This window comes from Streptomyces sp. NRRL B-1347 (assembly GCF_000720325.1).
GTDB lineage: Bacteria > Actinomycetota > Actinomycetes > Streptomycetales > Streptomycetaceae > Streptomyces.
The window spans coordinates 1-57,671 of the sequence record NZ_JOJM01000051.1; the positions used below are offsets into that span (position 1 = coordinate 1).

48 protein-coding genes (1 of these 48 running past the window's edge) are annotated in these 57,671 nt (G+C 72.6%); 28 read left to right on the forward strand and 20 right to left on the reverse strand.

What is annotated here, in order from left to right; all coding sequences use genetic code 11:
• The coding region (locus tag IG74_RS46425) for a hypothetical protein (RefSeq protein WP_037826407.1) at positions 1–216 on the reverse strand (216 nt) is incomplete at its 3' end.
• A 196-nt stretch (positions 217–412) separates the two neighbouring features.
• Here IG74_RS46425 and IG74_RS0132270 point away from each other — a divergent pair.
• From IG74_RS0132270 to IG74_RS0132280, 3 genes are all read left to right on the forward strand, one after another.
• Positions 413–949, forward strand: coding sequence for a PH domain-containing protein (locus IG74_RS0132270; protein WP_030684489.1), 537 nt, complete (start codon positions 413–415; stop codon positions 947–949).
• A complete protein-coding gene (locus tag IG74_RS0132275; RefSeq protein ID WP_051855781.1) occupies positions 946–2,526 on the forward strand; it encodes a PH domain-containing protein in 1,581 nt (526 codons plus the stop codon). The genes IG74_RS0132270 and IG74_RS0132275 overlap by 4 nt, the downstream gene beginning before the upstream one ends.
• Positions 2,527–2,594: 68 nt before the next feature.
• The gene (locus tag IG74_RS0132280; protein ID WP_234334519.1) at positions 2,595–4,790 is read left to right on the forward strand and encodes an MMPL family transporter; all 2,196 of its coding nucleotides are present in this window, start codon (positions 2,595–2,597) and stop codon (positions 4,788–4,790) included.
• Positions 4,791–4,878: 88 nt separating this feature from the next.
• Here the strand turns inward: IG74_RS0132280 and IG74_RS0132285 are convergent, their stop codons facing one another.
• Together IG74_RS0132285 and IG74_RS0132290 are read right to left on the reverse strand one after the other, a co-directional pair.
• Entirely contained in the window at positions 4,879–5,160 is a 282-nt protein-coding gene (locus tag IG74_RS0132285) for a DUF5988 family protein (RefSeq protein ID WP_030684493.1), read from the reverse strand.
• 122 nt (positions 5,161–5,282) lie between these two features.
• Complete coding sequence (locus IG74_RS0132290; protein ID WP_030684494.1) at positions 5,283–6,029, reverse strand: hypothetical protein; 747 nt, start codon at positions 6,027–6,029, stop codon at positions 5,283–5,285.
• A gap of 136 nt (positions 6,030–6,165) precedes the next feature.
• On the opposite strand from IG74_RS0132290, the gene IG74_RS0132295 reads away from it, so the two are divergent.
• The gene (locus IG74_RS0132295; protein WP_234334520.1) at positions 6,166–7,785 is read left to right on the forward strand and encodes a flavin monoamine oxidase family protein; all 1,620 of its coding nucleotides are present in this window, start codon (positions 6,166–6,168) and stop codon (positions 7,783–7,785) included.
• Positions 7,786–7,945: 160 nt separating this feature from the next.
• Complete coding sequence (locus IG74_RS0132300; protein WP_030684496.1) at positions 7,946–8,365, forward strand: cold-shock protein; 420 nt, start codon at positions 7,946–7,948, stop codon at positions 8,363–8,365.
• A gap of 116 nt (positions 8,366–8,481) precedes the next feature.
• Here IG74_RS0132300 and IG74_RS0132305 read toward each other — a convergent pair whose 3' ends face one another.
• A complete protein-coding gene (locus IG74_RS0132305; RefSeq protein WP_030684497.1) occupies positions 8,482–11,661 on the reverse strand; it encodes a M20/M25/M40 family metallo-hydrolase in 3,180 nt (1,059 codons plus the stop codon).
• A 223-nt stretch (positions 11,662–11,884) separates the two neighbouring features.
• Complete coding sequence (locus IG74_RS0132310) at positions 11,885–13,285, reverse strand: helix-turn-helix domain-containing protein (protein ID WP_037826409.1); 1,401 nt, start codon at positions 13,283–13,285, stop codon at positions 11,885–11,887.
• A gap of 199 nt (positions 13,286–13,484) precedes the next feature.
• Here IG74_RS0132310 and IG74_RS48200 point away from each other — a divergent pair, with 199 nt between their 5' ends.
• Positions 13,485–15,380, forward strand: coding sequence for a CHAT domain-containing protein (locus tag IG74_RS48200; RefSeq protein WP_051855783.1), 1,896 nt, complete (start codon positions 13,485–13,487; stop codon positions 15,378–15,380).
• A 27-nt stretch (positions 15,381–15,407) separates the two neighbouring features.
• On the opposite strand, the gene IG74_RS0132320 is transcribed toward IG74_RS48200, so the two are convergent.
• From IG74_RS0132320 to IG74_RS46430, 5 genes are all read right to left on the reverse strand, one after another.
• On the reverse strand, positions 15,408–16,055 hold the full coding sequence (locus tag IG74_RS0132320; protein ID WP_030684502.1) for a hypothetical protein: 648 nt from the start codon (positions 16,053–16,055) through the stop codon (positions 15,408–15,410).
• A gap of 115 nt (positions 16,056–16,170) precedes the next feature.
• Positions 16,171–16,503, reverse strand: a complete 333-nt coding sequence (locus IG74_RS0132325; RefSeq protein WP_030684503.1) for an antibiotic biosynthesis monooxygenase family protein — start codon at positions 16,501–16,503, stop codon at positions 16,171–16,173.
• Between the two features lie 92 nt (positions 16,504–16,595).
• Positions 16,596–17,783, reverse strand: coding sequence for a 3-deoxy-7-phosphoheptulonate synthase (locus IG74_RS0132330; RefSeq protein WP_030684505.1), 1,188 nt, complete (start codon positions 17,781–17,783; stop codon positions 16,596–16,598).
• A 62-nt stretch (positions 17,784–17,845) separates the two neighbouring features.
• Positions 17,846–18,520 (reverse strand): O-methyltransferase, encoded by a 675-nt coding sequence (locus IG74_RS0132335; RefSeq protein WP_051855785.1) that lies wholly within the window; start codon positions 18,518–18,520, stop codon positions 17,846–17,848.
• A gap of 82 nt (positions 18,521–18,602) precedes the next feature.
• Positions 18,603–19,370: a hypothetical protein gene (locus tag IG74_RS46430; RefSeq protein WP_030684507.1), complete on the reverse strand. Its 768-nt coding sequence runs from the start codon at positions 19,368–19,370 to the stop codon at positions 18,603–18,605.
• 590 nt (positions 19,371–19,960) lie between these two features.
• On the opposite strand from IG74_RS46430, the gene IG74_RS0132345 reads away from it, so the two are divergent.
• The gene (locus IG74_RS0132345; RefSeq protein ID WP_234334521.1) at positions 19,961–21,625 is read left to right on the forward strand and encodes a class I adenylate-forming enzyme family protein; all 1,665 of its coding nucleotides are present in this window, start codon (positions 19,961–19,963) and stop codon (positions 21,623–21,625) included.
• A gap of 20 nt (positions 21,626–21,645) precedes the next feature.
• On the opposite strand, the gene IG74_RS0132350 is transcribed toward IG74_RS0132345, so the two are convergent.
• Positions 21,646–22,521 (reverse strand): LysR family transcriptional regulator, encoded by an 876-nt coding sequence (locus tag IG74_RS0132350; RefSeq protein ID WP_030684510.1) that lies wholly within the window; start codon positions 22,519–22,521, stop codon positions 21,646–21,648.
• Between the two features lie 169 nt (positions 22,522–22,690).
• On the opposite strand from IG74_RS0132350, the gene IG74_RS0132355 reads away from it, so the two are divergent.
• From IG74_RS0132355 to IG74_RS0132370, 4 genes are read left to right on the forward strand one after another with little or no spacing between them, the layout of a single operon-like run.
• A complete protein-coding gene (locus tag IG74_RS0132355; RefSeq protein ID WP_030684511.1) occupies positions 22,691–24,094 on the forward strand; it encodes an MFS transporter in 1,404 nt (467 codons plus the stop codon).
• A gap of 51 nt (positions 24,095–24,145) precedes the next feature.
• Positions 24,146–24,754 (forward strand): VOC family protein, encoded by a 609-nt coding sequence (locus tag IG74_RS0132360; protein ID WP_199818912.1) that lies wholly within the window; start codon positions 24,146–24,148, stop codon positions 24,752–24,754.
• Complete coding sequence (locus IG74_RS0132365; protein ID WP_030684513.1) at positions 24,751–25,005, forward strand: hypothetical protein; 255 nt, start codon at positions 24,751–24,753, stop codon at positions 25,003–25,005. Before IG74_RS0132360 ends, IG74_RS0132365 begins: the two co-directional genes overlap by 4 nt.
• Positions 25,002–26,243 (forward strand): FAD-dependent monooxygenase, encoded by a 1,242-nt coding sequence (locus tag IG74_RS0132370; RefSeq protein WP_030684514.1) that lies wholly within the window; start codon positions 25,002–25,004, stop codon positions 26,241–26,243. Before IG74_RS0132365 ends, IG74_RS0132370 begins: the two co-directional genes overlap by 4 nt.
• Before the next feature lie 67 nt (positions 26,244–26,310).
• Here the strand turns inward: IG74_RS0132370 and IG74_RS0132375 are convergent, their stop codons facing one another.
• The 6 genes from IG74_RS0132375 to IG74_RS0132400 all read right to left on the reverse strand — a co-directional run bounded on the left by IG74_RS0132375 (position 26,311) and on the right by IG74_RS0132400 (position 32,450).
• Positions 26,311–27,177: a LysR family transcriptional regulator gene (locus tag IG74_RS0132375; protein WP_030684515.1), complete on the reverse strand. Its 867-nt coding sequence runs from the start codon at positions 27,175–27,177 to the stop codon at positions 26,311–26,313.
• Positions 27,178–27,492: 315 nt separating this feature from the next.
• Complete coding sequence (locus IG74_RS0132380) at positions 27,493–28,494, reverse strand: zinc-dependent alcohol dehydrogenase family protein (protein WP_030684516.1); 1,002 nt, start codon at positions 28,492–28,494, stop codon at positions 27,493–27,495.
• 70 nt (positions 28,495–28,564) lie between these two features.
• The gene (locus IG74_RS0132385; RefSeq protein ID WP_030684518.1) at positions 28,565–29,272 is read right to left on the reverse strand and encodes an HAD family hydrolase; all 708 of its coding nucleotides are present in this window, start codon (positions 29,270–29,272) and stop codon (positions 28,565–28,567) included.
• Positions 29,272–30,036: a carboxymuconolactone decarboxylase family protein gene (locus tag IG74_RS0132390; protein ID WP_234334522.1), complete on the reverse strand. Its 765-nt coding sequence runs from the start codon at positions 30,034–30,036 to the stop codon at positions 29,272–29,274. Before IG74_RS0132390 ends, IG74_RS0132385 begins: the two co-directional genes overlap by 1 nt.
• 96 nt (positions 30,037–30,132) lie before the next feature.
• Positions 30,133–30,858 carry an AfsA-related hotdog domain-containing protein gene (locus IG74_RS0132395; protein ID WP_051855787.1) on the reverse strand — a complete coding sequence of 242 codons (726 nt, stop codon included), beginning with the start codon at positions 30,856–30,858 and terminating at the stop codon, positions 30,133–30,135.
• 182 nt (positions 30,859–31,040) lie between these two features.
• Positions 31,041–32,450 carry a hypothetical protein gene (locus IG74_RS0132400; RefSeq protein WP_199818914.1) on the reverse strand — a complete coding sequence of 470 codons (1,410 nt, stop codon included), beginning with the start codon at positions 32,448–32,450 and terminating at the stop codon, positions 31,041–31,043.
• A 671-nt stretch (positions 32,451–33,121) separates the two neighbouring features.
• Between IG74_RS0132400 and panD the strand changes: the two genes are divergently transcribed.
• The 4 genes from panD (at position 33,122) to IG74_RS49865 (ending at position 34,968) form a co-directional block, all read left to right on the forward strand.
• Complete coding sequence (gene panD, locus IG74_RS0132405; RefSeq protein WP_030684524.1) at positions 33,122–33,547, forward strand: aspartate 1-decarboxylase; 426 nt, start codon at positions 33,122–33,124, stop codon at positions 33,545–33,547.
• A gap of 65 nt (positions 33,548–33,612) precedes the next feature.
• A complete protein-coding gene (locus IG74_RS0132410) occupies positions 33,613–33,972 on the forward strand; it encodes a GNAT family N-acetyltransferase (RefSeq protein WP_030684525.1) in 360 nt (119 codons plus the stop codon).
• On the forward strand, positions 33,969–34,619 hold the full coding sequence (locus IG74_RS0132415; RefSeq protein WP_037826414.1) for an aspartate/glutamate racemase family protein: 651 nt from the start codon (positions 33,969–33,971) through the stop codon (positions 34,617–34,619). Before IG74_RS0132410 ends, IG74_RS0132415 begins: the two co-directional genes overlap by 4 nt.
• A 148-nt stretch (positions 34,620–34,767) precedes the next feature.
• Positions 34,768–34,968, forward strand: coding sequence for a hypothetical protein (locus tag IG74_RS49865; protein WP_078869196.1), 201 nt, complete (start codon positions 34,768–34,770; stop codon positions 34,966–34,968).
• A gap of 18 nt (positions 34,969–34,986) precedes the next feature.
• Here IG74_RS49865 and gndA read toward each other — a convergent pair whose 3' ends face one another.
• The gene (gndA, locus tag IG74_RS0132420; RefSeq protein ID WP_030684528.1) at positions 34,987–36,426 is read right to left on the reverse strand and encodes an NADP-dependent phosphogluconate dehydrogenase; all 1,440 of its coding nucleotides are present in this window, start codon (positions 36,424–36,426) and stop codon (positions 34,987–34,989) included.
• 173 nt (positions 36,427–36,599) lie between these two features.
• Here gndA and IG74_RS0132425 point away from each other — a divergent pair, with 173 nt between their 5' ends.
• Together IG74_RS0132425 and IG74_RS0132430 are read left to right on the forward strand one after the other, a co-directional pair.
• The gene (locus IG74_RS0132425; RefSeq protein ID WP_030684529.1) at positions 36,600–37,571 is read left to right on the forward strand and encodes an acetylxylan esterase; all 972 of its coding nucleotides are present in this window, start codon (positions 36,600–36,602) and stop codon (positions 37,569–37,571) included.
• 121 nt (positions 37,572–37,692) lie between these two features.
• Entirely contained in the window at positions 37,693–39,006 is a 1,314-nt protein-coding gene (locus tag IG74_RS0132430) for a transglycosylase family protein (RefSeq protein ID WP_030684530.1), read from the forward strand.
• An 88-nt stretch (positions 39,007–39,094) separates the two neighbouring features.
• Here IG74_RS0132430 and IG74_RS0132435 read toward each other — a convergent pair whose 3' ends face one another.
• Positions 39,095–40,315: a DMT family transporter gene (locus IG74_RS0132435; protein ID WP_030684531.1), complete on the reverse strand. Its 1,221-nt coding sequence runs from the start codon at positions 40,313–40,315 to the stop codon at positions 39,095–39,097.
• Positions 40,316–40,554: 239 nt separating this feature from the next.
• On the opposite strand from IG74_RS0132435, the gene IG74_RS0132440 reads away from it, so the two are divergent.
• The 9 genes from IG74_RS0132440 (at position 40,555) to IG74_RS0132480 (ending at position 50,246) form a co-directional block, all read left to right on the forward strand.
• Positions 40,555–41,304, forward strand: a complete 750-nt coding sequence (locus IG74_RS0132440) for a (2Fe-2S)-binding protein (RefSeq protein WP_199818915.1) — start codon at positions 40,555–40,557, stop codon at positions 41,302–41,304.
• Positions 41,305–41,341: 37 nt separating this feature from the next.
• Positions 41,342–42,529 carry a glycogen synthase gene (glgA, locus tag IG74_RS0132445; RefSeq protein WP_030684535.1) on the forward strand — a complete coding sequence of 396 codons (1,188 nt, stop codon included), beginning with the start codon at positions 41,342–41,344 and terminating at the stop codon, positions 42,527–42,529.
• A 90-nt stretch (positions 42,530–42,619) separates the two neighbouring features.
• On the forward strand, positions 42,620–43,840 hold the full coding sequence (gene glgC / locus IG74_RS0132450) for a glucose-1-phosphate adenylyltransferase (protein ID WP_030684536.1): 1,221 nt from the start codon (positions 42,620–42,622) through the stop codon (positions 43,838–43,840).
• Positions 43,841–44,044: 204 nt separating this feature from the next.
• Positions 44,045–45,055 carry a Gfo/Idh/MocA family protein gene (locus tag IG74_RS0132455; RefSeq protein WP_030684537.1) on the forward strand — a complete coding sequence of 337 codons (1,011 nt, stop codon included), beginning with the start codon at positions 44,045–44,047 and terminating at the stop codon, positions 45,053–45,055.
• Positions 45,052–46,047: a Gfo/Idh/MocA family protein gene (locus IG74_RS0132460; RefSeq protein WP_030684538.1), complete on the forward strand. Its 996-nt coding sequence runs from the start codon at positions 45,052–45,054 to the stop codon at positions 46,045–46,047. Before IG74_RS0132455 ends, IG74_RS0132460 begins: the two co-directional genes overlap by 4 nt.
• 82 nt (positions 46,048–46,129) lie before the next feature.
• The gene (locus tag IG74_RS0132465; RefSeq protein ID WP_030684539.1) at positions 46,130–46,693 is read left to right on the forward strand and encodes an NADPH-dependent FMN reductase; all 564 of its coding nucleotides are present in this window, start codon (positions 46,130–46,132) and stop codon (positions 46,691–46,693) included.
• Between the two features lie 28 nt (positions 46,694–46,721).
• Positions 46,722–48,014, forward strand: coding sequence for a cytochrome P450 (locus IG74_RS0132470; protein ID WP_030684541.1), 1,293 nt, complete (start codon positions 46,722–46,724; stop codon positions 48,012–48,014).
• Positions 48,015–48,309: 295 nt separating this feature from the next.
• Positions 48,310–49,008, forward strand: a complete 699-nt coding sequence (locus IG74_RS0132475; RefSeq protein ID WP_051855790.1) for a class I SAM-dependent methyltransferase — start codon at positions 48,310–48,312, stop codon at positions 49,006–49,008.
• A gap of 32 nt (positions 49,009–49,040) precedes the next feature.
• Entirely contained in the window at positions 49,041–50,246 is a 1,206-nt protein-coding gene (locus IG74_RS0132480; protein ID WP_030684543.1) for a cytochrome P450, read from the forward strand.
• Between the two features lie 100 nt (positions 50,247–50,346).
• Here the strand turns inward: IG74_RS0132480 and IG74_RS0132485 are convergent, their stop codons facing one another.
• Positions 50,347–51,585: a phthiocerol/phthiodiolone dimycocerosyl transferase family protein gene (locus IG74_RS0132485; protein WP_030684545.1), complete on the reverse strand. Its 1,239-nt coding sequence runs from the start codon at positions 51,583–51,585 to the stop codon at positions 50,347–50,349.
• Positions 51,586–52,005: 420 nt separating this feature from the next.
• Here IG74_RS0132485 and IG74_RS0132490 point away from each other — a divergent pair, with 420 nt between their 5' ends.
• Entirely contained in the window at positions 52,006–53,199 is a 1,194-nt protein-coding gene (locus tag IG74_RS0132490; RefSeq protein WP_030684546.1) for a cytochrome P450, read from the forward strand.
• Positions 53,200–53,241: 42 nt separating this feature from the next.
• The coding region annotated (locus IG74_RS52865) for a type I polyketide synthase (RefSeq protein WP_199818916.1) crosses the window boundary (this coding region is incomplete at its 3' end): on the forward strand, positions 53,242–57,671 show 4,430 of its 5,091 nt. Its footprint extends 661 nt past the window's final position.

Consider the following 57,671-nt stretch of genomic DNA (forward strand, 5'->3'; position numbering starts at 1 on the left):
CACACCCAACACCAACAACGGCCACACCCGCCGCACCACCAACACCACCACCACAACCACCTGCAACCCCAACCCCGCCCACGGCCCAAACCGCGGATGATCCTCTCGGGGAAAGCCGCTCCAGAAGGCGACGAAGACGTTGAGTGCGATGAGTGCGGCGACGAGGATGGTGTCCTGAACGGCGCTGCGGCCCAACCATCGAATCGGCCCTATCACGCGGTCACCCTAACGGCGCCCCCGCGCCCCACACGCACATGTGGTCCATAGGACACAGGGGAGCGTACGAAAGTGGGTAGCGCGCCGCCGAAGTTGCAACCTTGGTCGCTTCCACTCCACACGAACCGCTCTGCCTGCTCCACCGCCCCGCTTGTTTGGCTGGTGTCACGAAGCAGGCCGAAGGGGCGGAGGAGCAGTGCCACACGAGACGCGGCAGCCGGTGCCGGCACCGGAGCCGGACCCGCCGCACGCCCCGGCCGGGCCGCGGCCGGGCCGACGCCTGGACCGTCGCGCCGTCTACTGGTGGACGACGCAGAACGTGCTGGTCGTCGCGCCGGTCCTGGCCGCCGTCGCGGCCCTGGCGCTGCTCCCCGACGCGCCGTCGTGGCTGTGGCCCGCCTTCGCGGTCCTGTGCCCCCTCGGCGTCGGCTACGCGCTGCTCACCCCCTGGTACCGCTACCGCGTGCACCGCTGGGAGGCCGGTGACGCCGCGGTGTGCGCCGCGTCGGGCTGGTTCGTCCGGGAGTGGCGCGTCGTGCCGTTCACCCGCATCCAGACCCTGGACACCAAGCGGGGCCCGCTCATGCAGTTGTTCGGCCTGTCCGCGGTGACCGTGACGACCGCCTCCGCCGCGGGCCCGGTCACCATCGCGGGCCTGGACGACACGCTCGCCACCGACATGGTCCGCGACCTCACCGAGCGCGTCCGCGCCCTGCACGAGGACGGCACGTGACGACGGCGACGAAGGGCCCCGACGTGCCGAGCCCGCCCCGCGCCCCCGTGCCCCCCGTGGCCGAGGAGCCCTGGCAGCGGCTGCACCCGCGCATGGTCGTCGTGAGTGTCAGCTGGCTCGCGGGCCCGGCCGCCGCCCTGCTCGGCACCATGTTCCTGGCCCGTGACCTGCTCAACACCCACGGCTGGATCGTGCTCGGCTCCTACATCGTGGTCGCCGCCGTGCAGGCGGGCCACGAGTGGGTCCGCTACCGCACCACCCGCTTCCGGATCACCGACGGCGAGGTCGAGCTCCACTCCGGCCTGCTGTTCCGTACCGACAAGTCGATACCGCGCGACCGCGTCCGCAGCGCCGACCTCACCGCCAACCCCGTGCACCGCCTTTTCGGCCTCGCCGCCGTCAAGGTCGGCACGGGCCAGCACACCGGCAAGAGCGAGGACGACGAGCTGGTCCTCGACGGCATCTCCCGCGCCCAGGCGGTGCAGTTCCGGGCGCTGCTCCTGCACCGCGGCGGCCCGGGCGGCACCGACGCGGCCCCCGCCCTTCCGGTGCCGCTCGCGCGCCTGCGCTGGTCCTGGGCCCGGTACGCGCCGCTGACCGTCACCAGCCTCGCGGGCGTCCTGGCCGTGGTCACCGGCGGCTCCAAGCTCCTGGACACCCTCGGGCTCGACCTCACCGACAGCGGGGTCGCGCGGGACGCCTGGGACCGCCTCGACGCGCTGCCGCTCGCGGTGGCCGTCGCCGTCGTGACGGCCGTGCTCCTCGCCATCGGCGTCGCGGGCTCCCTCGTGACCTTCGCCGAGGCCTGGTACGGGCACCGCATCGAGCGGGAGCCGGAAGGCTCCCTGCACCTCACCCGCGGCCTGCTCACGTCCCGTTCGGTGTCCGTGGCCGAACGGCGCGTCTGCGGCGTCGAGCTCAGCCAGCCGCTGCCGCTGCGCGCGGTCGCGGCCGCCCGGCTCACCCTCCTGGCCACGGGCCTCGGCGGGCCCGCGGGCCGCCTCTCCCACCCGGCGCAGCTGCTGCCGCCCGCGCCCCTGGACTCCGCGCACCGGGTCACGGCCGACGTCCTGAACGAGGTGTCGTCGCCGATCGCGCGAGCGGCGCTGCGCGGTCACCCCCGGCCCGCGCTGCGCCGCCGCCTGGTGCGCGGCTGCCTGCTGGCCCCGGCCGGAGCCGCTGCTCTGGCCGGGGCCGGGACGGCGGCAGGACCGCTGCCCTGGTGGACCGCGGCGGCGGCCGCGCTGCTCACCGCGGCCGCCGGCTACCCGCTGGCGCGGGACGCCTACCGAGGGCTCGGCCACGCGCTCAGCGGCGACTACGTCGTCGTACGGCACGGCACGTTCGTGCGCCGCACGGTGGCGCTGCGGCGCGACCGGATCGTCGGCTTCACCGGCAGACAGTCGTACGCCCAGCGCAGAGCCGGACTCTGCACGCTGACCGCCACGACGGCCGCCGGGAAGGGCGCCGTCCGGATCCGTGACGTGGACGTCGCCGAAGGGCTGCGCTTCGCGGAGGAGGCGCTGCCGGGCCTCGTCGCCCCGTTCTGCGCCCCCGCGCCGTCGCCCGCCGGGTGACACCAGAACCCCCCTGGAAGAGCAGAAGACCAAGTACTCCGGAGCGATTCGGAGTGGAGGAAGGAACCGTGTTCAAAGCCCTAGGACGTTTTGTCGTCGGCCACCGGTGGCTGGTGATCATCACCTGGCTCATCGCCGGGGCGGCCGTGATCGGCTTCGCCCCTTCGCTGACCACCACCACCGACCAAGCAGAGTTCCTTCCCAAGCACTACGAGTCGATCCAGGCCCAGAAGATCCAGGAGAAGGCGTTCCCCAAGGGCTTCAGCCCCTCGGCGATCGTGGTGTTCACGCGCGAGGACGGCAAGGCCCTGAACGCCGCCGACTCCGCGAGGGTCGACAAGGTCGGCAAGGCCCTGAAGGCCAAGAAGTACGAGAAGGTCGAGCAGGTCATCACCGTGCCGCCGTCGCCGCACAAGAAAGTGCAGACGGTGATGGTGTCGATGGCCGACGTGAAGGCGGGCGACAAGGGCCAGCAGCACGCGGTCGAGGACATGCGCGACGACCTGAAGCCGCTGGTCGCCGACTCGGGTCTGAAGGTGGGCGTCACGGGTGACGCGGCCACCCAGCTGGACAACGAGGAGGCCTCCAAGGAAGCCGACTCACTGATCTTCCTGGGCACCATCGGCCTGATCATCGTCCTGATGACGATCATCTTCCGCAGCCCGACGATCACCGTCCTCACCATCGTCGGGATCACGCTGGTCTCGCAGGTCGCCAACGGTCTCATCGCCACCTGCGCCAAGGTGTTCCACCTCAAGGCCGACAGTTCGGTGTCGTCACTGCTGATCGTCGTGCTCTTCGGCGTCGGCACCGACTACATCCTGTTCCTGATGTTCCGTTACCGGGAGCGGCTGCGGCTGGGCGAGGACCCGAAGACCGCCATGGTCTCGGCCGTCGGCCGCGTCGGCGAAGCCATCGCGTCGGCCGCCGGAGCCGTCATCGTCTGCTTCCTCGCGCTGCTGCTCTCCTCGCTCAGCTTCCTCGTCTCGATGGGCCCGGCGCTCGCCATCGCCATCGGCGTGACCCTGATCGCCTGTCTCACGCTGATCCCGGCGATCATCTCCCTCATGGGCACCAAGGTGTTCTGGCCGTCCAAGTCGTGGCAGCGGGAGCCGCGCGCGGCCCGCTTCGGGGCCCTCGGCCGGTCCGTGGCCCGCCGCCCCGGCCGGTTCGTGGTCGGCTCCGGGCTCCTCATGATCGTCCTCGCCCTCGGCGCCCTCGGCTACAAGCCGACGTTCGCCAGCCAGGAGGACGAGAACTCCAAGAAGGAGTCGCAGGTCGCCCTGCACGCCATGAGCCAGGACCTGCCCGCGGGCAGCACCAACCCCAGCACCGTCCTGATGCGCTCCACGAACGGCGAGAAGCTCCAGGAGGCCGACATGAAGGCCTTCGTCGCCGAGCTCAAGCAGGTCAAGGGCGTCGGTGACGCCTCCCGCGCCCAGCTCAGCAAGGACGGCAGGACCGCCGAGTTCAACGCCGTCCTGACGATGGACCCCAACGGCCGCGAGGCCATGGACATCGTGCGCGGCCCGCTGCGCACCACGGCCCACGAGCAGGCCCCGCCGGGCACCGAGACCAAGGTGGGCGGCGTCACCTCGGTGTTCGTCGACATCAACAAGGCCGTCAACCGGGACTTCTCCGTGGTCTTCCCGACGGCGGCCGCGCTCATCATGCTCATCCTCGGCCTGCTGCTGCGCAGCGTCGTCGCACCGATCTATCTGATGGTCTCGGTCGCGCTCGGCTTCGGCGCCACGCTCGGCGCGAGCGTGATCCTCTTCCAGGAGATCGAGGGCCAGTCGGGCCTGACCTTCTTCCTGCCGGTCATCATGTACTTGTTCGTGGTCGCCATCGGCACCGACTACAACATCCTGATGGTCGCCCGGCTGCGGGAAGAGGCGAAGGAAGGCCTCGGCCCGCGGGAGGCCACCGCCAAGAGCATCCAGCACGCGGGCCCGACGGTGGCCGCGGCCGGTGTGATCCTCGCGGGCACGTTCGCCTCGATGCTGCTGGCCAGTGACGTCTCGCTCGCCCAGATCGGGTTCGCCGTCGCCTTCGGCATCATGATCTCGGCCTTCGTGATGGCGATGTTCTTCACGCCCGCCCTCACGGCCCTGTTCGGCCGGGCCGCGTGGTGGCCGCGCCGCATCACGCCTGACGGCCCGGGCCGGGGCGCGTCCCCGTACGGCGACCACCAGCAGCCGGTGCCCGCCCGCAGCGGCTCGCCGTACGCGCAGTACCCGCCCCAGCAGGGCCGACGCGACTGACCGCAAGACGCCCATGGAAATCGCGCCCCACCGCCTCGGCGGTGGGGCGCGATTTCCATGGGGGATTCGAGCCGGACGGACCTCCGGATTACTCGGCTATTTTCGTGCGGCCCACCCAGCGCAGCTTCAGCGGGACGGAATCCCCTTCACTCGTCGGGGACAGCGCCCGGGCCCCGCCCGCGGCGGCCTGAGCGTCGATGAACTCATAGTGCTCATAGCCGTTTCCGTGCCGAATCTTGATCTTCTCCGCGGAGCAGATCACGTCATTCAGCTCGGTGAGGGCGATGGTTCCGGAAAGGGTGCTCGGGCCGCCTTCGAGGTGGACGGAGTTCACAGTGATGGCGGAGATGCTGGGGTCGATTCCTCGCATGGGTCACCTCTCGTCTTGGCACCTCGGACTCCGAGTGATTGTTCTGCGGCCGCACGGCCTTCGGAAAGCCCTCCGGCACCCCTCAATGACCCCTATGGGCCTGAGCGTCCGGGCTCAGGTGTTCACGATCGCACAGGGGCGGGGACCGGATCCGGGTGCCGCCGCCCGTTCAGCTCCGGCCGCGGCGGCTGCTCCTCGTCGTCGTCCGGGGCGGCCGCGAGCGCGCTGAACTTCTCGCCGAGGGGCTGGATGACGTTCTTCTCGACCTCGTAGTACGTGGTGAGCGCCGACAGCGGCACCCGCCGCAGGTGCCAGCGGCCCGTGAGGTTGCAGCCGACCTCGGGGTGGGGCGTGAAGTGGCCGGTCAGCCAGCCCTGATGCTCGCCGTCGAGGGTGTGCTCGAGGCGGAAGTAGTTGAACAGGCTCTGCGCCGTGGTGCGGACCGTCTCGTGTGGGTCCTGCGGCCTGGGGTCCGCCACGCCGAACCAGCACTCGGGCTCCCCGGCGTCCTTGACGTAGGCGTCGTTGAAGCCGAGCCACGGCCAGACGAAGGCGATGTGGCGCGCGTGCGCGGTGCTCACGTCGTCGGCGCGCCCGCCGTCCGCGATCCGGTCGGCGTCGATGTAGAAGCGCCCGAGCCAGCTGGGCAGCCACAGGTAGTACGGATAGGAGCTGTCGTCGGAGAGCAGATAGCTGTTGGCGTTCGAGAACAGCTCGTTCCCGGCTATGGGCCGCAGCCGCACACCGTACTCGGGCAGGCTGAAACGCACGCTGAGGACTTCGAAGAACGACCGTACGTCCTGGAAGTAGGCGGCCAACGTGCCGTAGGCGTGCGCGGTTTCGGCGGCGATTTCTTTACGGAAGATCATGGGTATCTCTCCAACGCGCTGAGGCGGTGCTTTCGGGTCCGCGAGTCAGCGGGAAACCCGAATGTGCTAAGACGTCTGCGTGAGCGCGACTGTAGATCACCAGCAGAGTGCGGTAAACCATGCAAGGGCAAACACGGTGACGCACACTCAAGAGCCGTCATCCGCCCCCTCATTACTCGACACCGCGATAGTCGGAGCCGGAATCGGCGGCTGTTTCCTGGCCGAACAGCTCGCCTGCGGGGAGGAATCGGCCGGAAAACCCCCGGGCGGTCGCGTGGCGCTCTTCGAGCGTACGCACCGCGTGGGCGGCCGGCTGTGGACGGTGCGCATGGGGGAGGGGCCGGCGGCCCCGGTCGCCGACCTCGGCGCGATGCGGCTGCACCGCGGGCTGCGGCGGGTCCTCGACGTCGTGGCCCGCGCCGGGCTCACCGGCGACCTCGTGCCCTTCGACTTCGGACGCCCCGAGAACCTCGTCCACGTCCGCGGGGTGACCCTGCGCCAGCACCAGCTGACCGACCCCGCGAGGATCCCGTACGACCTGGAGGAGCGGGAGCGCGGCCTGACGCCCAGAGACCTCGTGCTGCGCGCGGCCGACGCCCTCGTGCCCGGCTTCACCGAACTGCGCAGGGCCCACCACACGGCCCGCGAACAAGGCGACGCGCACCGGGCCGCGCGCATGGCCGCCGTGTTCCGCGCGCACCGGGACCGGGCGGCCGTCGGAGGGCTCCCGCTGGGGCGGACGGCCTACGCCGACGCCCTGCGGGCGGTCCTCGGCGCGCAGGCCGTGGCCTTCCTGCACGACACCGGCGGCTACGACGTGGGCACCAGCGGCGAGAACGCCGCCGAACAGCTCGGCCTGCTGTTCCGCACCCCGCCCGACGCCGAGTACGTGACGCTGCGGCACGGCATGCAGCGCCTGCCCCTCGCCCTGTGCGACCGCTTCACGGCGGCGGGCGGCAGCCTGCGCCTCGGCCACCGGCTCCTGCGGATCGACCGCGCGGAGCCGGGCGCGGCCCGAGCGGCGGCGGGCCGCGGCGAGCCCCCGCCCCGCTACCTGCTGACCTTCGCCCTCGAGGACCCGCGGGGCCGCGCCACCGGAGAGCACCTGCGCGTGCACGCGCGCACGGTTCTGCTGGCCCTGCCGCCGGGGCCGCTGCTCCGGCTCGCCCAGGACGGGCTGCCCTTCACCCCCCGGCTCCGCGCGGACCTCGCGGCGGTCGAGGCCGTGCCCGCGCACAAGCTCTTCCTGCTGTACGAGACCGCGTGGTGGCGGGGCCTGGGGATGACGCGCGGCCGCGCCACGACGGACCTGCCGCTGCGGCAGCTCTGGTACGGCGGCACGTGCCCGCCGCCCACCCCCACCCTCACCTCCACTCCCACCCGCTCCTGCTCCCGCGGCGAAGGCCCGGCGCTGCTCCTCGCCGCGTACCCGAGCGGACCCGCCACCGAGGCACGGATCACCGCCGAGCGGGCCCACCGTCTCCTCGCGCGCATGCACGGCCTGCCCGGCCTCGCGGCCCCGCTGCTCGCCCGCCGCCAGGACTGGAGCCGGCCACCGCACGACGGGGCCTGGCACGTGTGGCGGCCGGGACACGACCCCGACGCGGTGGCGCCCCGCGTGCGCCGCCCCCTGCCCGGCGAGGCGGTGCACCTCGTCAGCGACTGCTGGACGCCCGACCCCGGCTCGATCGAAGGGGTCATCTCCTGCGCGGACGCGGTGCTGAGCGCGCTGGCGGAGGAAGGCGACCACCGGTGACCGGAACGGGACCGCCGGTGAGCGGCGCCCGGCGGCACAGGGCGCCCTGGGCGCCGCACACCGGGCACGGTAGGTTCGTTCGTAAAGAATCGGTCATCGGTGGGGCCCGCACAGGGCGGCGCCTCCCCGTGCGGTGGTGGCGAGGTGTGGTGGCATGGGTGTGCTGACGGTGGGGAAGGTCCTGCGGTTCGACGAGGTCCGCGGATACGGATTCATCGCTCCGGATACGGGCGACGAGGACGTGTTCATGCACGCGAACGACCTCGTGGGCGAGAAGTACCTCTATCAAGAGGGCAGCACGGTCGAGTTCTTCATGGAGATGGGGGACAAGGGACCCAAGGCGTCGAACATCCGCCTGGTCCACCAGTCCACCTCCCACCAGCTGCCGCGCGGCGGCCTCGCGGCCCGGTCCGACGCCACCGCGCCCGGTGACGGGGAGGTCTCCCCGGCCGACGAGTTCGCCCAGGAGCTCACGGAGGCCCTGCTCGACTCCGTCGGCTCGCTGACCGGCGACCAGATCAAGCGCGTGCGGGCCTGTGTGCTCGAACTGGCCCGGGAGCACGGCTGGGTCGCCTCCTAGCACCTGCCCGACGGCGGCGAAGGGCGGTGGGGTGCGCGCACCCCACCGCCCCGTTACGTCACCGGCAGTCCCCTGCCGGGACTACCGGTCACCGCTGGCGTTCGGACCGCTGGGCCTCAGATGGCCTGCCACAGGGCGGGAACGTTCGGCGGTTCCCAGCCCGGGTAGGCGGTGTGGCCCTGGACGCAGCGGTAGCGGACGCCGTCGTACGTCACGACGTCACCGGCCGCGTAGGTGGCGCCCAGCTGCCAGGTGGTCTCGCCGCCGCCCGGCACGGTGAGGGTGTAGGTGGTGGTGTGGGTGACCTGCCCCGCACCCGTGAGGGTCAGCGTGTACGTACCGCCGGCCGTGCCCGCCGCGACCTCGACGGTGGCGGTGGAGGACTCACCCGAGGTGACCGATTCCGGGCTGAAGGAGACGCTCACCCCTGCCGGGGCCCCGGCGGCGGAGAGCCGTACCTGCTGGGCGTTTCCGCTGGTCGTGGCCGTGGCGACGGTGACCTTCGCGGAGGACCCCGGCTCGATGGTGCCCGCGGCCGGGTCGGCCGAGATCGAGAAGTCGTCGGTGGGGGCGGGATCGTCGCCCACGGAGGTCTTCCAGATGGTGTAGGCGACCCCGTCCGCGCTGCGGTTCAGCGCGGTGGCGCTGATGTTGGCGCTGGTGTCACAGCCGGAGTGGTAGCAGGGGTCGTAGGCGCGGCCCGCGGTGCCGCCCCACTTCGCGGCCTCGGCCGCGGACTTGGTGGCCGACGCGCCGGTGGCGTAGCCGGAGGTGGCGATGCCGACCTGCTGGAAGGACGCGTCGTCCGACCGGCCCCGCCCCTCGACGTTCTCCTGCGGCGCGAGGTTGAGGGACGTCCAGTACTCCTTCATCGGGGCCGAGGCCGCCGAGTTCAGGTTGTTGATGAAGTAGCCGCCGTTGACCGAGCCGACCATGTCGAAGTTGTAGTACGCCTTGATCTTGGCGCGCTCGGTGCCGTTGAGGGTCCTCGCGTAGTAGTCGGAGCCGTTCAGGCCCTGCTCCTCGTCGGTCCACCAGGCGAAGCGGACGCGGTTCTTCATGGCGGGGTCGTTCTGCGCCAGGGCGAGCGCCGCCTCCAGGATCGCGGCCGAGCCGGAGCCGTTGTCGTTGATGCCGGGCCCCGCGGCCACGCCGTCGAGGTGCGCGCCGAACATGTAGACGTTGTCCGCGTTGCCCTTGGGCCACTCGGCGATCAGGTTGTTGCCCGCGCCCGCGGAGCAGCCGGAGGCGCAGGTCTGCTCGGTGACCGTGTATCCGGCGGCCTCTAGCTTGCCCTTGACGTAGGCGAGCGACGCGCGGTAACCGGCCCCGGTGGCGCGGCGGTTGCCGCCGTTCTGCGAGGCGATGGTGTTGAGCTGCGTCAGGTGCGCCTGCACCTTGGCCACGTCGATGTCCGGCGGCGGTGTCGGGTTGCCGCCGCCACCGACCGTCAGCGTGTACTGGGCGGTGTGCGTCTTGGTGCCCGCGGTGCCCGTGACGGTGATCGGGTAGGTGCCGGCCGTGGTGGACGCCGAGGTGCTGACCTTCAGGGTGGAGTTGGCGCCGGAGGTGACGGTCGCCGGGTCGAACGAGACGCTGACTCCGGTCGGGGCGCCGGTGGCGGTCAGCGAGATCTGCTGGGCGCTGCCGGTGACGGTCGAGGTGTTGACCGTGGCCGTGGCCGAGGCGCCGGGCTCGACCTTCCCGGAGGCCGGGGTGAGGCCGAGGGAGAAGTCGTTCTGCTGGCCCTCGCAGGTCGGGTCACCGGTCTGCGTCGGGATGCTGATGGCGTCCCAGGCGGCCTTGGTGGCGTTGAACAGGTCGCAGCTCGCGTCCAGGTTCTTCGCCGAGGTCAGGGTGGCGGTGCGGTAGCGCTTGTACGTCATGCCGCTGGTCTTGAGCAGCATGGCGCCGTAGAAGATCTTGCCGGCGTTCTTGGCGCCCACGCCGGTCACCGGCTTGTTGTTGCAGGTGGGGCTGGTGGGCTTGCCACCGCCGGGGTTGGAGCCCTCGGCGAGGAGGTAGAACCAGTGGTTCATCGGCCCGGCCGCCTTGTGCTCCTCGGTGCCGGGGATCGACGCGGAGTAGCAGTTGGGGTCGTTGTTGACCCGGCTCGGGTCGTACATGTTCCGGATCGGGCCGCGGCCCTGGAGGTTGACCATCTCCCCGACGGTGTAGTCGGGCGTGTCGTAGGGGGCGGGCTGGTTGATGTACTCCTCGGTCAGGGCGCCCATGATGTCGCCGGTGGCCTCGCCGAGGCCGCTCTCGTTGTTCGCCCCGCCGGGGGTGTTGGAGTCCAGGCCGTGGCCGAACTCGTGGGCGACGACGTCGACCCCGGCGATCCACTCGTTGGCGCTGTTGTGGCCGATGGTGACGGAGGAGCCGTCCCAGTAGGCGTTGAGCTGGTTGAGGCCCACGCGCACCGGCCAGCTGCGGCCGTTGCCGTCGTGACCGTTGCGGCCGAACCACTCCTTGAACATGTTCCACTGCTTCTGCGCGGCGAACATCACGTCCACGCACCCGGTCTCGCGGCTCTTGGGGTCGCCGGTGCCCCAGTCGTCCGTGGCCTTGGTGAAGAGGCCGCCGCTGTAGTCCGAGCACTGCAGTCCGGGCCGTGTGGTGTCGCGCAGGACGTAGTTGGTGCCCGACCGGGAGGTGTCGATGGTCAGCGGGCTGGGGCCGTTCCACTTGCTGCGGCCGCTGCCCGCGCGCACGTCGTCGTAGGTGTCGACGACCTTGCCGGTGAGCGCGTTGACGAAGACGTGCAGCCTGCTGGGGTCGCCCGCCTTGGTCCTGCCGGTCAGCACGGTCTCCCAGGCGAGCGCGGGCGCGTCCTTCTTGACCCGGACCACCAGGCGCTTGGAGGCGACCTTCTTCACCGACGCCAGCTTCGTGCGGCTGGTCCTGACCGCCTGCGCGGCCTTCACCCTGGCCTTGGTGGTGACCGAGATCGTCGCGTCCGTCGCGGAGTGGACGGAGCGGACCTTGCCCTTGCCGTCGGCGAGGACCACCGCGTCACCGCCCACCACCGGCAGACCGCGGTAGGTGCGCTCGTACGCGACCGAGTAGAGGCCCTTGCCCCAGGGGATGACCTGGTGCCGGTCGTACTGCTCCTCAGGGCCCTTGGCGAGCGAGTCGAGGCCGCTGCGCGCCGCCTTGTCGGCGGCGGCGACGGCCTTCGCGCGGGGGTCCGGCTTGGCCGCGGGGGGTGCGGCCGAGGCGAAGGACGCCGGAACCACCACCCCTCCGAGTGCCATGGCCAGGGTTATCCCGGCCGCTGCGGATCTTCTGAGCATCACGGCTCCTTGTGAGAGGTGTGGGGGCTCCGCTGAGCCAGGGGGGAAGCACGTGTGCGTCAGTTCTCGCGGTCGCGCCCGCCGATCCGCTACGACACTGACGGTGACATGTCACTCCCATGGCTGGCGGAACCCTCACACCGGCCCGGGCCGCGGTCAATGGATTTCGGGCCTCCGGTACGTCCTGTCAAGAACTGGCAAGCGCGCGGGGGCGGCCCCGGCGTCACTCCGACATCTCCCGCAGGCGCTCGCGGTACTCCCGGACTTCGGGCAGGTCACCCCAGCGCCCGGTGAGCCGGCCGTGCAGTCCGCGCAACTCGGCGGTGATCATCAACTCGCGTGCGCGCACGGCCTCTTTCAGGACAGGCCGCGCGAGCGCGACCGCCGCGAGGGGGTCACCGGCACACGCCCAGCTGTCCGCGAGGCGCAGCGTGAGCAGCAGGCGCGTGGTGTGCATCACGGGCGGAAGCAGCGCGTACGACCGGGCGGTGGCCTCGATCGCGCGCCGGGCCGCCGCGCGGTCGTCCGTCATCACCGCGAGGTCGCGCAGCGCCCCGCCGATCGCCGACTCCAGACGCAGCACGCCCTCGGCCCCCGAAAGCCAGGGCGCCTCCAGGCGGTCCCGGTCGTCCAGGCGGGCGAACCTGCGCCGGGCCATGGAGACGTGCCTCCGGCACGCGGCGGCGTCGTGGCTGAGCGCGTAGGCGCGCGCCTGGTACAGGTCGGCCAGGGTCGTCATCCAGCGCCGCTTGGCGTCCACCGCGCCGATGGCCTCCGCGTACACGAGCATCGACGCGGCGTCCCCGTCGAGCCGGACGAGGGTGCACATGTCGCTGAGGAGCGTCGCCCGGGCCTCGGCGTCCTGGGCGGCGTCCGCCCAGCGCAGGCCGTGCCCGAACCAGGCCATGGCGACGCCGCTCTGCCCCCGCTCCATCCGCAGGCGCCCGGCGACCTGGGCGTACTGGGCGGCGAGCCGCAACTGGCCGTACGGCAGGCGGCCGGTGGCGTTGACCGCTTCGGCCCAGCGGGCCACACCGCGCAGGAGCCGTTCCACGGTGGTCATGCACGCGTCGGTGACCTGGGCGAACGCCTCGCGGATCAGACAGGCGAGGACGGCGGTGAGGCCGTGCAGCAGCTCCACGTCGGCGCCGACCACCTCGCCGGCGCGGTCGTACGGTTTGGCCAGCCCGTTCAGCAGGTCCGTGACCGAACTCCGGTCGGGCGTCGCGCAGCCCACCGCGCCGTGCAGCGGGCAGGCCAGACCCTCGTCGGGCAGCCGCGCGGGCCAGGTCTCGGTGGTCAGGGGCACCTCATTGCCCGGGGCGTCCGCTCCGGGGATCGGGGAGAACAGGGTGGGTGCCGTCAGGAAGCGCCCCGGTGCGCACAGCGACTGCCGCGGCGTGGCGATGACCGCGGCGAGCTGGCCACCGGTGCCGAGGACGGCGTCAAGGCGGTTCACCAGGTCGAACGGCGGCTCCCGCAGCCCGCTCTCCAGCCTGCTGATGAAGCTGTGGTGATAGCCCACCCGCCGGCCGAGCTGCAGCTGGGTGAGTCCGGCCCGCCGCCGGTGGAGGCGCAACTGCCGCCCGAACTCCGCCCACCCCGGCTCAACCGCCTGTGACATGCCGACGGACATGGCCCCTCCCCGACCGGGCTCCCCCTGGGGTCAGTGTGACAGGTGAGGTTGATACTTCCAACACCCTTATGACGTGCGGTACTTGACACCCTCAAGGGCTACCGGCCGGTTCGGTGCCGGAGTCCCGCCCCGGGCACGGCGTGGGACATACTGGCGGCGAGGCCGGGGCTTCGGGGGAGGGCCGCGTATGGAACTGGGCGCGCCTCTCAGTGACTTGTACGTGCTGGCCCTGCGGGTGGCCGACCGCAGCGTCGCGGTGGACACCGCGGTCGAGGTGGCTCGATCCACCGGGACGCCGGACCTCGACGAAGCCGCGCTGGCCGTGGTGGCCCGCGTCTGTCACGACCTGCTGGACGACGACCCCGATCACGCCTATTTCTTCTCGCGGTTGGTCCTCGAACTGGCCGCGGCCCGGTGGGACCGGGAGCGGGAGTCACCCTGGTGGACCGTCGCCGATCTCTTCGTGGAGATCACTCGGCTGAGCCTCGAAAGAGTGCCCACGACCGACCGGATGATGTTCGCGCTCGGTGTGGCGTCGCAGCAGATCCATGTCTCGGAGCGGATCATCGCCCGACTGAACCGGCGCGGTGGGCGGTTCTCCCGGCACGGCCGGATCGCGCTCGCGGACGAGAAGGCGGCGCTGGCCGCCACCTTGCAGGCCGCGGGGTGGCTGGTGGCAGGACCGTACTGCGTCGTCCTGGACCCCGAGGACATGGAGGGTTCCTTCCTGCAGTGGGTCTGGCCCTACCGGCTCTGCGGATTCACCGCCCTCGACGCGGCCGACGGGCAGCCCGTCGACTGGCCTGCGGACGGGCGGCTGCTGAGCAGTCCCGTCGCGGGGATGCCGGGCGCGCACGACATGCTGCCGATGGCGATGGGCTACCTGGACCGGGCCCTGCGCACCGGACCGGCGAGGTTGCGGACGGAGTGTCAGATCAAGAGGGCCCGCGTGGCGGCGCTGCGAGCCGTGGCCGAGCCGGAACGCGCGGCCGAGCACTGGCGGGTGGCCGAGGCGGCGGCCGACGAGATCAGCGACGCCCACGTGCCGCTGCACGACAAGTGGCACTTCCTGGAGGCGCTGGCCCCGGTGTGGCGGCACCGCGGGCGCGCACCCCGGCGCCGGCTCCGCAGCGACCTGGAGGGACCGGCCCGCGGCCTGCGCGACGGCGGTTCCGCCGACGCTCGCCTGGGCCTTCTCTCCGTCCTGTCGGCCGTGGTCCACCCCGATGACCTCCCCGAGCTGTGGGAGGAGGTCCACGCGGCGTACGCGGCCCCCGACGGCCTCTCGCTGCACCCGGAGTTCTGGGGGCGGCTGGCCCACAGGACCGTCGAGAACACCTTGCGCTGCCCGGCCGATGCCCTCGCGTACGGCGAGCTCATCCCGGCGGTCGAGGCCGAGTGCGACCGGCAGCGGATGCCGCCCCGCGCGCGTGCCGCGACGCTCGCCCACGCCGCCCTGCACGTCCGCGACGACGACCTCGACGAGGTGATCCGGCTGCTGTGCCGGATCGACCGGTACGACCGGGGGTTCGCCGACACCTACGCGGCGATGCTGGAGTGGGTCGTGCTGACCCGGCGCACGCGGTACGCCAAGCGCTGCGCCGCGGCGGGGGAGTACGACACCGCGCTGTCGCAGTACCTGGCGGCGATGGAACCGGCGACGCGCTTCGCCGCGCGGCACCGGCGGGCCCTGGGTGCCGCACGGCCCGCTTGCGTGTTCCTGGAACCCGACGAGGACGGGGAGGGGCGGCTGTTCGCCCACCAGATCCTCACGCTCGACCTGCGGGGCGTCGAGCTGGTCACGCTGAGCGCCTGCGAGTCGGCGTTGGGCCGCTACGACGCCAACGACAACCACCGGGGCCTGCCCGCCGCGTTCCTGCTGGCCGGTGCGGCCACCGTGATCGGCGCCCTCTGGCCGGTGACGGCCGCGGCCGCGACGCTGTTCTTCGAGGAGCTGTACAGCCACCTCGGGCAGGGTCACCCGAAGCGCGACGCGTTCCGCCACGCTCAGCGGCGCACGCGGCGGGCGTTCCCCGAGTACCGGGACTGGGGGGCGTTGACCTTCATCGGCCACTGGCGCTGACGTCGGCGCCGCGTGCCCTTCTCCCGGTCAGGGCAGGGACAGAGACTTCACGTCCGGCGTCAGCAGGGCGGTGTAGCCGATGACGCCCACGCGCTTCTTGTTGACGGCGGCCGCCGCCGAGAGCTCCACCTCGCCCCTGGTGTCAGGGGGCATCTCGACGATCGCCGTGAGTTCGTAGATGCCGTCGAGGCCCTGGCCCGACCGCCTGGTGAGCTCCCATTGGACGGTTCCCGTGCGCGTCCCGCGGGCCACCAGGTAGGGCTCCTCCCGCGGGCGTTGGGAGCCGGTCTCCGCCTGGGACTGCACCAGCCCGAAGCCGGCGGTGACCGACACCCTGGAGTCACGTGTGCCGGACGAGGCGAGGCGCAGGGGCGTGGGGTCCAGGAACAGGGTCCGGCCGTCCGCGGGGTGGGCGACCGCCTTCACCGCCACCGAGGTGAGCGGTTCACCCGGCCGGGGGTCGAGGTTGAGGGGCAGCACCATCCGGCGGAAGCGGGACACGTCCGCGCGTTCCAGGGCGTAGGCCCGAGTGGTCTCCGACGCCGAGGCCGGATCGAAGGGGATCGTGAACGGCTTCCCGAAGTAGACGACTCCGCGCTCGGGTTGACCGTTCTGAGTCGAGTGCAGCACCGGACGCGGCACCAGCTCGATGTCGATCCATGCGACGTCCGCCACTCGCGTTCCCCCGCTCCCGCACCCACCGCGACGAAGAATCTCCTGAGTCTAGCCCGGAGGCGGCACCGCGCCGCCCGGTGGACGGGAGACGCGGTGCCGGACGGCGGGTGAGCCGTCAGCTCTCCGGGTGGTGGACGGCGAAGACCGTGTACGTGTGCGGGTCGGGCGTGCCGAGCGCGGCGGCCCGGTCCCGGTACACCTGGACGTCCGGGTCACCCATGGTGGCCTTGATGTCGGCCTTGCTGCGCCACTGCGCGAAGTAGACCAGGCGCTTGCCGTCACGGCTGGTCATGATGTTGACGGAGATGCAGCCGGGCCGGTGGCGGATGAACTTCTCGGCGCCTTCGCTGAGCACCTCGGCCAGCTCCTGCTGCTGCTCCGGCTCCACTTCGAACACGTTGATCATGGCGAAGGTGCCGTCGTCGGTGCGGATGATGGTCTCGGTCATGGGAGCAGGTGCCTTTCGTCGTCGATGGGTACGGTTGATCAGTCGTCGGAAGCGACTCGGGGGAGGGGCGGCGGGAGGACGTCCGGCACCCCTCAGACAGGGGCCGTGGCCCATGCGCGGGCCACCTCGACCGCCTGCGCCGGGTTGAGCCGTGGGTCGCACAGGGAGGCGTGGGCGGCCGGGGCGGCCTCGGCGTCGAGTTCGGCCGGGTCCGCCCAGACGCACTCGGCCACGTCGTGCGGCGTGGTTTCGAGGTGCAGCCCCGCGGGCGTGCCACCGGCCGCGGCCACCACGTCCAGGAAGGCGCGGACCTCCGCGACCACCGTCCGGACCGAACGGACCTTGACGCCCGAGGGCGACTTGACGGTGTTGCCGTGCAGCGGATCGCACAGCCACGCCACCCGGTGCCCGGCCGAGCGCACCGCGGTGACCAGCGGCGGCAGCGCGGTACGGACCTTCGCCGCGCCCATCCGGGAGATCAGCGTGAGCCGCCCCGGCTCCCTGCCGGGGTCGAGCCGCGAGCACAGGGCGAGCAGGTCGTCCGGCCGGGTCGTCGGCCCGACCTTGCAGGCGACCGGGTTGGCCACCTGCGCCAGCATCCGGGCGTGCGGACCGTCCGGGTGGCGGGTGCGCTCACCGATCCACGGCAGGTGCGTGGAGGCCAGCAGGACGTCACCGGCCGCGGTGCGCCGCAGCAGAGGCAACTCGTAGTCGAGCACCAGCGCCTCGTGACTCGTCCACACCGGTGCCCCGGTGGGCAGGGTCCAGTCACTGGTGCGCTGCCGCAGATACGTCACGGCGCGGTGGGCGGCGTCGTAGCACTCCAGCAGGCGCCGGGGGTCCGGGCGGCGGGCCTCGGCGGTCGGCTCGGGGCCGTTGACCAGATGGCCGCGGTAGACGGGCAGTTCGACGCCGTCCACGCGCTCGGTGGTGGCGCTGCGCGGCTTGGCGAACTGACCGGCGATCCGCCCGACGCGCACCACCGGCCGGCCGGTGCCCGCCACCATCACCCCGGCCAGCGCGTCCAGGAGGCCCGCTTTGCGCAGGACCGTCGCCGGTTCGCACTCGGCGGGGTCCTCGGCGCAGTCGCCCGCCTGGATCACCAGGTAGTGGCCGCCCGCGGCCTCGGCGAGCAGGGTCCGAAGGAGCCGGACCTCCTCGCCCGTGACCAGGCCCGGAAGGCGGGCCAGCTCGGCGCGGGCCGCCGCGACCTGGACGGAGTCGGTCCAGTCCGGCTGCTGCGCGGCCGCGCCGAGGTCACGCGGGAAGTCCTCGTCCAGATCGTGGAGGGGGACCTCGGCGGCGAGCGGGCGGAGCGGATGTCCGGGGCGCGAGAGTCCGATCACGGGAGCCGCCGCGCCATGGTGAGGCCGTCGGCGACGGCGAGCATGACCAGTTCCACGCGCTCGTCCTCGCGGGCGTGCTCGTTGAACGCGTGCACGGCGGCCGCCTTCTCGCCGGGGAACTCGTCGATCACCTGGCCGCTGAAGAGCGTGTTGTCGACCAGGATCAGCGCACCGGGCCGCATCCGCGGGACCAGCTCCTCCCAGTAGTCGACGTAACCGGGTTTGTCGGCGTCGACGAAGGCGAGGTCCAGGTACGGCTCGGCAGGCAGGGCGCGCAGGGTGTCCACGGCCGGGCCGAGCCGCAGCTCGACGCGGTCGGCGACACCGCCACGGACCCAGAACTCCCGGGCAAGGGCGGTCCATTCGGCGGAGACGTCACACGTGAGCAAGGAGCCGCCGGTGACGAGGCCGCGGGCCAGGCAGAGCGAGGAGGAGCCGGTGAACGTGCCCACTTCGACGACGTTCCGGGCACCGAGGAGCCGCACCAGGAAGGTCAGGAGCGCGGCCTCCTCCGGGGCGACCACCATGTGTGCCTGATCGGGTGTCAGCGCCCGGGTGCGCTCCGCCAGTTCCAGGAGGAGCGGGTCGGGGGTCATCCTGCCCTGGGTGAGCAGATAGTCGTGCAGCTCTGATGTGAGCGCGATGTTCCTGAGAGTGTCGTTCCGCAGCACGGGGTCTCCCGGTGGTGGTGAGAGGAATGGGTCCGCGGGCCGGGGTGAAGGCCGGCCCCGCGGGGTGCGTCCGGCGGGCGGTTCAGGTGCCCGTGCCCCTGGCGGACAGCCAGGCCGCGTAGACGCGGCGGACCGCATCGGCCGGACGGGGCAGACCGGCGGTCGCGGCGCGCAGGTCGCCCGCGCAGTGCAGTTCGAAGCGCCGTTGGCCGGGACAGTGGTGGTTGCGGACGAAGTAGGTGACGGTGGAGCCGTGGGGGCCGCCCTCGTGCGGGTTGTGTCCGCCGCCCTCCCACAGCAGCCCGGCCTCGGTGCGCCAGGTGGTGACGAGCCGGGACAGCAGCGGCGAGGAGGGCCGGGCCAGCACGAACGCGGTGTGGTTCTCGAAGCCGCACGCGGCTTCGGTCGCCGCGATCCGTTCGTCGAACGCACCGCTGTCGCGGGGGAAGAGGAAGACCTCGACCGCGGCGTGCCGCCGCCCGTCCGGCAGGTGGAGCCGCAGCCGGGTGATGTGCACCTCGCAGTCGGCCGGATCCAGTCCGTGGCGCTCGGCAAGGCGGGCGCGCACCACGGTGCTGGGGACGGTCGGCGAAGGAGCGAGGCCCCGCGCTTCCAGGTGGCGCAGTCCCGCCGCCAAGGTGCGGGGGAACAGCAGGACCGCGCAGTGGTCGAAGACGCACTCGCGCTCGGTCAGCGCCGCCGCGGTCCCGTGCGGCGCCAGCGGTGCGACGAGTGCGGACGCCGGTGCGGTGCTGGCGAACCGGGCGTCACGTATCACTTCCTCCAAGCGGTGCAGATCCGTCTCGGTGAACGCCCCCGCTCCGGCCGAACCGTCAGCCGGACGGGTCATTTGCTCGGCGATTCCAGAGGAACTTACGAAAGTCATTGGTGCCTCCTGCCGTAGAGCTTCCGGAATTCTGTGACGGAATCCCACGCTGAGGCAAGGGCGTTCAGATGCCGCCCGCATTCCGTTGCTCGAAAAGGGCGTACAGGCCGCCGTGGCACCCCTGTCACCTGGGAGAACGCGACAGTTCGAGGGTTCCGATGGCGTGCTTCGACAGGGGCGATCGATCTACGGGAGGCAGTTATCGCGAATTCTGGAAGCGGACTCCCCTCTTTCTGTATTGATGTTCCTTGTGGGCCGCGAAGCCCCCGCCCGCCGGCCTCCGAGTGTCAAGCTGCGACGATGCGGCTGGTGGGGGCGATTCCGCGGCTCGTCGTCATCGACGGGAGCGGACGATCCGCGGGTGAAAGCCGGATGAAGATTCCCCGTACGCCGCTGGCAAGGCCCCTGTATGGGGATTTCTTATCGCACGTCGACGGCGTGCGGACCATAGAGATTCCTTATCGGGCGGCGCTGGACGAATGGATCGGGCGCCGCACAGAATCCGTATGCGCAAGACAGCGTCCGCATCGCTCTGCCGCTACGGAGGTTTCTTTGTGAACGCTCCCCCTGTCCGTACGAAATCCCTGCCGGTGTCTCTCACGTTCACCGACGCCCTGGAACGCGCGGCCGCCCGCCGTACGGAGCCCGCCGTGTGGGACGGCGGCCGGTGGCGGACCTGGCGGGACTGCCTGGACCAGGCCGAGCGCACCGCGGCCGCGCTGCACCGGCGCGGCGTGCGAGGCGGCGACGTCCTGGCGGCCCGGCTCCCCAACTCCTGGGAGCTGGTGGTGCTGCACGCCGCCGCCGCCCGGCTCGGCGCCCCGCTGCTGCCCCTGCACTCCGCCTACGGAACCCGCGAGACGCAGCGGCTGATCGAGCAGTCGGGCGCGGTCGCCCTGGCCGCCGCGGCAGTCGTGCGGGGCGATGACCGCGGCGAGGAGATCTCCCTCCTGCGCGAGCGGTGCCCCGGGCTGCGGCACCTGTGGGTGTCGGCGACGGGCGCCGTCCGCCCCCGGGCCGACGGTCTGCCGGACCTGCCGGACCTGCCGGACCTGGCGGAGCTGTTCGCGGAGGACCCGGGCCCGGAGACGCCGCTGCCGCCCGCGCCGACCGACCCGCGGGCTCCGCTGGTGCTGCTCGCGTCCTCGGGGACGACGTCCCAGCGGCCCAAGCTGTGCGTCCACAGCCACGGCGGGCTCCTCGGCAACGCGGCGGCCGTGGCGGCGGACGGTTGCTTCGGCGCCACCGACACCATCGTGTCGGCGAGCCCGCTCAGCCATGCCTTCGGACTGCTGTCCGTGCACCTCGCCCTGGTCACCGGCGGAGCCGTCGGCCTGTTCGACCGCTGGGATCCGGGTAGGTTCGCCGCCGCCCTGGACACGGTCGGCGCCACCGCCGCCTTCGCCGTACCGGCCCAGCTGCGCGACCTGCTGGCCCTGCCCCCGGACGACGTGGGCACCCGCACCCCGACGCTGCGGGAAGTCCGCACCGGAGGGGCGCCCGTGCCCCGCGAACTGGCCGAGGGCGTGCGCCGCACCCTGGGGGCACACCTCGTCGTGCAGTGGGGGATGACCGAGGTCGGAGCCGGTACGTACACCCGCGCCGACGACCCGCCCGAGGCGGCCGGGACCATCGGAAGGCCTGCCTCCGGCGCACAGGTGCGGATACGGCGCCCGGACGGCGAGCCGGCCGCGCCCGGCGAGACCGGTGAACTCCAGTACCGCAGTCCCCACATGTTCCGCGGCTACTACCGCGACCCGGAGCTGACCCGGGCCGCGCTCACCCCGGACGGCTGGCTGCGCACCGGCGACCGGGCCGTCCTCGAGCCGGACGGCTCGGTGGTCTACCGGGGCCGCGCCGACGAGCTGATCAACCGGGGCGGGCTGAAGTACAGCGCACTGGAAGTGGAGGAACTGCTCGACGACCTCCCGCAGTTGGCGCAGCACGCGGTGGTCGCGCGCGCCGACCCGCGGCTCGGCCAGCGCGCCTGCCTGATCGTGGCGCTGCGCCAGGGCGCGTGCGTGACCCTGGACGACATCACGAGCCATCTGGCGGCCAAGGGACTCGCCACCTACAAGCTCCCCGAACAGCTGGTCGTGGTCGACGAGTTACCCACGACGGTCACCGGCAAGACGGCCCGCGCCCGGCTGCGGGCGATGCCCCTGCCACCCCTCCCCGCGCGGCCCCCGCGGCGCGGCACGGCCGGGCGGCGCCGGTGACCGGCGGGCGCCGGGCCGCCTCAGGAGGCCAGCTGTCCGCGCAGCACCGACTGCAGACCGGCCAGGTTCGGGTTGGACGAGTTCCGGTCGAGCCACGTCATGGTGATGGACGTGCGCAGGGACGCGTCGTCGACCTCGACGACGGCGATCTCGCCCCGGCGCTCCTGGGCCCGCACCGCGAGGGACGGCAGCAGGGCGCAGCCCATGCCCGCGGCCACACACGCGCTGAGGGTGCCGATGCTCGACACCTCCGCGACCGGCTCCTTCGCGGTCGGGCCGGAGAAGGAGTCGTCGAACATCTGCCGGAAACCGCAGCCGCGTTCGGTGGCGAGGAAGGGCTCCGCCGCCAGCTCCCCGAGCCCGACCCGGTGGCGCGCGGCCAGCGGGTGGTCCGGCGGGGTGATGACCACCAGCGGTTCCTCGCCCAGGGTCTCGGCCCGCAGCCCCGCGTCCTTCGGGGCGTCGCCGAACGTCAGGCACACGTCGAGGTCGCCCCGGCGCACCGCCTTGTACAGCTCGCCCCGGTTGTCCTGAGTGATCCGTACCCGTGCCTCCGGATGCAGCGTGCGGTAGCGCGCGAGCACCTCGGGCAGCAGATACAGACACACCGTCTCCAGCGCGCCCACCGCGACCTCCGAGTCCGGTCGGCTCACCGCCCAGCGCGCCTCCTCCATCAGCTTGAGGATGCGCTCCGTGTACTCCGACAGGGCCGTGCCCTGCGGCGTCAGCCGGATCTGCCGCTGCGAGCGGTCGAGCAGCTCGACCCCGAGCTCGCGCTCAAGGGCCTGGATCTGGTCGCTGACGCTGGACTGCGCGTAGTGCAGCTCGCGGGCCGCCCGGGTGACGCTGAGCGTCCTGGCGACCGCATCGAACGTCCGAAGATGCCGTAACTCCACGTCTCGGCTCCCCCTCTCGAACATCGATCGGCTGAGCCGATGCTACCCATAGGGCATTCCCGTCGTCACCGGCGGCAGCGCGCCTTTCGGTTCCGCTTGAATGGAATGCAACTCCGTCAACTCCATTTGTACGGCGGCCCTTTGCGCTTTCGAAACGAAGGAGAGAAACATGTCGACGCAGGCGGAAGCCGTTTCCGTCGCACCGGCGCGAATCGAGAAGCCCTCGGCGACCCTGCTGATCGGACTCTCGCTCGGCTACTTCATGGTCCTGCTGGACACGACGATCGTCGCCGTGGCGCTGCCCGCCATCTCCGGTTCCCTGCACGTCGGCCTCAGCGGCCTGCAATGGGTCACCAACGGCTACACGATCACCTTCGCCGCGCTGCTGCTCACCGCCGGCTGGCTGTCCGACCGGCTCGGCGGCCGCAGGGTCTTCCTCTACGGCCTCGTGGCCTTCGGCGTCCTGTCCGGCATCTCCGCCGCGGCCGACTCCCTGGGCGCCCTGGTCGCCCTGCGCCTCGCCCTGGGCGCGGCCGGTGCGCTGATGCTTCCCGCCTCGCTCGCCGTGATCACCAACGCGTACAGCGACCCGGCCGACCGCGCCCGCGCCGTCGGCAACTGGGCGGCGATCACCGGGGTGGCGCTCGCGGCGGGCCCCCTGGTCGGCGGTGCGCTCACCGACTCCGTCGGCTGGCGCGCGATCTTCCTCATCAATGTGCCGCTGGCGCTGATCAGCTTCGTCATCACCCTGCGCCTGGCCCCGGAGACCCCGCGCAAGCAGCGCAGCGGCCTGGACATCACCGGCCAGCTCAGCGCCGTCGTCACCCTCGGCGCACTGTCGTACGCGCTGATCGAGGGCCCGGACAAGGGGTGGGGCGGTGGCCCGGTGGTCGGCGCCTTCGTCCTGGCGGCCCTCGCGGCCGCGGTGTTCGTCGCCGCCGAGTCACGGGCGAAGGACGCGGCGATGCTGCCGCTGCGCATGTTCCGCAGCCGGGGCTTCTCCACCGCGTTGGGCGTGGGTCTGATCGCGAACTTCGGCCTGTCCGGACTGCTGTTCGTCCTTTCGCTGTTCTTCCAGGAGGGACGGCACTACTCCTCGCTCAGCGCCGGCCTCGCCTTCCTGCCGCTGACCCTGCCCACCGCCTTCAACCCCATCTACACCGGGCGGCTCGTCGGCCGCATCGGCCCGCGCCGCCCGGCCGCCTTCGGGTTCGTCCTGATGGGCGTCGGCGCCCTGCTGCAGGCTCCGTTCACCGGCGACTCCGGGCTCGACCTCGGCATCACCGTGGTCGGCCTGCTGGCCTTCGGCTTCGGCGTGTCCTTCGCCCTGCCCGCACTGGTCGCGGGCATGGCGAGTTCGGTACCGGCCGATCTGGCCGGCATCGGTGCCGGCGCGCTCAACTCCGCCCGCCAGGTCGGTGCCTCCCTCGGCGTCGCCGTCCTCGGCGTGGTGCTCAACCTGTCCTCGACCAGCGCCGACGGCACCAGGTGGGCGCTCGTCGTCGGCGGTCTGAGCCTGCTGTTCGGGTCGGTCGTCGCCTGGACCGGACTCAAGGGCCGCACCGCGAGCTGAACCGGACCCGGCACCGGCCCGCAGCGCCCCGCCCCCACCCCAGGAGGAGCCTTGACTTCCGTCTCACCGTCCATCCGCCCCGGGGCCGACGCGCCGGCCCCGCACGTCCACGGGGTCGACCATCTCGCGTACGTCACCTGGAAGCCCCGCGCCACCGTCGAGTTCTACACCCAGGCCCTCGGAATGCCCCTGGTGCACGCCATCACCGCCAACGGCTGGGTCACCCATGACTACCCGGACTTCGTGCACTTCTTCTTCGACGCGGGGGCGGGCAACCGCATCGCCTTCTTCTACTACTTCGGCCTGCCCGAGGAGACCGCCCCCAGCGACCTCATGCACCGCTCCCGGCACGTGGCCTTCCACGTCGAGACGGAGCGGGAACTCCACGCCTGGCGCGAGCGGTTGAAGGCGCACGGCATCCGCGTCACCCCGCCCCTCGCCCACGAACTCATCGAGTCGATCTACTTCGACGACCCCAACGGCATCCAGCTGGAGATCACCCGCCCCCTGCGCGCGATGTCCGGCATCGACGCCCGGGACGCCGCACTGACGGTCAGGGCGCTCGTCGACGTCGCCGAGTCCCCGCGCCCGTCGGTGGAATCGCTGTGGCGGCGCAAGGCGGAACTGATCCGCAAGCGCATGGAAGGAGCCGATCTGTGAGCCTCGCCCTGTACGTGCTCGACGTACCCGAGTTCCAGCCCGTGGTGCGCGCCGCCGGGGCCGCGGGCCTGACCCCACGCCAGGTCGGTGACTACATCGAGCTGCGCACGGACGCGCCGGAGGCCGTGCTCCGCCGCGCCGACGCGGTGATCCGCACCGCGGTGTGGCACGCGGCCCTCACCGGCGGCCTCGACGGCCGCATCGTCAGCTTCACCTCCGACACCCTCCACCTCGCCAAGGAGACGGGATGAGCGCGCGCACGGGCAGTTCCGAAAGCCACCCGGTCCTCGTCGTGGGCGCGGGCCCTGCGGGCCTCAGCGCCGCCCTGGCCCTGCGCGCCGCCGGCCTGCCCGCCGTGGTCCTGGAACGCCGTACGGAGGGCGCCGTTCGACCCGGCAGCCGCGCCGCCTATCTGCACGGTGCCTCGCTGCGCGAACTGGAGCGGCTCAGCCCGGGACTCGGCCACGAAGTGGCCGGCCGCGGCCTGCTCTGGGCGACGAAGCGCTCGTACTGGGCGGGCAAGGAGATCTACGTCCGCACCTATCCGCAGTCGACGCGCGAGGGGCTGCCGCACTTCACGAGTCTGCCGCAGGTGATCACCGAGGACCTGATGGTCGCCGCCTGCCGCACGCGGGGCGTGGCGTTCCACTGGGACGTGGAGGTGACCTCGGCGCGGAGCACCCCCGAGGGTGTCCTGCTCACGGACTCGGCCGGACGCGAGTGGCGGGCCGACTACGTGGTCGCCGCCGACGGCTCGCGCTCCGTGCTGCGCGCCGCGACCGGCAGCCCGCTGGAGGGGCCGCGCTCCCGGAACACCTTCGTGGTGGTCGACCTCGACGACGATCCGGAGCACAACCCCCTGCCGAGGGAGCGGACCTTCCACTACCGGCACCCGGACCTCGGCGGCCGCAATCTGCTGACCCTGCCCTTCGCGGGCGGGTGGCGGGTCGATCTGAACCTCCTGGTGCACGACGATCCGCACCGGTTCCTCTCTCCGGAGGGCCTGCGCCGCTGGATCCCGCGGGTCCTGCCGGCGGCGTACGGCGAACGGGTCCGCTGGGTCTCCACGTACCGGTTCGCCCAGCAGGTCGCCGCCGACTTCACGGACGCCCACCGGCGGATCCTGCTGACCGGCGAGGCGTCCCACCTGTTCGCCCCGTTCGGCGCCCGGGGCATGAACTCCAGCATTCCCGACGCGGTCCGGGCTGTGGGGGCGGTGGTCCAGGCGCTGGAAGCGGGCCGTGACCGGGCCGCCGCCGGGGCGGCCGTCAGCCGCTTCGCCGCGGAGCGCAAGGAGGCGGCGGTGCACAACCGCGCCTGCGCCAGTGCCGCGCTGGACCACATGCTGGCCCGTCGCCCCTCCCTCTGGCTCCGGCAGCGCGCCGCGGCAGCGGTCGCCACGGCGGGCCGCAGGGCGGGCGCGTGGCTGGACTCCGCGCCGTACGGGCCCAAGCTGGCCGCGCGCGGGGCGGCCCGCAGCACGTACTGAACGGCAGCGGATCCACCTCCGGCGACCCGGTCGCGCGCGGGGGAGCGGGGACCGGCCCCGCGTCCGCTCAGGGCGGGGAGACGGGTGAGCTCTCCAGGATGGTCCGGGCCGCGGTCCGCGCCGCGTCCACGACGGACTCGCGGACCGTGGCGGAGAGGGCCAGGTACACCGGCAGGGGCGCGGGCGCGGCTCCCAGGACGCCGGGCGGTGCCTGGCGGATCGCCGGTTGCTTCACGTGGGTGTCCGCGCCGAGGGCCGTGTAGGCCAAGCCGGCCTGGACGGATGCCAGCAGGGTCAGCGGGTCGGAGCACCCGGTGAGGGAGTACCAGGGGACGTTGTTGCGGTTGAGGGTCTCGGTGATGTGCAGGCCGAGCGCCGAGCCGCCGCCGAGCAGGGCGACGGGTATCCGCCTTCCGGCCGTGAGCGGGGCGCGGCCGAACCAGTCGAGCCGCAGCCGCCCCAGGAGCTCGGAGCGGGGGGTGGCCGTGCCGAGCAGCACCGCCGCTTCGAGTTTCCCCGTGCGGACCCCGTCGGCGAGCGCGGCGCTCTGGCCCGTGACCATCGAGCACCGCACCTGGGGCCGCTCCACCGCGAGCCGGGTGAGCATCGTGCCCAGCCCGTCGGCGAGGTGGGTCGAGCAGCCCATGGTGAACGAGTCCCGGCTGGACAGCGCCGACACGCGGCTGAGGACGTCGTTGTTCAGCATGAGGACGCGCCGGGCGTGGGCCACCAGTTCCCGGCCGGCCGGGGTCAGACGCGGGGGCCGCTTGGCGCGCTGGAAGACGGGCGCCCGGACGATCGACTCGAGGCGCTGGATCTGCTGGCTGATGGTCGGCTGCGTGACGTGGAGCGACTGTGCGGCCCGGGAGAATCCGTCCTCGTTGACGACGGCCAGCAGAGTGCGGAGAAGTTTCACTTCGATGTCGCGCTGCATCGTTGACTCACACCTGTTCCGGTGGTGACGGTGTCGTCCGCCCCTTGGGCCCACCCTGCCGGTGAGCACGGACGATCCACCGCCACCTCCTTGTGGGACCTGCTGCCTCGACGGGCGGCAAGTCCCACTATGAGTCGTCCGGCCGATGCGTTGCCATCCCTGTCGGCACAACGGAGTTTCCCGCCCGCACGACGCGTTGACCAGCGAGTACGGCGGGTAGGGCGGCCATATTTACCCTGTGGGAGAAAGCCGCCCTACCCTGGCGGTCGGCGACGGTCGGCGCTGCGGGACCCGGCCCGCGTCCTTCCGCGGAGTTCAGCCCGCGTCGACGACGACCTTGCCGACGTGTGCGCCGGACTCCAGGTACCGGTATGCCTCGTCGATCTCGTCGAACCCGAATCGCTTGTCGATCACTGGCTGCAGTGCGTGCCGCTCGATCGCTCGGTTCATCTCCTCGAACGACTCCCGGCCGGCGTTGGTGAGACCTCTCAGGGTGAGCTGCTTGGCGAGCACCAGCAGCGGATCGATGCCGCTTCCGTGCGTCAGCACCCCCACGACGCTGATGTGCCCGCCCATCCGGGCGGCCTTGATGGACTCGGGGAGGGTTCCCGCGCCCCCCACGTCGACGACGTGGTCGACACCTCCGGCCGTGAGCTCGGCCGCGGCGGTTCCCCACCCGGGCGTCCGCACGTAGTTGATGACGTCCGTGGCGCCGAGCGCCCGCAGCGTCTCCAGCTTCCTGTCGGAGCTGGAAGTGGCGACGACCCGGGCACCGGCCAGCGACGCGAACTGCAGAGCGAACGTCGAGACACCGCCGCTGCCCAGGGTGAGCAGGCTCCGGCCGGGCGTCAGCCGGCCTTCCTCCACCACGGCTCGCCACGCGGTGAGACCCGCGCTGGGCAGGGTGGCGGCCGCACCGAAGTCGAGGTGCGACGGCACGGCGACGACGGCGTCCTCGTCGAACGTCACGTACTCCGCCAGCACACCGTCCACCGCGCCGCCGAGCTCCTCCGCGGTCTTGCCGGGGGTTCCCGGACCCGAGAGCCACCGGGGGAAGTAGAGGCCGACGACGCCGTCGCCCGGCGACCACCGGGTCACGCCGGTGCCGACCCGCACGACCTCGCCCGCCCCGTCGGAGAGCGCCACCACGTCGGGCTTCACCGGCTTCGGGTACAGCCCTTTCGCGATCATCAGGTCACGGAAGTTGACCGACCATCCGCGCATGCGGATGAGTATCTGGCCGGGCCCGGGTTCGGGGATGTCGCGTTCCCGCTGAACCAGGCCGGCACCTGGCTTCGCCACGCAGAAGAACTTCACGATCGATCCAAGTCTCGAAGAGGGAAAGGGAAAAGAGGGGGAAGGGATGGGGGAGATGAGGAGGAAGGCGTCACGTCGTCGTGTTCCAGTGGCTCGACGTGGCGAGTTCCCCGTCGACGCGTTCCAGCAGGTGCGGCGTGACCTCGCTGAGCGAGCCGACGATGTGGCGCACTCCGGCCTCGGCCATGAACCGGCGCTGGCGCCGATGCGCGGCACTGCTGGGGAAGCCGATGAACCCGGAGCCGTGTTCCCGCGCGGCCTCGGCCACCCGGCTGACGTCGTCGATGAAGACCGCCTCGTCGAAGGCGCAGCCGATGACGTCGCGCACGATCCGAGCGACGCCCGGCCTGTGCTCGTTGATGCTCACGTAGGGGTGCTCGGGATCGAGGAGGTCCACCACGTGCCCGAGGTGTCGGTCGAACGTGTGCTGCCGGTCCCGCCCGCCGTAGCAGAGCACGCGGACGTCGAGGTTCCGCAGCGACGCCAGGAGGTCCACCACGCCGTCGTTGACCGTGATGGGGTGCTCGCGCAGATACTGCTCGCGCTCCGCCCAGATCGCCGCGAGCACGTCCGGGACCGGCTGGTCGAGGCCGCACAGCCGCCCGATGCGTTCGGCGACGGCCACGTCCCGCAGGCCGACGATGTCCCGCTCGGCCCGCGCGTCGTAGCGGCCGCCGTGGCGGGTGACGAAACGCTCGATGACGGCCAGGTAGGTGTCGTTGATGAGGACGCCGTCGCAGTCGACCGCGACGAGACGAATCTTGCGGATCCCGTTCATCAGTCCTCGACGCGGTCCGCGAACACTTGCCGCGCCACTGCCATGGCGTTGAGCGCTGCCGGGAATCCGGCGTAGAACGCCACGTGCAGCACCGTCTCGACCACCTGCTGCCGGGTGCCGCCGACGTTCAGCAGGCCGTGGATGTGCACCTTCAGCTGCGGCAGTGCCGAGCCGAGCGCGGTGCAGGCGGCCACCGTGACGATCTCCCGATGGCGCAGGTCCAGGTGCGGCCGGGGGTAGATCTCACCGAAGGTGAACTCGATGATGTACCGCGCGAGGTCGGGTGCGACGTCCTGGAGGGCCGCCGCCACCTGTTTGCCCGCGTCTCCGTCCACTTGCTCCATGACGGCCAGGCCGCGGGCGTACCGGTCGTCCGCCGCGCCTGACGACCGTTCGGGGGCCGCTGCGTCTTCGTCGGACGGGCCGTCCGCTTTCCCCGGTTCGGCGAGCAGATCCTTCGCCGCCAGGAGCGCGTTGAGCACGGCCGGGAATCCCGCGAACGAGCTGACCTGGATGATGGATTCGATGATCTGCCGCCGGTCGCAGCCGACGTTCAGCGCGGCTTTGACGTGGAACTGGAGCTGCGCGGACGCGTAGCCGAGAGCGGTCAGTGTGCCGATGGTGGCCAACTGCCGTTCCGCCAGGGTGAGTCCTTCCCTGTGGTAGACCTTCCCGTAGATGAACGCGACGCACTGCTCGCCGAACGCGCCCTCGTCCACGCTCTCGAACAGGTCGAGAACCGCCGGGCGTTCCAGTTCGCCCATCCGCTGTATCAGATGCAGTCCCCGATCGAAATCCGACCTCGGTGCGGACCCCTGCGTGTCGACCATCTGCCGCTTCCTTTCTCCGCCCCTCAGGGCCTATGCGTCCGGGTCCAGCTGCGATCGAGCCGCCCCGGTTGCCTTGCGGTGTTCCAGGACGTCTATGCGTTCCTGCTTGACCATGGAGTACTCGATTTCGGCCCTGGCCACGACTCCGCCGTTCTGGCACGCCGATGCCGTCGTACGGAACCGAAGGTTGGACTTCTTCTCCCCGTCGAACTCGGTGATCTCCGAGCGCACTTCCGCGTGCAGCGGGAAGAGGAAATTGTCGAAGCTGATGTCGATGCGGTGCCAGATTCCCGCATAGCCGCACGAGGGCAGTCCTGGCCGGTGACTCGTCTCGAACTGCGCGGTGCAGATCTGCCGCATGGCTTCGACGATCAGCATTCCCGGCACGTGCCGCGTGGCGTGATGGTCCAGCAGGTGTTCGTTGTCCCTGTGGATGCGGAGCCCGGCCGCACAGTGCGTCTTCGAGAAGTTCCGGAGATCCGCGAGCAGGACGTTCTCCGCGCGATGCTTGTGCACCACGGGAGGCCGTACCGGCCGGGAGAGGGGAAGGTCCGGGGCCGCGAGGCGCATTCCCGAGCCGTTCTCGGTCACGCCGCCGGCCAGCAGCGCGTCCAGATCGGATCGCTCGATTCCCTGACCGAGGTGAAGCATCCATTCTTCGCGGGCCCGCTCAGCCCTGGTGGCGGCCAGCGCGATGCACTCCGAGACCGTCAGCACCTGCTCGCCGTCGGCGAACTGCGCGAACCTGTCCGCCACCAGAATGACATGCCGTAGGGCACCCTCCCCGTGTTCGCCTTCCGGTCGTGACCGACCCGGTCGGCCTCGATCCAGTCGATCTCGATCCGGTCGGCCTCGATCCGGTCGACCCCGGTTCGCGGCGGCGCCCGCCGATTCGTACCGCACGATGTTCCCCCTTCGACACCGGGCCCGCCCCGGTGTCACACAGACATTTGCGCGCTCGACAAGGAATCCATCAGGTCCCGGGCGGCCTTGGAGCGATGCCACCGCGGGGCGGCGAGTTCCGCGGCCACCGCCTTCAGCACCGCTCGCACCATGTCGGGCTGTCCGCCGACATCCGTGGAGAGGAACGGTTCGAGCTCGGCGGCAGCGCCGTCCAGCTCGTCCAGTCGCAGCCGGGCACGGGCCCTCTCGATCTGGATCATCAGCTCCATCACCTCCCACCGGTGCTCCGGCGCCAGTGCCCCGTATGCCTGGCGCGCGGTGTGGAGTTCCTTCAGAGCGAGATCGGTACGCCCCACCGAAAGCAGTGAGGTGCCTGCCATGTAGTGCCGCCGGTCCTTGCTGATGTTGAAGAACCGGTCCTCGTCGGCGATCGTCGGGTCGACGTCCTCGATCCTCGCCCACCGTCCGATGGCGTCGAGGACCCGCTGCTCGGCCTGGACGGATGCCCACCCTCGTGCCTCCGCGAGGATCAGGGGCCCGTCGGCCATCCCGGTGCCGGCCTCGGCGGCAAGGCCGTCCGCGGCGAGACGGGCGGACTCGGCGCCGTTCCCCGCCCAGTACTCCACCCGCGCCTGAGCGGTGCGGACCCACCGCCGCGCGAGCTGGTCATCGGCGTACTGGTAGTAGAGCCAGGCCGCGGAGTTGAGTTCCTGCGCGGTGCCGTACCGCCCCAGATCCGCCGAAGTCCAGGCCATCATCGCGCAGCACTTCGCGCTCATCACATACAGATCGCGTGTCTGCTTCGGCCTCTGCCGGTTCTTCAGCAGGGCGGCGACTCGCTCGCGGACCAAGGACAACTGGCGGAGCACGGATGCGGGTGGCGCGTGTGCGTAGGCGTTGCCGAGGTAGTTCATGTCGGACCACAGGTCGTCCAGCTGGACGTCGTCGACGTTCGTCTTCGTCAGAACCATCGCCTCCGCCAGCACGTTCTCCCCGGCGGCCGCGGTCGCGCGCGGGGGCGCGGACACCGCGGTTCCCTGCGGCTGATGCGTGGTCACCGCACCCGGCGGCGCGCCGGACTTTCCCGCCGCGGCAGCGTGGTACTCGGCGAGATAGCCGGGCGGCAGCCGCTCCAGATCGCAGAGGTCGAGAAGGTCCCGGAAGTCCGTGCCGTACACCTGGGCCAGGATGCGCAGCGCGGGCAGGGTCGGCCGGACGCCGCGGTCCGGCCACTGCTCGTACTCCCAGATGCGAGAGCCGCGCATGCCCGCTCCCGCGTCCCCGCGCACGACGTTGTAGTGACGGGCCGCCTGGTCGAGGGACAGGTCCGCCGCCAATCGCCATGCGGTGCGCGGGCGGATCTGGCATTTCGCGATCAAGTGTTCCGCGACGTGGGTGCGGATGACCTCGCCGGGAAATCCCAGGGCGGCCAGGCGATCACGCAACTGCCTGCGATGTTCTTTGCTTCCGGGTTTGGCCTGCCGACCCATTCCTCCTCCAACGATGCCGACTGTGCTGTGCGTGGGGATGTGGCGCCGAGGGGACGGAAGGATCCCTGTCGGCGTACGGAAAATTGATGCTCCGTCACGGCAGTGGCAACTGGGGAGGGTTTCCCTACCGGAATCGACTGTACGAAGCGTGGTGGAGGCACTCAATGACGTTCTTCCGCTGTCGACAGGAATGAGCCAGCTTCCCGGTGCGGCAGAAACCAATTAGGGCGGTTCCGGTTCGCCGCTGATCAGCCGTAAGAATCGGAACTCTCCCAGGAGGGGCAAACGGGCAGGCGGTACCCGCAGGTGGACGTTGGCAGGAAGGCCCCCTGGCGCCATATCCCCGGCGTGTCGGTCCCCACCGTACGAGCCGAAATGGTGTATGCCGCCGCCGATTGGGCCGGAAAGGCCGATCTCGCCGTGTGCCGATCAAAGACTACGCATTCTTTGCAGGGTTATGGGCGAGTCCTTACCGTCATGCGGAGGGCGACGGAGCGGGCGTGGCCCCGGGGCATTCCCGCCGCCCGGCGGGGGCTGACCCGGGCACGCGGCGGGATGTAAGGTGCGGCCGTAGCCCTTGACCTGCAAAAAGGCAGGCAGGGAGCCCACACCCCAGGAGTACTCCGATGCTTCGCACCATGTTGAAGTCAAAGATCCACCGCGCCACGGTGACCCAGGCCGATCTGCACTACGTCGGCTCCGTCACCATCGACGCCGACCTCCTGGAGGCGGCCGACCTGCTGCCCGGAGAGCTCGTCCACATCGTCGACGTCACCAACGGCGCCCGCCTGGAGACGTACACCATCGAGGGCGAGCGCGGCAGCGGCGTCATCGGGATCAACGGCGCGGCCGCGCACCTCGTGCACCCCGGCGATAAGGTGATCGTCATCAGCTACGCCCAGGTCGACGACGCCGAGGCCCGCACCCTGCGGCCGCGGGTCGTGCACGTCGACGAGGGCAACCGCGTCGTGGCCCTCGGTGACGACGCCGCCGCACCGGTGCCGGGCGCCGCCGACATGGCGCGCTCCCCGCAGGCGGCGGCGCGCGCCTAGCGGCACCACGCGACAGCGGCACGGCCATACGGCGCCCGGCCGGGGCGCGGCGAGGAGCGGCGACGATGAGTGACACCGCGGCGGCCGGGCGGCCGTTCGGCATCCGGGACGACAGGGCGCGCGGCGTCCTGCTCGCCGAGGAGGACGGGCAGACCGTCGGCCGGATCGTCTACTTCACCCTGGCCGCGCCGGAGCCCGCCCTCGTGCCCGTGCACACCGAGGTGCCGCCCGCCCACGAGGGCCGCGGCATCGCGAGCGCCCTGGCCACGGAGCTGTACGCGCTCGCGGCCCGCGAGGACCGCGCGGTCGTGCCGCTGTGCCCGTACGTCGCCAAGTGGGCGGAGCGCCACCAGGTCCCGGCGCCCTCCGCCGCGCTCGTCGAGGCCGCGCTCGCCAAGGTCGAGGACGACCCGTCGACGTGGTGACCCTCGCGCTCCTGCACACCTCGCCCGTCCACGTGCCGGTCTTCGACGCGCTCCGGGACCAGGACCAGCCGGGCCTGGCACTGCGCCACCTCGTGCACGAGGGGCTGCTCGACCGCGCCCGCGACGAAGGGCCCGACGCCGTCGCGGACGAGCTCGGGCAGATCCTGGAACGGGCCGTGGCCGACGGCGCGGGCGCCGTGCTGTGCACCTGCTCGACGATCGGCGGCGTCGCCGAGGCCCGCGCCGCCGCGCTCGGCGTGCCCGTGCTGCGCGTCGACCGGCCCATGGCGGCCGCCGCCGTCACCGAGGGCCCGGCGGTCACGGTCCTCGCCGCGGTCACCAGCACCCTCGCGCCCACCGCCGCCCTCCTGGCGGAGGAGGCCGAGCGGGCCGGGCGCAGGATCGACGTGCGCACCGTCGTGGTGGACGGCGCGTGGGAGCGCTTCGAGGCGGGGGACCGGGACGGGTATCTGCGGCTGATCGCCGCCGCCGTCGAGCGGGCCGACGCCGACGGCGCCGATGCCGTCGTGCTCGCCCAGGCCTCGATGGCGGACGCCGCCGCCCGCTGTGCCGTGCGGGTGCCGGTCCTCGCGAGCCCGCGCACGGGTCTGCGCGCCGCCGCCCTGTGCGTGCCGCGCGGCTCCTAGCGCGCCGCGCGCCCCGTCGGGAGGAGTGGACTCGGCGCGCGTGGGCACGCGAGCCGGGAGAGAGTGGGGGACGGCGGCCTCCGCGGCGCCGCGCGCGGCCGTCCCGCCGGAAGGTGCCGGCCGCCTCCACCCACCCCTGGGAGGAAGCATGACCAACCCGTTCCCCGACCCCGTCCAGCCCGGCCCCACTCCGGGCCCCCGCCCGGAGCCGCCGCCGGGGCCCCCGCCAGGACCGGGGCCCGCCCCGGGCCCGGTGCCCGTGCCGCAGCCCCCGCCGTCCCCGGTGCCCAAGCCGCCGGGCCCGGACCCCGTACCGGATCCGGACCCGACGCCCGAGCCGATGAGCTAGGCCCGCTCCGCGCGAGGGCTACGCCTCGACCTCCGAGCGGTCGCCGCCCCACAGCGTGTGGAACGAACCCTCGCGGTCCGTACGGCGGTAGGTGTGCGCGCCGAAGTAGTCCCGCTGCCCCTGCGTGAGCGCGGCGGGCAGCCGCTCCGCGCGCAGCGCGTCGTAGTAGGCGAGGGCCGCGGCGAAGCCCGGCGCGGGCACGCCCTGCTGGGTCGCGGCGACGAGCACGGCGCGCCAGTCGTCCTGCGCCGCGCCGATCTCGCGCGCGAAGCCCTCGTCGGCGAGGAGGCTCGGCAGGTCGGCGCGCGCGTCGTACGCGGCGCGGATGCGGTCGAGGAACGCCGCCCGGATGATGCAGCCGCCGCGCCAGATCGAGGCGACCGCGCCCAGGTCGATGTCCCAGCCGTACTCCGCGCTGCCCGCCGCGATCTCGTGGAAGCCCTGCGTGTACGACACGATCTTCGAGGCGTACAGCGCCTGCTCGACGCGGTCGGCGAAGGCCGCCGCCGCCTCCTTGGACAGCGGTTCCGCGACCGGGCCCGCCAGGTCGCGCGAGGCGGCGCGCAGCTCCGTGTGCCCCGAGACGGAACGGGCGAACACCGCCTCCGCGATGCCCGACACCGGCACGCCCAGGTCAAGGGCGATCTGCACGGTCCAGCGGCCGGTGCCCTTCTGCTCGGCCCGGTCCGCCACGACGTCCACGAACGGCTTGCCGGTCGCGGCGTCCACGTGCGCCAGGACCTCGGCGGTGATCTCGATCAGATAGGAGTCGAGCCGCCCCCGGTTCCAGGTGCGGAAGATGTCGGCGATCTCGGCGGGGGAGTAGCCCGCCACCTCGCGGAGCAGCTGGTACGCCTCGGCGATCAGCTGCATGTCCGCGTACTCGATGCCGTTGTGCACCATCTTCACGAAGTGGCCTGCGCCGTCCGGGCCGATGTGCGCCGTGCAGGGGCTGCCGTCGGCGGCCTTCGCGGAGATCTTCTCCAGCATCGGGCCGAGCGCCGCGTACGACTCCGCGGAGCCGCCGGGCATGATGCTCGGGCCGTTGAGCGCGCCCTCCTCGCCGCCGGAGACGCCGGTGCCGACGAAGTGGATGCCGAGCTCGCGCAGTTCGCGCTCGCGGCGCCGGGTGTCCGCGAAGTGCGCGTTGCCGCCGTCCACGATCATGTCGCCCGGTTCGAGGAGCGGTGCGAACTCCTTGATGACGGCGTCCGTCGGCTCGCCCGCCTTCACCATGACGACGAGGCGGCGCGGCCGCTCGAGGGCCGCCACGAAGTCCTTCGCGGTCTCCGTGTAGACGAACTCCCCCTCGTCGCCGAACTCGTCGACGAGCGCGCGGGCCTTGGCCGCGGTGCGGTTGTGCACGGCGACCGTGAAGCCGTTGCGGGCGAAGTTCCGGGCGAGGTTGCGCCCCATCACCGCGAGACCCGTGACGCCGATCTGCGCTGAACTGCTCATGTGCTAGCTCCTGGGTTCCTGGAAATCCGACGTACCGCGACCGCCCGGCACACCGCCTGACCTGCCGGGCACGTCATGGGTGACGCATGTGTCGTAGGTAACGCGTCTGCCCGTCAGTATCACTCCGCGGCGTACCGTGACCTTGGACACCGTGCCCGAAGGAGGAGCCGCCCGTGCCGCATTTCGACCTGCCGCTCGACCAACTGCGCCAGTACCACCCGGACCTGCCGGAACCCGAGGACTTCGACGCCTTCTGGGAGAAGACCCTCGCGGCCGCGCGGGAGCACGACCTGGACGTCCGGTTCGAGCCCGTGGACGTGCCGCTCGCCTCGGTCGACGTCTTCGACGTGACCTTCGCGGGCTTCGGCGGTCACCCCGTCAAGGGCTGGCTGCTGCTCCCGGCCGGGGCGCGCGAGCCGCTGCCCGCCGTGGTCGAGTACATCGGGTACGGCGGCGGGCGCGGCCTGCCGCACGAGCGACTGCTGTGGTCGGCGGCCGGGTTCGCGCACTTCATCATGGACACGCGCGGGCAGGGCAGCGGCGGCTCGGTAGGCGACACCCCCGACCCCGTGGGCAGCGCGCCGGCGTACCCCGGCTTCCTGACGCGCGGGGTCGAGGACCCGCACGAGTACTACTACCGCCGCGTCTTCACGGACGCCGTGCGCGCCGTCGAGGCGGTGCGCGCGCATCCGCTGGTGGACGCCGCGCGCGTGGCCGCGGTCGGCGACAGCCAGGGCGGCGGCATCACGCTCGCCGTCGGCGGGCTCGTGCCGGACCTCGCCGCGATCTCCCCGAACGTGCCGTTCCTGTGCGACTTCCCGCGCGCGGCGACGCTCACCGCCCGGCCCCCGTACCGGGAGATCGGACTGTACCTGGGGGCGCGCAGGGGGCGCGAGGACCGGGTGTTCCGCACCCTCTCGTACTTCGACGGCGTGCACTTCGCGGCGCGCGGCCGGGCGCCCGCGCTGTTCTCGGCCGCTCTGGAGGACGAGACGTGCCCGCCGTCGACGGTCTTCGCCGCCTTCAACGCCTACGCGGGCAGCGAGCGGTCCATGGAGGTCTACCGCTTCAACGACCACGAGGGCGGGGGCGTCTTCCTCCAGGATGTGCAACTCCGGTGGCTTCCGGGGCATTTGAGGAACTGACCAGTTCAACGCCCTCTGCGCGCCCTCCTCTTGTCACAGTGACGGCCGACCGGCTAGCTTGCGGCCTTGTCCTGTGGCTGACGTGTGACCTTGCGTACAACGCGTGTCTGAGGGGGCTTTCATGGCCTTACGAGGCCGGCATCGCCGGTACCAGCCGAGCCGGATCAACCGTGCCTCGCTCACCGTCACGGCGGGCGGCGCGGGCCTCGCGCTGCCCCTGGTGTCCGCGGGCACGGGCCACGCGGCGGACGTCGACACCTGGAACAAGGTGGCCGCCTGCGAGTCCACGAACAACTGGAGCATCAACACCGGCAACGGCTTCTACGGCGGACTGCAGTTCACCCAGTCCACCTGGGAGGCCTACGGCGGCACGGCGTACGCGCCGCGCGCCGACCTCGCCACCAAGGACCAGCAGATCGCCGTCGCCGAGAAGGTCCTCGACGGGCAGGGCCCCGGCGCCTGGCCCGTGTGCTCGGTGCGGGCGGGCCTGACCCGGGGCGGCGACACCCCGGACATCAAGCCCGCCACGGCACCCCAGAAGCGCACGGGCACGGCGAACGACGCCAGGGCGGAGGGCGGCCGCACGGCACCGAGGCCGCCGCAGCGCACCGTCAAGGACGTCAAGCCGGAGTCCACCCCGCAGTCCGCCGCGGGCACCGCCCGCATGTACACGGTGGTGCGCGGCGACACCCTCTCCGGCATCGCCGACGAGCGCCGGGTGCGGGGCGGCTGGCCGCAGCTGTACCAGAACAACCGCCGTGCCATCGGCGACGATCCGGACCTCATCACCCCGGGCCAGCGGCTCTCGCTGCGCGGCGCGGACGGCAAGGAGAAGCGGCCCGCCCGGCCGCCCGAGCGCAGGAAGCCGGAGGGCACGGAGCGCCCGGACAAGCGGCCGGTGCGCGCGCCCGAGAAGCAGCGCTCGCACCCGCAGGCCAAGCCGCAGGAGCGGAAGCAGGCCAGGCCCGCCCCGAAGCGCGACACGGCACCGGCGGGACAGCGGAAGGCGAAACCGGCCGCACAGGCGCAGTCGGGCGCCACCGCGCCCGTCGCCGCCTCGATCGGCACGCCCTACCGCGCCTCCGGCAGCTCCTGGTCGAAGGGCTACCACACGGGCGTCGACTTCCCCGTGCCCACGGGCACCGCGGTGAAGGCCGTCGCCGCGGGCACGGTCGTCGAGTCCGGCTGGGGCGGCTCGTACGGCTACCAGGTCGTGATCCGCCACGCCGACGGCAGGTACTCGCAGTACGGCCACATGTCGGCGCTCTCGGTGAAGGCCGGGCAGAAGGTCGTCCCGGGCCAGCGCATCGGCCGCTCCGGATCGACCGGCAACAGCTCGGGCCCGCATCTGCACTTCGAGATCCGCACGGGCCCCGGCTTCGGCTCGGACGTCGACCCGCTGGCCTATCTGCGGGCGCGCGGCGTCCGCATCTGAGGCGCCCGCGCCGCGGACACACGCGTACGGGCCCCGGGTCTCGGTGAGAGGCCCGGGGCCCGTACGTACGCGTGCCGTCCGTCTTCCGCTACGCGCGTGCCGCCCTGGCGTCCGCGCGCGGGAACGTCTGCAGGACCGGTTGCATCGGCACGCCCGCGAGCCCGGCGAGGCCCTCGGGCAGGAACGACTGCTCCGGCGCGGCCTGTTCGCCCGGCCGCGACCGCGTGCCCGCGTCGGCGCCGGGGCGCTCGTCGTGGTCCGGCACGCGCTGCTCGGTGACCGTGGCCGTCTCCTCCGACGCGGCGGAGGCGGGGGAGACGGCGGCAACGGGAGAGACGGGGGAGATGGAGGAGACGGGAGAGGTGGGTGAGGCGGTCGAGGGCGTGGGGACGGAGCGGGCCACCGGCTCGGCGGCGGGCCGGTCGTCGCGGGGCGCGGCCGGTGCGGCGTCGTCCCGGGCCGCGGCCGAGGCCGCCTCCGCCCCGATGCGCTCCGTGGTCAGCAGGATAAGCCCGCCCGCGGCGACCACGCCGCAGGTCAGCGCCACCGCCGTGCCCACGGCTCCGTAGCGGAAGGATTCTCCGAACAGGGTGAGGCCGACCGCGGCCGCTATCACCGGGTTCACCACGGTCACCGTGGACAGCGGCGCCGCGAGGCCCGCGCCCCGGTAGGAGGCCTGGGACAGCAGGAGTCCGGCGACCGCGAGCACCGCGATCACCGCGAGGCTCGGCACCTGCCGGGTCAGCGGCTCGTGGGCGTCCCAGTCCACCGCGACCGTCTTCGTGAAGACCGAGGAGATGCCGAAGGCGATGCCCGCCGCTGTGGCGAGCAGCACGCTGCGCACCGCCGGGTGCCGGTGCGCCGCGTGCGCGAGCAGCATCAGGCAGACCACGGCCCCGCCCGTGCCGAGCGCGAGCATGACGCGCTCGGTGTCGGCCAGGGACCGGGAGTCGGCGGCCTGCGTCAGCGAGAGCAGGCCCGCCAGGCCCAGGGTGGCCATGAGGGCGCCGCGCCAGGCGGTGGCACCGGCCTTGCGGCGCACGAACATCGCCGCCATCGGCAGGGCGAACACGATCGTCAGGGCGCCCAGGGGCTGCACCAGGCTCAGCGGCCCGTAGGCGAGCGCCACGACGTGCAGCAGCCCGCCGAGGCCGTTCAGGACCACCGCGACCCACCACACGCCGCGGCGCAGCGGCGCGTACTGGTGCTGCGAGGCCGTCGCCGCCACCTGCTCCTGGAGGATCGCCCCGCCCGCGTACGCCACGGCGGAGACGAGGGAGAGCAGGACGGACAGCGCGAGGGCGCTCATGAGGCGCTCCACCGGTGAGGGCAGCGCCGGTCGGCCCGGTACGTGTCGTGCCCGTACGTCCGGTACGAACGGTGCGGCGTGCGGTCGGCTTCCATGTTCACCACAATGTCGCGCGAAGCGCGGCAAGTCGTCGTCCCTGAGCAGTCAATCCGTCCTACTACCGATGGAGTACGACCTCCCGTATGTCCTCCCCAGGTCTGGTTACCCACGAGGTCGGGGGCTTCTGATGTACTGCTGCGGTGACAGCTCGCAGCCCTGACATCGCCTGGGACGTGGTCGGATCCGTCGGCGGCTTCTTCGCCCTGCGGACGGGGGAGCCGCCGGGTCGGACACTCCCCATGGTCGCACGCGTGTACGAGATCGGCAGGGTGGTCACGGAGGGTGACCCGCTGTCCTTCCGCGTCACCAAGGTCGCCGCCCGGCTCGCCGCTCCCGAGCCGCGCGTCGCGGCCTCCATCGCCCACCTCGGCCTCGCCGCCCGCCTGTGGTCCCTCGCGCTCGGCCCGGCCGCCCTGTACGGGCGCGTGCCCGACCTCGACCCGCGGCGGCTGCGCTGGGACGCCGACGGCAGCTCGCCGGACGACCTGTGGCTCAGCGGCGACCGCACCTTCCCCGCCGACGCCGCGCGCATCCGGGAAGTCGTCCTGGAAGGCCACCTCGCGCCGCTCGCGGCCGCCCTGCGCGCCCGCTACCGGATCTCCCCCGCCCTCCTGCGCGGCAACGCGGGCTCGGCCCTCGCGGGCGCCGCCCGCGAACTGCACGCCTGGGCGGAGCGCACCGGCCGCCCCGAGGCGGGACGGCGGGCACTCGCCCTCGCCACCGAACTCTTCACCGCGCCGGAGCTGCGCGGCACCGGCACCCTGGACGGCACCGCGTTCCGGCGGCGCAGCTGCTGCCTGTACTACCGCTGTCCGAACGGCGGCCTGTGCGGCGACTGTTGCTTCGACCGGCCGCCGCAGCGGTCTTCCCTCGAAGCGCCCGCTGGGTGACCATGAGGGGGCCGGCCGACGACGGGGGGCTCCGCTCGTGAAAGTGGGACTGCTCACCCGCGAGTACCCGCCGGACGTCTACGGCGGCGCGGGCGTCCACGTCGAGTTCCTCGCCCGCGAGCTGCGCGCCCTGACCGACCTCGACGTCCACTGCTGGGGCACCGACACCCACCGCGTGGCCGCCGCCGACGCGGCGGTGCGCCACCGCGCGTGGAGCGCCCTCGACACCGCCAACGACGCGCTGCGCACCCTGTCCGTCGACCTCGCCATGGCGGCCGCGCTCGACGGCCGCGACCTCGTGCACACCCACACCTGGTACGCCAACCTCGCCGGCCACGTCGGCAAGCTCCTGCACGGCATCCCGCACGTCATGACCTCGCACTCCCTGGAGCCGCTGCGCCCCTGGAAGGCCGAGCAACTGGGCGGCGGCTACGCCGTGTCGAGCTGGGCCGAGCGCACCGCCGTCGAGGCCGCCGACGCCGTCATCGCCGTCTCCGGCGCCATGCGCGAGGACATCCTCGCCTGCTATCCGGCCGTCGACCCCGCGAAGGTGCGCGTCGTCCACAACGGCATCGACACCGAGCTGTACCGCCCGGACCCGGGCACCAGCGCCCTCGTCCGGCACGGCGTCGACCCCACCCGCCCGTACGTGCTGTTCGTCGGCCGCATCACCCGGCAGAAGGGCGTGCCCCACCTGCTGCGCGCGGCCCGGTGCCTGGAGCCCGGCGTCCAGCTGGTGCTGTGCGCGGGCGCGCCCGACACCCCGGAGATCGACCGGGAGTTCCGCGCCCTGTTCGAAGAGCTGAGCCGCGCCCGCGCCGGCGTCCACTGGATCCCGCGCATGCTGCCGCGCCCCGAGGTCGTGCAACTCCTCAGCCACGCGGCGGTGTTCGCGTGCCCCTCGGTGTACGAGCCGCTCGGCATCGTCAATCTGGAGGCCATGGCCTGCGGCACGGCCGTCGTCGCCTCGCGCGTCGGCGGCATCCCGGAGGTCGTGGCGGACGGCACGACCGGACTCCTCGTGCCCTACGACCGGCACGACGAGGAGCGCTTCGAGCACGACCTCGGTCTGCTCCTGAACCACCTGGCCGCCGATCCGCGCCGGGCGGCGGCCATGGGCGCGGCCGGACGCTACCGGGCCAGGCGCGAGTTCGGCTGGGGCACGGTGGCCCGGCGCACGGTCGAGGTGTACGAGGACGTACTGGGCGTGCTCAAGGCAACGTAAGCGGGCACACGGACACTCGGGGGCGTCCGCACGCCCCCGCCACCCGGCCGAGGAACGGTCCGGGCCCACAGGGCGGTAGAGGGGGCGGCGATGCGCGGCGGACCTTCGGTGCTGGGGATCGTCCTGGCGGGCGGCGCGGGCAAGCGGCTGCTGCCGCTCACCGCCGACCGCGCGAAACCGGCGGTGACCTTCGGCGGCACCTACCGCCTCGTCGACTTCGTGCTCTCCAACCTCGTCAACGGCGACGTCCTGCGCATCTGCGTCCTCACGCAGTACAAGTCGCACTCCCTGGACCGGCACGTGTCCACCACCTGGCGCATGTCGAGCCTGCTCGGCAACTACGTCACGCCGGTGCCCGCCCAGCAGCGCCTCGGGCCGCGCTGGTACCTGGGCAGCGCGGACGCGATCCTGCAGTCCCTGAACCTCGTCCACGACGAACAGCCCCACTACGTCGCGGTGTTCGGCGCCGACCACGTGTACCGCATGGACCCCCGGCAGATGCTGGAGCAGCACGTCGAGTCCGGCGCGGGCGTCACCGTCGCCGGGATCCGCGTGCCGCGCGCGGACGCCCGGCAGTTCGGCGTCATCACCCCGGCACGCGACGGCACGCTCGTGGAGCGCTTCCTGGAGAAGCCGCAGGACCCGCCGGGGCTCCCGGGGGCCCCGCACCAGGTGTACGCCTCCATGGGCAACTACATCTTCACCACCAAGGCCCTCGTGGACGCCCTGCGGCAGGACGCCGATGACGAGGACTCGGCGCACGACATGGGCGGCTCCATCCTGCCGATGCTCACCGAGCGCGGCCTGGCCCAGGTGTACGACTTCGACGGCAACCACGTGCCGGGGGAGACCGCACGGGACCACGGCTACTGGCGCGACGTCGGCACGCTCGACGCGTACTACGAGGCGCACATGGACCTGATCTCCGACCAGCCCGTGTTCAACCTCGACAACCGCTGCTGGCCCATCTACACCCACCCCGGCCAGCTCCCGCCCGCCAAGTTCTGCGCGGGCGGCATCGCCGGGGAGTCGATCGTCAGTCCCGGCTGCGTCATCCGCGGCCAGGTCACGCGGTCCGTGCTCTCGCCCGGCGTCACCGTCGAGGAGGGCGCGGTCGTCCAGGGCTCGGTCCTCCACGACAACGTGCGCGTGGGCCGGGGCGCGGTGGTGCGCGGCGCCGTCCTGGACAAGAACGTGGACGTCCCGCCCGGCGCCACGATCGGCGTGAACCCGGAGCGGGACGCCGAGCTGTACACGGTCTCGCGGGCCGGGGTCATCGCCCTCGGCAAGGGGCAGTGCGTACCGGAGTGACCGGAGCGGCCGGGGCGACCAGAGCGGTCGGGGCGGCCGGGGCGCGGGGACGGCCCGGCGGAGACTACCCACGCTGGTGATGGTTCCGGCGGGCGGTGAGGGCGAGACTGAGCGCACTTCAGACCCGCAGTGCGTCGGCAGCCGTGCCGGGAGCGACGTCGCCGGCCTGCTCGCCACGGCAGCACTCCACTCGAAGGACCTCACTTGACGGAAACAAGAGCTGGGGATTCCGCGCGGCCGCTGGAGGTGGCCCTGATCGGCGCCGGACTGATCGCGCGGCTGCACCTCGACGCCTGGATCAGCACGGGGGCGTCCGTGCGCGTCCACTCCAAGGACGGCCGCGCCCCCGACCTGGCACGCGCCTGCGGCGCGCGGGCCGTCGACACCCTCGACGAGGCGCTGGACGGCGCGGACGTCGTGGACATCTGCTCCCCGACGAGCAGCCACCACGAGATCGCCATGGCCGCCGTCGCGGCGGGCGTCGGCATCGTGTGCGAGAAGCCGCTGGCCGCCGACGTGACGGAGGCCGAGGAGATCGTCACCGCGGCGGAGCGGGCCGGGGTGCGGCTCTGCCCGACCCACAACGCCCGCTTCGCCCCGGCGTTCGCCCGGCTCCACGACCTGGTCGCGGCGGGCGGAATCGGCGCGGGCGCGGTCGCCACGTTCGACGTCGCCGGATACCACCCGCGGCCCTGGACCGGCCGCGCCTCCGCGCGGTCGGGAGGCATCCTGACCGACCAGATGCTGCACGGCGTCGACATCGCCTACTGGATCTTCGGGGACGTCGTCCGCGTGCACGCCCACTACCAGGGGCAGCTCACCGCCCCGGCCCCCGAGGGCGCCTTCGCGGTCGGCACCGCCGTCCTCACCCACGCCGACGGCGCGCTCAGCCGGATCGTGAGCCGCTGGACGGCGACGCCGGACCCGCCCATCCGCGTCGCCTACCACGTCTCGGGCACGGGCGGCACGGTGCTCCACGACTCCGAATGGCCCCAGGAGATCAAGGTGTTCGGCGGCGCGGGCGGGGCCTTCGCCCCGCACGGGGAATCGCCGTTCCTCGCCGAGATCCGCGAGTTCTCCCGGGCGTTCCAGGGCGGCCCAGAGCCCCGCCTCGGCCCCCGCGACGCGCTGGCCGCCGTCCGCATCACCCAGGCCGCCGCCGAGTCCGCGAGCTCGGGCCGGGCCGTGGAACTGCCCGTGAAGGGGGCCGCATGAAGGTCGCAGTGCTCTCGCTCGCCCACGAACGCGCCGCGGCGTACGCCCGGCTGCTGCGCGCCATGCCAGGCGTCGACCTGCTCGTCGCGGACCCCGAAGGAGCGCCGGACGAGCAGGGCCGGGGGCAGGCCGCGGCCCGGCGGCTCGACGCGGCGTACGCGGGCAGCTGGGACAAGGCGTTCGCGCTGCGCCCCGACGCCGTCGTCGTCACGAGCGAGGTCGCCCGCCGCCGTGAACTGGTCGAGCGCGCCGCCGAGATCGGCGCCCACGTCCTGTGCGAGCGGCCGCAGGCGGACACGGAAGCGGACGCCGATGCCATGGTGCGCGCCTGCGAGGACGCCGGGGTGCGGCTGACCCTCGCGGCACCGGCCTGCTTCAGCCCGGCGCTCGCCGCCGTGCGCGCACAGCTCGCCGACGGCGCGGCCATCGGCCCGCTCACCACCGTCCACGGCACGTACTACGGCCCCGGCGACCGGGCGGCCGGCGGAGCGCTGCGCACCCACGCGCCCGTCCTGCTCGACCTGGTGGACACCGTGCTCGACGGCGCACCCGCGGCGCAGGTCTACGCCCAGTCGAACAGCGTCCTCAGCGGCGACCCGGACGTCGAGAGCGCGGCCCTGCTCACCCTGCGCTTCGCCGACGGGACGGTCGCGGCCCTCGACTGCGGCTGGAGCCCGCCGGGGAACCACCGAGCAGCCGCGGGACCCACCCTGACCTTCATCGGCGAGCGGGGAAGCGTCGAGTTCACCACCCGCCCGAAGCTGCTCGGCGGATTCGACTCCGGCACGGCCCGCGAGCGGTGGACCACGGCCGTGAGCGACCCGTACGCGGTCATGCTCGACGCCTTCGTCGCCTCGGTCGCAACCGGCCGCGGGACCGGGCCCGACGGCGCGACCGGCGTGCGTACCCTCCGGGTGATCAGGGCAGCCTACGAGTCGGCACGCACCGGTGAGCCCGTTGACGTTGCCGTACCGCAGCCCGTACGGCCGTAGCGGACCCGCTCGGTCCATCCTCATCGGAGGGGTGCGCGGCGCACGCGCCCGCACCCCTCCGCCGCGACAGGGAGAGACGCGCATGACAAGGATCGGGATCATCCTCGGCACCACCCGCCCCGGCCGCGTCGGACCCCAGGTCGCCCAGTGGGTCGAGAAGGCGGCCCGGACGCGCGGCGACGCGGACTTCGAACTCGTCGACCTCGCCGACTTCGACCTGCCGCTCTTCGACGAGCCGCGCTCCCCGCGCATGGGCGCCTATGAGCACGCCCACACCCGCGCCTGGAGCGCCAAGATCGCCGAACTCGACGGCTTCGTGTTCGTCACCCCCGAGTACAACTGGTCGATCCCGGCCGCGCTCAAGAACGCCATCGACTTCGTCTACAACGAGTGGAACAACAAGGCGGCGGCCTTCGTCGGCTACGGAGCAAGCGCCAACGGCGTCCGGGCCGTCGAGCACCTGCGCGCCATCGCCGCAGCGGTCCAGCTCTCGCCCGTGTACACACAGGTCAACCTGTCGCTCCTGACCGACTTCGAGCAGTACGAGACCTTCACCCCCGCCGAGCGCCACGACGCCGCGCTCCAGCGGATGCTCAGCGAACTGATCACCCGGACCCATACGCTCGCGCCCCTTCGCCGGGCGTGAACCACCGCACGTGCAAGGAGGACCACCGATGAGCCTGCCGACCGCGGCTCCCGCCACCGGGCCCACGCCGCCGGACGACACCACCCCCTCGGTCTACCGATTGCCCTTTCCGCCCGGGTTCACCGAGCGCAGCGGCTGCCCCTTCGACCCGCCCCCCATGCTCCGCGACCACCACGACCAGGGCGAGGTGCGCGAGATCGCCCTGACCGACGGCGGCACCGGCTGGCTCGTCACCGGGTACGAGGAGGGCCGCACGCTGCTCAGCGACCCCCGGCTCAGCTCCGACCGGCTGCGCAACCCGCTGGTCGTGAAGCTGCCGGCGGAGCTGCGCGCCCAGCTCATGGCCGACGAGGCGGTCGCGGGCAACTTCATCGCCATGGACCCGCCCGACCACACCCGCTACCGCAAGATGCTGACCCGGCAGTTCACGCTGCGCCGGGTGCGGCAGCTGGAGCCGCGGATCCTGGAGATCGTCACCGAGCGCATCGACGCCATGCTCGCCCGCGGCAACAGCGCCGACCTCGTCAAGGACTTCGGCCTCGCGGTGCCGTCCCTGGTGATCTGCGAACTGCTCGGGGTGGCCTACGAGGAGCGCGGGGAGTTCCAGGCCCGCACCGAGGAACTGCTCAACCTGGACATCCCGTTCGAGAAGCAGCTGGCCGCCCTCGACGAGCTGCGGAAGTTCATCCTCGGCCAGGTGCGGCGCAAGCGCGCGACCCCCACCGACGACATGCTGTCCGACCTCATCCGCTCCGACACCGAACCGCCGCTCACCGACGAGGAAGTCGTCGGCATGGCCAACCTGCTGCTCGTCGGCGGCCACGAGACGACCGCGAACATGCTGTCCCTCGGCACCTTCGCCCTCCTGGAGCACCCCGAGCAGTTCAGGGCCCTGCGCGACCGCCCCGAACTCATGGACGGGGCGGTCGAGGAGCTGCTGCGCTATCTGTCCATCGTCCACCACGGCCTGCTGCGCACCACCACCGAGGACGTCGAGATCGCGGGGCGGACCATTCCCGCGGAGTCCCTGGTCATCATCTCGGTGTCCGAGGCGAACCGGGATCCGCGCCACTACGACAGCCCGGCCGCCCTCGACGTGAGCCGCCCGCGCAGGACCCACCTCGCCTTCGGGCACGGCATCCACCAGTGCATCGGCCAGCAGCTCGCCCGCAGCGAGATGACCATCGCCTTCCCCGAACTGCTGCGGCGGCTGCCCGGCCTCCGCCTCGCCGTCCCGGCCGACGAGGTGCCGCTGCGCGAGAAGATGGCCGTGTACGGCCTGCACAGCCTGCCGGTGACCTGGGACGCGCCCGACGCGTAGGCGTCTCGCACGCGTCGTCCTACCGCGTACGGCTCTCCCGTGCACCGCTCTCCCGTACGCCCTCCCCTCCGTACGCCCTTCCCCGCCCTCCCGCACGGAATAGGGCGTACGGAAATGCCGTACAAACACGCGCCGTGCAAAAGCGGAATTCCGCGGCGGCCGCGCGCGGCCGGAATTCCGGTGAATTCCGGAGCGCCGGGGAAAATTACCAGGTTGAGGGGTGCTCCTAGGGGCCGCCGCTGCCTCACCCTGGGAGACGTCACCAGCCAATCGTCGACGACAGGGACGGACCGGGATGACCGACGACAACGCATACCAGCACTTCGACGCGACCACCCTGGACTACGAACGCGCGTATCGGACCAGCTCCCTGGTGGAGGGCGTGGTGCTGGAGCGGATGCCCTGGGACATCGGCGGACCGCAGCCGGTCCTGGTCGAACTGGAAAGGGCGGGCCGGGTGTCCGGCGACGTCCTCGACATCGGCAGCGGCGTGGGTGACAACGCGATCCACCTGGCCCGGTGCGGCTATCGCGTGACCGGCCTCGACGTCGCGCCCACCGCCGTGGAGAAGGCGCGCGCCCGGGCCGCGGAGAAGGGCGCCGACGTCACCTTCGCCGTCGGCAACGCGACGAGCCTGGACGGCTACGAGAACCAGTTCGACACGGTGACCAGCAGCCTCGTCTTCCACTGCTTCGGGCCGAAGCAGCGCCGCGCGTACGCGGACGCCATCGCACGGGTCCTGCGGCCCGGCGGGCGGCTGCTCCAGTGGTGCTCCCGCGGCGCCGCTGCCGGTCCCGAGCCGATCACCGAGGAGACCATCAGGGACGCCTTCAGCGGCCCCGGCTGGTCCATCACCACGCTCCGCGCGCAGCACCTGACGACGACCGTCCTGGACGAGCCCCTGCGCAAGGACTACGAGGGAGGGCAGCTCGACACCGACGACAGCGGGGCCACGCTGCTGCCGATCTGGCTCCTCGAGGCGGCGCGCGACTGAGCGCCCCCGGACCCGCGCACGAGGGTGCCGACATGACCGAGACGCCCGCCACGCCGACGGGCCTGCCCACCGCCCGCGCGGCCGGCTGCCCGTTCGACCCGCCCCCCGGCCTCGCCGCGCTGCGCGACCGGGCCCCGCTGACCCGCATGGAGTTCCCGAACGGCCACGTCGGCTGGCTGGCCACGGGTCACGCGGTGGTGCGCGCCGTGCTCGCCGACCCGCGCTTCAGCCACCGCAACGACAGGAGGCACTGGCCCCTGGCCGACATCGGCCGGGGGTTCCCGCCGCTGCCCGGCGACATGCTCCACATCGACCCGCCGGACCACACGCGCTACCGGAAGCTGCTCGCCGGCAAGTTCACCATGCGCCGGATGCGCCGGCTCACCGGCAGCGCCCAGGAGATCGTCGCGGGCAAGCTGGACGCCATGGAGCGGCACGGCGGCCCGCTGGACCTGCTGGAGTTCTTCGCCCGCCCCGTGCCGACGCTGATGGTCTGCGCCCTGCTCGGCGTGCCGCTCCAGGACCGCGCCACCTTCCACCCGCCGGTCCGCGGGACCGACGACGCCGCAGCCGTGGAGGCGGACGTCGCCGCGTACGTCGAGATGACGTACGCCGACATGCAGGAGTACTTCCGGAAGCTGGTGGCGGCCAAGCGTGCCGCGCCCGCCGACGACCTGCTGAGCGATCTGACCACGTCCGACCTCACCGAGGACGAACTGGTGGGCCTGTGCGCCGTCATGATGCACGCGGGCGTCGACTCGACCTCGAACATGCTGGCCCTGGGCACGTGGGCGCTCCTGGAGCGCCCGGACCAACTGGCGGCCCTGCGCGAGCGGCCGGACCTCGCCGACCGTGCCGTCGAGGAGCTGATGCGCTACATGAGCGTCGTGCACACCGGCTCCCGCGCGGCGCTGGAGGACGTCGAACTGGCCGGGGAGGTCGTCAGGGCCGGTGAGTCGGTGGCGTTCTCGGTGCAGGCCGCCAACCGTGACCCGGCCCGCTTCGCCGACCCGGACACGCTCGACATCCGGCGCGGTGCCGTGGGGCACCTGGGGTTCGGGTACGGCGTGCACCAGTGCCTGGGGATGCAGTTGGCGCGCGTCGAGATGCGCGTGGCCTTCCCGGCCCTGTTCGCGCGGTTCCCCGCCCTGCGCCTCGCGGTGCCCGCCGGGGACGTACCGATGCGGGACGACCTGGTCATCCCTTACGGGGTGCACCGGCTGCCGGTCACCTGGTAGGTGACGGGCCGCCGCGTGACGCTGCCGGAGCCCCTGGCATCGGGGCTCCGGCAGCGTCGTGTTCGTGTGTGTGGTGGTGTGTGGGGGGCGTGGGTGGTGGTCAGGCCTGCGACGTCAGGCGGTTCAGCACCTGCCGCAGGCAGTCCAGACGCCTCGGCAGCTCCGCGTCCCCCTCGGGCCACGCCAGGTCGATCCCTATGCGGCGGTCGAAGGTGGTGGCCACATAGCCGCCGATGGCCGCGAACTCGCCGGGGGCCACCTTCCTGCGCGAGGAGGAGTGGAAGTTGGTGAGGAGCAGGCCGTCCGGCGTCCGCAGGGTCGGCACGACGCCCCAGTTCGACACGCTCACCACGGCGGGAGCCGGGCCCGCGGCGCGCGGCTTCGCGTGCGGCGCGGGCTGGGTGACCATGTCCAGGAGGCTGCGCTGGATGGAGCCGTCGGCGAGGCCCGCCCGCAGCCGCTCGCCGAGCGCCCTGCCGATGGCGACGGCGCTGGGTTCGACGTCGTCGGCGGCCTTGAACAGGCCGCCCCCGACGACGTTCGTCCCCTCGGTCGGGCCGATCGGGGGAGTGAGGCGGTTGCGCAGGTTCACCGTGTACCGGAACAGCAGCTCGGACACCGGCAGGCCCCGGACCTCGGCCTCGACGAGGAGGACGGCGCCCGAGAGGAGGCCGTTGAGCGTCACCTGCTCGCGGTGGCCGAGCTCCGCGAGCGCCGTCGTCTGATCCTCGCTCAGGCGGTGCTGCACCACGTGCCGGACTATCGGGATCCGTGCGGAGGCGGGCAGTTCGGTCACGGTCTTCAACGGCGCCGACGCGCCGCCTTCGCCGGACGCGGCCCGGTGGATGCCGCGCTCGGCGAGAAGGTCCTCGAGGGACCGCGGGTACGGCCGGCGCGGCAGGTCGACGGACGCGCCCCGGACCACGTCGGCGTAGCAGGCCCACAGGGCCGAGAGCAGCTCGATGGAGTGGTGGGCGTCGGCGATGCTGTGATGGGTCAGCAGGGTCACGCTCGCCTCGCTGCCGTCGCGCACCACGTTGAGCGCGCTCAGCATCCGGTACTCGTCCAACTCCACGCCGGTCAGCGGGTGGTCGGGGTCGCCCGCGCAGATCTGGACCTCGGGCGGGGCGCCGGACTCCACGAAGGCGAGCCCGCCGTCGTCGGCCACGAGCCGGGCGGCGAGCTGCGGATGCGCGCGGCACACCGCCGCGTAGGCGGTCCGCAGCGCAGCCGGATCCAGTCGGCCGACGGTACGCACCGTGTAGCCCACGTACATCTCCACGTCGGCATAGATTTTCTCGGTGGGTGTCAGCGCACGCTGAATTGCAGCTGTCGTCATGAATGAATGGCCCTTCCGCCGACGCCCGGCATGTCCGAAGCCTGATCATTTTTGCCCACGGGGTACGGCGGGGCCATCACCAACGTGAGTAGTCTCCGTAAGGCCGCGGCCCGTCCCGCTCGTCGACGGGCGTCCCGCCGCCCCTGCACTCCCCGGCCGCCGGAACCGTTTCCCCACCCCTATGACCAACGGGCGCTAGCCGTCGCCGACTTGGCCACCCCGGCCCTACCAGGTTGGGGGATTCCGCGCCGACACCGCTCGACTAGCCTGGCCACAGAGATTCAAGCAGCATGCGCGCGGTGCGCATCCCGTGTCTCCGGAATTCCGCTGCTTGGTCCATGACCCCGTGTTCGCGCCCTTGGCCGACGTTTTCGCGAGCCGCAGCGCATGCGGGACTTTACCCCGAGCGGGAGGATTTCCATGAGCGACGCGATTTCCTATGAGGTGCCGTGGGCGCGGACCCATCAGTTCGATCCTCCCGCCGTGTTCGACGCGCTGCGTGCCGAGCGGCCGCTGGCGCGCATGACCTACCCGGACGGGCACGAGGGCTGGATCGCCACCGGCCACGAAGTGGTGCGCGAGGTCCTCGGCGACCCGAGGTTCAGCCACAGCACGGAGATCGGGCACTTCCCAGTGACCCACCAAGGGCAGCTGGTGCCGAACCATCCGAAGATCCCCGGGATGTTCATCCACATGGACCCGCCCGACCACACGCGCTACCGACGGCTGCTGACCGGGGAGTTCACCGTCCGCAGGGCGAGCCGCCTGAAGGCGCGCGTGGAGGCCGTGGCCGCCGAGCAGATCGACGTGATGCGCGCGCACGGGTCGCCCGCCGACCTGGTGGAGACCTTCGCCAGGCCGCTCGTCCTGAGGGTGCTCTCCGAACTGGTCGGGCTGCCCTACGACGAGCGCGAGCACTACGAGCACGCGCCGACGCTCCTGCACGACCCGGACGCGAATCCGCAGGAAGTGGCCGCCGCTTTCGAGAAGGCGGGTGCCTTCTTCGTCGAAGTCATCGAGCGCAAGCGGAAGAATCCCGGGGACGACCTCCTCAGCCGCCTCACAGCGGACGGTCAGCTGACCACGGAAGAGCTGTGCAACATCGTCGTCCTGCTGTTGTTCGCGGGGTACGAGACCACGGAGAGCGCGCTGTCCGTCGGCGTCTTCGCGCTCCTCCACCACGCGGAACAACTGGCGGTGCTCCGCGCGGATCCGGAGAAACTCGACACCGCGGTCGAGGAACTCCTGCGCTATCTCACCGTCAACCAGTACCACACCTACCGGACCGCCCTCGAAGACATAGAGCTGAACGGTGAGACGGTCAAGAAGGGCGACACCGTGACCGTTTCGCTGCCCGCGGCCAACCGCGACCCCGCGAAATTCACCTGCCCCGAAAAACTGGACATCGGCCGCGACACCGCCGGGCACGTGGCGTTCGGCTACGGAATCCACCAGTGTCTGGGCCAGAACCTGGCCCGCGTCGAACTGCGCGCCGGAATCGCGGCTCTCCTCGGGGCATTTCCCGACCTGCGCCTCGCCGTCGCCACGGACGAGGTGCCGCTCCGGCTCAAGGGCTCCGTCTTCGCCGTGAAGGGCCTGCCCGTCTCCTGGTGAGTCCCCTTCTCCCTTTCTCCCTCCGAAAGGAACCGCGGCATCGTGCGCACCGACCTCATCAAGCCGCTGCCCGTCGCCCTCCTGGAGAACGCGGCCCGCTTCCCCGACAAGGTGGCTTTCGAGGACGACCGGCGGGCGGTCACCTACGCAGACCTTGAGGCGCGGACGCGCAGGCTCGCCGGTCACCTCGCGGACCTGGGCGTGGCCCGCGGCGACCGGGTGGCCATCTGCCTCGGCAACACCGTCTCCACGGTGGAGAGTTACCTCGCGGTCGTCCGCGCCGGCGGCATCGGCGTGCCGGTCAATCCGGCCTCGGCCCTTGCCGAACTGGAGTACGTACTGGCCGACAGCGGCGCCACGGCGGTCATGACCGACGCCGCGCAGGCGGCGCGCCTGGGGCGCTCGGCCGCCGTGGACCCCGCCACCACGCTGCTGGTGACCGGCGAGGCCCCCGAGGTGCCGGGAGCGCACGCGTACGACACACTCGCCGTCACCGAGCCGCCCGTGCCCGCCCGGGACGACCTCGGCCTCGACGACGTGGCCTGGATGTTCTACACCTCCGGGACGACCGGCAGGCCCAAGGGCGTCCTGTCGACGCAGCGCAACTGCCTGTGGTCCGTGGCCTCCTGCTACGTGCCGATACCGGGCCTCACGGACCGGGACCGGGTGCTCTGGCCGCTCCCGCTGTTCCACAGCCTCTCCCACATCGCGTGCGTCCTGTCCGTCACCGTGGTCGGCGCCACCGCCCGGATCATGGACGGCAGCTCCGCGGACGACGTGATCGAGGCGCTCCGCGAGGGCGGCGCGACGTTTCTCGCCGGGGTGCCCACCACGTACCACCACCTGGTGACGGCCGCCCGGCAGAACGGCTTCTCCGCGCCCGCCCTGCGGATCGGCCTCGTCGGCGGCGCGGTCACCGGGCCCGGCCTGCGCCGGGAGTTCGAGGACACCTTCGGCGTGCCGCTGGTCGACGCCTACGGCTCCACCGAGACCTGCGGGGCCATCACCATCAACCCGCCCGACGGCGCCCGCGTCGACGGCTCCTGCGGCCTGCCCGTGCCGGGCGTCGGCGTCCGCGTCGTCGACCCCGGCACCGGCCTCGACGTCCCCGCCGGGCAGGAGGGCGAGGTGTGGGTCAGCGGGCCGAACGTCATGGTCGGCTACCACAACAGCCCCGAGGCCACCGCCGAGGCACTGCGCGACGGCTGGTACCGGACCGGCGACCTGGCCCGGCGCGACGACGCGGGCTACTTCACCATCCGCGGCCGGATCAAGGAACTCGTCATCCGGGGCGGCGAGAACATCCACCCCGAGGAGATCGAGGCGGTCCTGCGCACCGTCGAGGGCGTCGCCGACGCGGCCGTCGCGGGCGCACCGCACGCGACGCTCGGGGAGGTGCCCGTCGCGTACGTGGTCCCCGGACCCGCCGGCTTCGACACCGCGACGCTGCTCGACCGGTGCCGCGAACGGCTCTCCGTGTACAAGGTGCCGGAGCGGATCCACGAGGTCACCGGCATCCCGCGGACCGCGTCGGGCAAGACGCGGCGGCGCCTCCTTGCCGACCGGCCGAGCAGACTGCGGTACGCGGCGAGCGGCCACCACGAGGGGCTGCTGAGCCTCGACTGGGCCTCGGTCGCGGCCCCGGCGGACCCCGGCCCCCCGGCCCGGGACTGGGCGGTGGTCGGCCCGGCGGCGGCCGGACTCGGCACGGCCCTGAAGGCCGCGGGCGCCGACGTACGGCACTACCCGGACCTGGCGGCGGTCCGGGCCGCGGCGGCCGACGAGGACGCGGCTCCCGAGGTGACGGTCGTCGTACGGCCGCCGGTAACGGGCGTCGTACGGCCGTCGGCCCCGGCGGCACCGGGGGGCGCGCGGGAGGCGATCGCCGTCGGCCGTGAGGGCGCGCGGCTGTGGGCCGACGAGCTGCGGTCCTGGCTGGAACGTCCGGAGTCGGCCGCGGCCCGCCTCGTGGTGCTCACCCGCGCCGCGGTCGTGGCCAGCGCGCAGGACGATCGGCAGGACCTGGCCGCAGCTCCGCTGTGGGCCGTCGTCCCGTCCTTCCAGGAGGGGGGTGCGGGGTCGCTCACCCTCCTGGACCTGGATGCCGACGCGGACCCGGACATCTTGTGCGCCGCGCTCGCGACAGGCGAGCCGCGGATCGCGGTGCGTGCGGGCGCCCTCCTCGCGCCGCGACCGAGTCGACTGCCGGTGGCCGACGGGCCGGGGGCGGACGGGCGGGGGACGGACGGGCCGGGGGCGGAGGCCTGGCCCGGAGCCACCGGCACGGTGGTGGTCACCGGGGCGGACACGGAGCACGGCGCGGCACTCGCGCACCGGCTCGTCACGGTCCACCAGGTGGAGAGCCTGCTCCTCGTCGACACCCCGGGGAGCGCCGGTACGCCGACCGCGCCCGCTCCCCCGGGGGCGGACATCGTCCGGGTGGCCGCAGACGGGCAGCACCCGGAGCAGCTGCGGGCCGCGCTCGCCGACCTGCCCCGTCCGGTGAGCGCGGTGGTGCACGCCGCCGACGACCCCGAACTGGCCCTGCTTCTCGACGAGATGACCGCGGCGAACGGACTCGCCGCCTTCGTCGCCGTGTCCCATACGGCCGCGCCGCTCGGCACGCCCGACCGCCTCGGGGCGGCCGTCGACGGAGCCCTGACCGAGGCGGTGGTGCGTGACCGGCGGCTGCGGAACCTGCCCGGCACGTTCCTCGCCCGGGCCGACGGGGTCGACATCCGGGCAGGAGGGGCCGACACGGCGTGGGCGGGCAGCCCGCTCCTCTCCGCGTTCGACCTCGCCCTGACCACGAACCCGCCGACGCTCCTGGCCCTCGACCCGAGCGCGCTCGCCGACAGCTCTCGACTCCCCACCCTGCTCGCGACCTTGACGGAACCGCAGCCCCGGCGGAGCGAGCCCGACGACGCCGTCGCGGCGGCCCTGCGCGAGCGCCTCGCCGCGCTGGACGAGCGTGCGCAGCGGGCGCTCCTAGAAGACCTGGTCCGTACGCGGGCCGCCGCGGTGCTGCACCGGTCAGGGTCCGAACCGATACCGTCCGACCGGGCCTTCCGCGACCTGGGCTTCACCTCGATGGCCGTCGTCGAACTGCGCAACCGGCTGACAGAGAGCACGGGCCTGCCGCTGCCCACCACCGTCGTCTTCGACCACCCCACCCCCGAGGCCCTCGCGGCCCGGCTGCGCGCCGAGATCCTCGGGGTCCCGCAGCCGGTGACCGAGCCGGTCCCGGCGGCCGACCCCGGCGAACCGCTCGCCATCGTGGGGATGGCGTGCCGGTTGCCCGGCGGCGTGGCGGGCCCAGAGGATTTGTGGCAGCTCGTGGCCGAGGGCCGGGACGCGGTGTCGGGCTTCCCCGAGGACCGCGGCTGGGACCTGGAGGGCCTGTTCGACCCGGACCCGGACCGCGCGGGCACCTCGTACACCGACCAGGGCGGCTTCCTGCGCGGGGCGGGCCTCTTCGACGCCGGGTTCTTCGGCATCTCGCCGCGCGAGGCCCTGGCGATGGACCCGCAGCAGCGGCTGCTCCTGGAAACCTCATGGGAGGCCCTGGAGCGGGCGGGCGTCGACCCCCTGTCGCTGAAGGGCTCCGACGTCGGGGTGTTCTCCGGCGTGTTCGGCCAGGGCTACGGGGCGACCGGCACCGGCGTCGTCGCACCCGAGGTGGAGGGCTTCGCCAGCACGGGCTCGGCGGGCAGCGTGGCCTCGGGCCGGGTGTCGTACGTGTTCGGCTTCGAGGGCCCGGCCGTCACGGTGGACACGGCGTGCTCGTCGTCCCTCGTGGCGATCCACCTGGCCGCGCAGGCGCTGCGGCAGGGCGAGTGCTCGATGGCCCTCGCCGGTGGCGCGACGGTGATGGCGACGCCGGGCACCTTCGTGGAGTTCTCCCGGCAGCGGGCCCTCGCGCCCGACGGCCGGTGCAAGGCGTTCTCGTCGTCGGCGGACGGCACCGGCTGGGCCGAGGGCGCGGGCGTAGTGGTCCTTGAGCGCCTGTCGGTGGCGCGGGAACGCGGCCACCACGTCCTGGCCGTGCTGCGCGGCAGCGCGGTGAACCAGGACGGCGCCTCCAACGGCCTCACTGCCCCCAACGGTCCCTCACAGCAGCGCGTCATCCGCAGGGCGCTCGCAGGCGCCGGGCTCGCGCCGGCCGACGTGGACGCGGTGGAGGCCCACGGGACCGGCACGGCCCTCGGCGACCCGATCGAGGCCCAGGCGCTCCTGGCGACGTACGGACAGGACCGGGACCCGCAACAGCCCCTGTGGCTCGGCTCGTTGAAGTCGAACCTCGGGCACACGCAGGCCGCCGCCGGTGTCTCCGGTGTGATCAAGATGGTGCAGGCGCTGCGGCACGGCGTCCTCCCGGCGACCCTCCACGTGGCCGCGCCCACCCCCCAGGTCGACTGGTCGGCGGGCGCGGTGGAACTCCTCACCGAGGCGCGGGAGTGGCCGCGCAACGG

Bases quoted from the DNA above. Each gene is read 5' to 3' on its own strand.
- IG74_RS0132290 (WP_030684494.1), bottom strand. From the start codon at position 6,029: ATGATCTTCCGTAAAGAAATCGCCGCCGAAACCGCGCACGCCTACGGC.
- IG74_RS0132460 (WP_030684538.1), top strand. From the start codon at position 45,052: ATGAAGGTCGCAGTGCTCTCGCTCGCCCACGAACGCGCCGCGGCGTAC.
- glgC (WP_030684536.1), top strand. From the start codon at position 42,620: ATGCGCGGCGGACCTTCGGTGCTGGGGATCGTCCTGGCGGGCGGCGCG.
- IG74_RS0132480 (WP_030684543.1), top strand. From the start codon at position 49,041: ATGACCGAGACGCCCGCCACGCCGACGGGCCTGCCCACCGCCCGCGCG.
- IG74_RS0132305 (WP_030684497.1), bottom strand. From the start codon at position 11,661: ATGCTCAGAAGATCCGCAGCGGCCGGGATAACCCTGGCCATGGCACTC.
- IG74_RS0132370 (WP_030684514.1), top strand. From the start codon at position 25,002: ATGAGCGCGCGCACGGGCAGTTCCGAAAGCCACCCGGTCCTCGTCGTG.
- panD (WP_030684524.1), top strand. From the start codon at position 33,122: ATGCTTCGCACCATGTTGAAGTCAAAGATCCACCGCGCCACGGTGACC.
- IG74_RS0132435 (WP_030684531.1), bottom strand. From the start codon at position 40,315: ATGAGCGCCCTCGCGCTGTCCGTCCTGCTCTCCCTCGTCTCCGCCGTG.
- IG74_RS0132490 (WP_030684546.1), top strand. From the start codon at position 52,006: ATGAGCGACGCGATTTCCTATGAGGTGCCGTGGGCGCGGACCCATCAG.
- IG74_RS0132375 (WP_030684515.1), bottom strand. From the start codon at position 27,177: ATGCAGCGCGACATCGAAGTGAAACTTCTCCGCACTCTGCTGGCCGTC.
- IG74_RS0132310 (WP_037826409.1), bottom strand. From the start codon at position 13,285: ATGTCACAGGCGGTTGAGCCGGGGTGGGCGGAGTTCGGGCGGCAGTTG.
- IG74_RS0132325 (WP_030684503.1), bottom strand. From the start codon at position 16,503: ATGACCGAGACCATCATCCGCACCGACGACGGCACCTTCGCCATGATC.
- IG74_RS0132430 (WP_030684530.1), top strand. From the start codon at position 37,693: ATGGCCTTACGAGGCCGGCATCGCCGGTACCAGCCGAGCCGGATCAAC.
- IG74_RS0132470 (WP_030684541.1), top strand. From the start codon at position 46,722: ATGAGCCTGCCGACCGCGGCTCCCGCCACCGGGCCCACGCCGCCGGAC.
- IG74_RS0132390 (WP_234334522.1), bottom strand. From the start codon at position 30,036: ATGGGCGAACTGGAACGCCCGGCGGTTCTCGACCTGTTCGAGAGCGTG.
- IG74_RS46430 (WP_030684507.1), bottom strand. From the start codon at position 19,370: ATGACCCGTCCGGCTGACGGTTCGGCCGGAGCGGGGGCGTTCACCGAG.
- gndA (WP_030684528.1), bottom strand. From the start codon at position 36,426: ATGAGCAGTTCAGCGCAGATCGGCGTCACGGGTCTCGCGGTGATGGGG.
- IG74_RS48200 (WP_051855783.1), top strand. From the start codon at position 13,485: ATGGAACTGGGCGCGCCTCTCAGTGACTTGTACGTGCTGGCCCTGCGG.
- IG74_RS0132385 (WP_030684518.1), bottom strand. From the start codon at position 29,272: ATGAACGGGATCCGCAAGATTCGTCTCGTCGCGGTCGACTGCGACGGC.
- IG74_RS0132485 (WP_030684545.1), bottom strand. From the start codon at position 51,585: ATGACGACAGCTGCAATTCAGCGTGCGCTGACACCCACCGAGAAAATC.
- IG74_RS0132465 (WP_030684539.1), top strand. From the start codon at position 46,130: ATGACAAGGATCGGGATCATCCTCGGCACCACCCGCCCCGGCCGCGTC.
- IG74_RS0132355 (WP_030684511.1), top strand. From the start codon at position 22,691: ATGTCGACGCAGGCGGAAGCCGTTTCCGTCGCACCGGCGCGAATCGAG.
- IG74_RS0132410 (WP_030684525.1), top strand. From the start codon at position 33,613: ATGAGTGACACCGCGGCGGCCGGGCGGCCGTTCGGCATCCGGGACGAC.
- IG74_RS0132475 (WP_051855790.1), top strand. From the start codon at position 48,310: ATGACCGACGACAACGCATACCAGCACTTCGACGCGACCACCCTGGAC.
- IG74_RS49865 (WP_078869196.1), top strand. From the start codon at position 34,768: ATGACCAACCCGTTCCCCGACCCCGTCCAGCCCGGCCCCACTCCGGGC.
- IG74_RS0132285 (WP_030684493.1), bottom strand. From the start codon at position 5,160: ATGCGAGGAATCGACCCCAGCATCTCCGCCATCACTGTGAACTCCGTC.